The organism is Georgenia sp. Marseille-Q6866, assembly GCF_965111665.1.
In genome coordinates this window covers 1-57,671 of sequence record NZ_CBCOOR010000016.1, presented here as the reverse complement: position 1 = coordinate 57,671, position 57,671 = coordinate 1, and the positions used below count along the sequence as shown (strand labels likewise).

Annotated in this window: 49 protein-coding genes, 1 pseudogene and 1 riboswitch (1 of these 51 running past the window's edge); of the genes and pseudogenes, 30 read left to right on the top strand and 20 right to left on the bottom strand. The window is 73.2% G+C overall.

Features of this window, described 5'->3' with window-relative positions; all coding sequences use genetic code 11:
• The 6 genes from ACWPXV_RS13665 to ACWPXV_RS13640 form a co-directional block, all read left to right on the top strand.
• Positions 1-494: the 3' portion of an alpha/beta fold hydrolase gene (locus ACWPXV_RS13665; RefSeq protein ID WP_258369191.1), read on the top strand. It extends 322 nt beyond the left edge of the window; 494 of the gene's 816 nt are visible here — the last part of the coding sequence; the start codon falls outside the window, past its left edge; the stop codon is at positions 492-494.
• 55 nt (positions 495-549) lie between these two features.
• Positions 550-1,422: a CPBP family intramembrane glutamic endopeptidase gene (locus ACWPXV_RS13660; RefSeq protein ID WP_110851190.1), complete on the top strand. Its 873-nt coding sequence runs from the start codon at positions 550-552 to the stop codon at positions 1,420-1,422.
• A 55-nt stretch (positions 1,423-1,477) separates the two neighbouring features.
• A complete protein-coding gene (locus tag ACWPXV_RS13655; protein WP_454085723.1) occupies positions 1,478-2,128 on the top strand; it encodes a dihydrofolate reductase family protein in 651 nt (216 codons plus the stop codon).
• A gap of 698 nt (positions 2,129-2,826) precedes the next feature.
• Positions 2,827-2,991: riboswitch (cyclic di-AMP (ydaO/yuaA leader) on the top strand.
• A gap of 144 nt (positions 2,992-3,135) precedes the next feature.
• Entirely contained in the window at positions 3,136-3,825 is a 690-nt protein-coding gene (locus ACWPXV_RS13650) for a C40 family peptidase (protein ID WP_454085722.1), read from the top strand.
• Positions 3,826-4,137: 312 nt separating this feature from the next.
• Positions 4,138-4,764: a DUF305 domain-containing protein gene (locus tag ACWPXV_RS13645; protein ID WP_454085721.1), complete on the top strand. Its 627-nt coding sequence runs from the start codon at positions 4,138-4,140 to the stop codon at positions 4,762-4,764.
• A 127-nt stretch (positions 4,765-4,891) separates the two neighbouring features.
• The gene (locus tag ACWPXV_RS13640) at positions 4,892-5,485 is read left to right on the top strand and encodes a DUF305 domain-containing protein (protein WP_454085720.1); all 594 of its coding nucleotides are present in this window, start codon (positions 4,892-4,894) and stop codon (positions 5,483-5,485) included.
• Positions 5,486-5,959: 474 nt separating this feature from the next.
• Here ACWPXV_RS13640 and ACWPXV_RS13635 read toward each other — a convergent pair whose 3' ends face one another.
• Positions 5,960-6,247 (bottom strand): hypothetical protein, encoded by a 288-nt coding sequence (locus tag ACWPXV_RS13635; RefSeq protein WP_454085719.1) that lies wholly within the window; start codon positions 6,245-6,247, stop codon positions 5,960-5,962.
• 6 nt (positions 6,248-6,253) lie between these two features.
• Between ACWPXV_RS13635 and ACWPXV_RS13630 the strand changes: the two genes are divergently transcribed.
• Positions 6,254-8,287 (top strand): heavy metal translocating P-type ATPase, encoded by a 2,034-nt coding sequence (locus ACWPXV_RS13630; RefSeq protein ID WP_454085718.1) that lies wholly within the window; start codon positions 6,254-6,256, stop codon positions 8,285-8,287.
• A 156-nt stretch (positions 8,288-8,443) separates the two neighbouring features.
• On the opposite strand, the gene ACWPXV_RS13625 is transcribed toward ACWPXV_RS13630, so the two are convergent.
• From ACWPXV_RS13625 to ACWPXV_RS13605, 5 genes are all read right to left on the bottom strand, one after another.
• Positions 8,444-9,586, bottom strand: a complete 1,143-nt coding sequence (locus tag ACWPXV_RS13625; RefSeq protein WP_454085717.1) for a sensor histidine kinase — start codon at positions 9,584-9,586, stop codon at positions 8,444-8,446.
• The gene (locus tag ACWPXV_RS13620) at positions 9,583-10,305 is read right to left on the bottom strand and encodes a response regulator (protein WP_454085716.1); all 723 of its coding nucleotides are present in this window, start codon (positions 10,303-10,305) and stop codon (positions 9,583-9,585) included. The genes ACWPXV_RS13625 and ACWPXV_RS13620 overlap by 4 nt, the downstream gene beginning before the upstream one ends.
• A gap of 106 nt (positions 10,306-10,411) precedes the next feature.
• Positions 10,412-11,008 (bottom strand): M15 family metallopeptidase, encoded by a 597-nt coding sequence (locus tag ACWPXV_RS13615; RefSeq protein ID WP_454085715.1) that lies wholly within the window; start codon positions 11,006-11,008, stop codon positions 10,412-10,414.
• Positions 11,009-11,318: 310 nt separating this feature from the next.
• Entirely contained in the window at positions 11,319-12,482 is a 1,164-nt protein-coding gene (locus ACWPXV_RS13610; RefSeq protein ID WP_454085714.1) for a class I SAM-dependent methyltransferase, read from the bottom strand.
• 45 nt (positions 12,483-12,527) lie between these two features.
• On the bottom strand, positions 12,528-13,079 hold the full coding sequence (locus ACWPXV_RS13605) for a nitroreductase family protein (protein ID WP_454085713.1): 552 nt from the start codon (positions 13,077-13,079) through the stop codon (positions 12,528-12,530).
• 70 nt (positions 13,080-13,149) lie between these two features.
• On the opposite strand from ACWPXV_RS13605, the gene ACWPXV_RS13600 reads away from it, so the two are divergent.
• A complete protein-coding gene (locus tag ACWPXV_RS13600; protein ID WP_454085712.1) occupies positions 13,150-14,187 on the top strand; it encodes a zinc-dependent alcohol dehydrogenase in 1,038 nt (345 codons plus the stop codon).
• A 69-nt stretch (positions 14,188-14,256) separates the two neighbouring features.
• Here the strand turns inward: ACWPXV_RS13600 and ACWPXV_RS13595 are convergent, their stop codons facing one another.
• From ACWPXV_RS13595 to ACWPXV_RS13555, 9 genes are all read right to left on the bottom strand, one after another.
• A complete protein-coding gene (locus ACWPXV_RS13595; RefSeq protein WP_454085711.1) occupies positions 14,257-15,720 on the bottom strand; it encodes a DUF2510 domain-containing protein in 1,464 nt (487 codons plus the stop codon).
• Positions 15,721-15,859: 139 nt separating this feature from the next.
• The gene (locus tag ACWPXV_RS13590) at positions 15,860-16,378 is read right to left on the bottom strand and encodes a MerR family transcriptional regulator (RefSeq protein ID WP_454085747.1); all 519 of its coding nucleotides are present in this window, start codon (positions 16,376-16,378) and stop codon (positions 15,860-15,862) included.
• Between the two features lie 235 nt (positions 16,379-16,613).
• Entirely contained in the window at positions 16,614-17,084 is a 471-nt protein-coding gene (locus ACWPXV_RS13585; RefSeq protein ID WP_251839530.1) for a bifunctional nuclease family protein, read from the bottom strand.
• A gap of 59 nt (positions 17,085-17,143) precedes the next feature.
• Positions 17,144-17,908: a transcriptional regulator FtsR gene (gene ftsR / locus ACWPXV_RS13580; protein ID WP_251839531.1), complete on the bottom strand. Its 765-nt coding sequence runs from the start codon at positions 17,906-17,908 to the stop codon at positions 17,144-17,146.
• Complete coding sequence (locus ACWPXV_RS13575) at positions 17,905-18,357, bottom strand: FHA domain-containing protein (RefSeq protein ID WP_454085710.1); 453 nt, start codon at positions 18,355-18,357, stop codon at positions 17,905-17,907. Before ACWPXV_RS13575 ends, ftsR begins: the two co-directional genes overlap by 4 nt.
• Positions 18,358-18,465: 108 nt before the next feature.
• On the bottom strand, positions 18,466-19,221 hold the full coding sequence (locus ACWPXV_RS13570; RefSeq protein ID WP_454085709.1) for a DUF881 domain-containing protein: 756 nt from the start codon (positions 19,219-19,221) through the stop codon (positions 18,466-18,468).
• Positions 19,218-19,550: a small basic family protein gene (locus ACWPXV_RS13565; protein WP_454085708.1), complete on the bottom strand. Its 333-nt coding sequence runs from the start codon at positions 19,548-19,550 to the stop codon at positions 19,218-19,220. Before ACWPXV_RS13565 ends, ACWPXV_RS13570 begins: the two co-directional genes overlap by 4 nt.
• Positions 19,551-19,603: 53 nt before the next feature.
• A complete protein-coding gene (locus ACWPXV_RS13560) occupies positions 19,604-20,458 on the bottom strand; it encodes a DUF881 domain-containing protein (RefSeq protein ID WP_454085707.1) in 855 nt (284 codons plus the stop codon).
• Positions 20,455-21,060: a CDP-alcohol phosphatidyltransferase family protein gene (locus ACWPXV_RS13555; RefSeq protein WP_454085706.1), complete on the bottom strand. Its 606-nt coding sequence runs from the start codon at positions 21,058-21,060 to the stop codon at positions 20,455-20,457. The genes ACWPXV_RS13560 and ACWPXV_RS13555 overlap by 4 nt, the downstream gene beginning before the upstream one ends.
• An 88-nt stretch (positions 21,061-21,148) precedes the next feature.
• Here ACWPXV_RS13555 and ACWPXV_RS13550 point away from each other — a divergent pair, with 88 nt between their 5' ends.
• From ACWPXV_RS13550 to ACWPXV_RS13510, 9 genes are all read left to right on the top strand, one after another.
• A complete protein-coding gene (locus ACWPXV_RS13550) occupies positions 21,149-22,138 on the top strand; it encodes an LLM class F420-dependent oxidoreductase (RefSeq protein ID WP_454085705.1) in 990 nt (329 codons plus the stop codon).
• Positions 22,139-22,474: 336 nt separating this feature from the next.
• Positions 22,475-23,401, top strand: coding sequence for a transporter substrate-binding domain-containing protein (locus tag ACWPXV_RS13545; RefSeq protein ID WP_454085704.1), 927 nt, complete (start codon positions 22,475-22,477; stop codon positions 23,399-23,401).
• 8 nt (positions 23,402-23,409) lie between these two features.
• Positions 23,410-24,150 (top strand): amino acid ABC transporter permease, encoded by a 741-nt coding sequence (locus ACWPXV_RS13540; protein ID WP_454085703.1) that lies wholly within the window; start codon positions 23,410-23,412, stop codon positions 24,148-24,150.
• Complete coding sequence (ehuD, locus tag ACWPXV_RS13535; RefSeq protein WP_454085702.1) at positions 24,147-24,797, top strand: ectoine/hydroxyectoine ABC transporter permease subunit EhuD; 651 nt, start codon at positions 24,147-24,149, stop codon at positions 24,795-24,797. Before ACWPXV_RS13540 ends, ehuD begins: the two co-directional genes overlap by 4 nt.
• Entirely contained in the window at positions 24,784-25,563 is a 780-nt protein-coding gene (ehuA, locus tag ACWPXV_RS13530) for an ectoine/hydroxyectoine ABC transporter ATP-binding protein EhuA (protein WP_454085701.1), read from the top strand. The genes ehuD and ehuA overlap by 14 nt, the downstream gene beginning before the upstream one ends.
• 152 nt (positions 25,564-25,715) lie before the next feature.
• Positions 25,716-32,453, top strand: a complete 6,738-nt coding sequence (locus ACWPXV_RS13525) for a PKD domain-containing protein (protein ID WP_454085700.1) — start codon at positions 25,716-25,718, stop codon at positions 32,451-32,453.
• 177 nt (positions 32,454-32,630) lie between these two features.
• On the top strand, positions 32,631-33,329 hold the full coding sequence (locus ACWPXV_RS13520; RefSeq protein ID WP_454085699.1) for a histidine phosphatase family protein: 699 nt from the start codon (positions 32,631-32,633) through the stop codon (positions 33,327-33,329).
• Between the two features lie 10 nt (positions 33,330-33,339).
• Positions 33,340-33,891 carry a DUF3090 domain-containing protein gene (locus tag ACWPXV_RS13515; protein WP_454085698.1) on the top strand — a complete coding sequence of 184 codons (552 nt, stop codon included), beginning with the start codon at positions 33,340-33,342 and terminating at the stop codon, positions 33,889-33,891.
• Positions 33,888-34,652 carry an SCO1664 family protein gene (locus ACWPXV_RS13510; protein ID WP_454085697.1) on the top strand — a complete coding sequence of 255 codons (765 nt, stop codon included), beginning with the start codon at positions 33,888-33,890 and terminating at the stop codon, positions 34,650-34,652. The genes ACWPXV_RS13515 and ACWPXV_RS13510 overlap by 4 nt, the downstream gene beginning before the upstream one ends.
• Here ACWPXV_RS13510 and pepN read toward each other — a convergent pair.
• Complete coding sequence (pepN, locus tag ACWPXV_RS13505; protein WP_454085696.1) at positions 34,649-37,279, bottom strand: aminopeptidase N; 2,631 nt, start codon at positions 37,277-37,279, stop codon at positions 34,649-34,651. The genes ACWPXV_RS13510 and pepN overlap by 4 nt on opposite strands.
• A 145-nt stretch (positions 37,280-37,424) precedes the next feature.
• Between pepN and arfB the strand changes: the two genes are divergently transcribed.
• A complete protein-coding gene (gene arfB / locus ACWPXV_RS13500) occupies positions 37,425-37,850 on the top strand; it encodes an alternative ribosome rescue aminoacyl-tRNA hydrolase ArfB (RefSeq protein WP_454085695.1) in 426 nt (141 codons plus the stop codon).
• Between the two features lie 125 nt (positions 37,851-37,975).
• Here the strand turns inward: arfB and ACWPXV_RS13495 are convergent, their stop codons facing one another.
• The gene (locus ACWPXV_RS13495) at positions 37,976-38,671 is read right to left on the bottom strand and encodes a DUF5701 family protein (RefSeq protein WP_454085694.1); all 696 of its coding nucleotides are present in this window, start codon (positions 38,669-38,671) and stop codon (positions 37,976-37,978) included.
• A gap of 159 nt (positions 38,672-38,830) precedes the next feature.
• On the opposite strand from ACWPXV_RS13495, the gene exaC reads away from it, so the two are divergent.
• From exaC to ACWPXV_RS13475, 4 genes are all read left to right on the top strand, one after another.
• Positions 38,831-40,396 carry an acetaldehyde dehydrogenase ExaC gene (gene exaC, locus ACWPXV_RS13490; protein WP_454085693.1) on the top strand — a complete coding sequence of 522 codons (1,566 nt, stop codon included), beginning with the start codon at positions 38,831-38,833 and terminating at the stop codon, positions 40,394-40,396.
• Positions 40,397-40,453: 57 nt separating this feature from the next.
• The gene (locus ACWPXV_RS13485) at positions 40,454-40,978 is read left to right on the top strand and encodes a DUF779 domain-containing protein (RefSeq protein WP_454085692.1); all 525 of its coding nucleotides are present in this window, start codon (positions 40,454-40,456) and stop codon (positions 40,976-40,978) included.
• Positions 40,979-41,049: 71 nt separating this feature from the next.
• The gene (locus tag ACWPXV_RS13480; RefSeq protein WP_454085691.1) at positions 41,050-41,352 is read left to right on the top strand and encodes a YciI family protein; all 303 of its coding nucleotides are present in this window, start codon (positions 41,050-41,052) and stop codon (positions 41,350-41,352) included.
• A 27-nt stretch (positions 41,353-41,379) separates the two neighbouring features.
• Positions 41,380-42,447, top strand: coding sequence for a mechanosensitive ion channel family protein (locus tag ACWPXV_RS13475; RefSeq protein ID WP_454085690.1), 1,068 nt, complete (start codon positions 41,380-41,382; stop codon positions 42,445-42,447).
• Positions 42,448-42,477: 30 nt separating this feature from the next.
• Here the strand turns inward: ACWPXV_RS13475 and hrpB are convergent.
• Positions 42,478-44,989: pseudogene (gene hrpB, locus ACWPXV_RS13470) on the bottom strand (ATP-dependent helicase HrpB).
• A 56-nt stretch (positions 44,990-45,045) separates the two neighbouring features.
• Between hrpB and ACWPXV_RS13465 the strand changes: the two are divergent.
• The 4 genes from ACWPXV_RS13465 to pgi all read left to right on the top strand — a co-directional run bounded on the left by ACWPXV_RS13465 (position 45,046) and on the right by pgi (position 50,600).
• A complete protein-coding gene (locus ACWPXV_RS13465; RefSeq protein WP_454085689.1) occupies positions 45,046-46,242 on the top strand; it encodes a carboxylate-amine ligase in 1,197 nt (398 codons plus the stop codon).
• Positions 46,193-47,737, top strand: coding sequence for an FAD-dependent oxidoreductase (locus tag ACWPXV_RS13460; protein ID WP_454085688.1), 1,545 nt, complete (start codon positions 46,193-46,195; stop codon positions 47,735-47,737). The genes ACWPXV_RS13465 and ACWPXV_RS13460 overlap by 50 nt, the downstream gene beginning before the upstream one ends.
• On the top strand, positions 47,734-48,879 hold the full coding sequence (locus ACWPXV_RS13455) for a hypothetical protein (RefSeq protein ID WP_454085687.1): 1,146 nt from the start codon (positions 47,734-47,736) through the stop codon (positions 48,877-48,879). Before ACWPXV_RS13460 ends, ACWPXV_RS13455 begins: the two co-directional genes overlap by 4 nt.
• A gap of 86 nt (positions 48,880-48,965) precedes the next feature.
• Positions 48,966-50,600 (top strand): glucose-6-phosphate isomerase, encoded by a 1,635-nt coding sequence (pgi, locus tag ACWPXV_RS13450; RefSeq protein WP_454085686.1) that lies wholly within the window; start codon positions 48,966-48,968, stop codon positions 50,598-50,600.
• A gap of 56 nt (positions 50,601-50,656) precedes the next feature.
• Here the strand turns inward: pgi and ACWPXV_RS13445 are convergent, their stop codons facing one another.
• Positions 50,657-51,451, bottom strand: coding sequence for a deoxyribonuclease IV (locus tag ACWPXV_RS13445; protein ID WP_454085685.1), 795 nt, complete (start codon positions 51,449-51,451; stop codon positions 50,657-50,659).
• Positions 51,452-51,482: 31 nt separating this feature from the next.
• Entirely contained in the window at positions 51,483-52,817 is a 1,335-nt protein-coding gene (gene mgtE, locus ACWPXV_RS13440; protein WP_454085684.1) for a magnesium transporter, read from the bottom strand.
• 110 nt (positions 52,818-52,927) lie between these two features.
• Between mgtE and ACWPXV_RS13435 the strand changes: the two genes are divergently transcribed.
• The 4 genes from ACWPXV_RS13435 to ACWPXV_RS13420 all read left to right on the top strand — a co-directional run bounded on the left by ACWPXV_RS13435 (position 52,928) and on the right by ACWPXV_RS13420 (position 57,628).
• Positions 52,928-53,845 (top strand): serine hydrolase domain-containing protein, encoded by a 918-nt coding sequence (locus ACWPXV_RS13435; RefSeq protein ID WP_454085683.1) that lies wholly within the window; start codon positions 52,928-52,930, stop codon positions 53,843-53,845.
• Positions 53,846-53,957: 112 nt separating this feature from the next.
• A complete protein-coding gene (locus tag ACWPXV_RS13430) occupies positions 53,958-54,956 on the top strand; it encodes a GmrSD restriction endonuclease domain-containing protein (protein WP_454085682.1) in 999 nt (332 codons plus the stop codon).
• A 145-nt stretch (positions 54,957-55,101) separates the two neighbouring features.
• Positions 55,102-55,830 carry a cohesin domain-containing protein gene (locus ACWPXV_RS13425; RefSeq protein WP_454085681.1) on the top strand — a complete coding sequence of 243 codons (729 nt, stop codon included), beginning with the start codon at positions 55,102-55,104 and terminating at the stop codon, positions 55,828-55,830.
• Positions 55,715-57,628 carry an amidase family protein gene (locus tag ACWPXV_RS13420; protein ID WP_454085680.1) on the top strand — a complete coding sequence of 638 codons (1,914 nt, stop codon included), beginning with the start codon at positions 55,715-55,717 and terminating at the stop codon, positions 57,626-57,628. Before ACWPXV_RS13425 ends, ACWPXV_RS13420 begins: the two co-directional genes overlap by 116 nt.
• Positions 57,629-57,671: the final 43 nt, after the last annotated feature.

Below are 57,671 nucleotides of genomic sequence, written 5' to 3'. Positions count from 1 at the left end.
TGCGGACAGCGACGCAACTCGCCGTTCCGCCCGGTTTCATGACGTTCGACCCGGCAATGCGCCGAGCCTTTCGTCATCTGCCCCCGTTCATCTGGCACCGGCCAGGCAGGTCGCTGCGCGGGACCTTCTCTCCGAGGTACCTCGCCCGTCCGATGGCCGGGGACACGGTGGCCGCCCACCTCGCACCGATGGCCCGGCCCGAGGTCGACGCAGCCGTCCGTCCGCTGTGCCGCCACATGGTCGCGGCGGAGGGGTGGCGGATCATGCGCGGCGTCTACCGGCGCCGGCGGCTCACCGTGCCGACCCTCGTCGTCTTCGGCCGGCTCGACTACGCCTTCACCGAGGAGCTCGTCGGCCGGACCTGCCGGGAACCGGAGCGGTACGCGGACCGGGCCGAGTTCGCCTACGTCGACGACGCCGCCCACTTCATCACCGACGACGCACCCGACGCGGTGGTCGACCTCGCCGTCGACTGGTTCGTCCGCGCCGGGTGACGGACCTCGGACAAAATGGCTGCGGGGGACGGAGGGGCTGGCATAGCGTCGAGAGATGACCCATCCGGGCAACGGACAGGTGGCCGAGGCGGCGCCCCCGCGTCTGCCTGTCGCGGCGCGGCTGGCCGTCGTCGTCACGGGTGCCCTGTTGGGCTGGCTGGCGATCGCGGCACTGACCACTCGAGTGTGGGGCGAAGGCCTCTCACTGGCGAGGCACGCCGTCAGTGCCCTGGCGGCGCTTCTCATCGCCGGGGCACTCGTCGTCGCGGCGCGCCGGCTCCTGGACAGGCGCCCCGTCGGGACGCTGGGGCTGTCCGGTGGAAAGCGCGCGGCCCGCGACCTGCTCTACGGAGCCCTGAGCTGGCTGCTGCCGGCCGCGGTCGGGCTGGCGGTCGCGCTGGCGGCCGGGTGGCTGCGGATCGAGATCGACGCGACGCTCGCCGAGACCGTCGGCGTCGTCCTCCTGCTCGTCGTCCTGGTCCTCGTCTACGAGGCGTTCCCCGAGGAGCTGCTCTTCCGCGGGTACGTCTACCGCAACCTCACCGCCGCCGTGGCGCCGTGGCTCGCCGTGCTCGTCCAGGCGCTCCTCTTCATGCTGTTCGGCACGGCGCTGTGGGTGATCACCGAGGGGTGGGGCGTCCTCCTCGAGCGGCTTGTCCTGTTCTTCGGGATGGGGGTGGTGGTCGGGTGCATCCGGCTGATCTCGGGCTCGGTCTGGGCCGCGGTGGGCTGGCACCTGGCGTTCCAGGTGGTCATGCAGCTGGTCATCTCCAGCCAGTACCTCGAGGCCACGGTGAGCAACGAGACCGTCTTCGTCGTGGCGACGGCGGTGGTGGCCTTCGCGACGTCGACGACGATCGCCGGGTTCCTCTGGCCGGGCCAGGAGAGCTGGGCCCGGCCCGAGCCCGACGTCGGGCCGCCGCGATGACTTCGGCTCGCGTCGGCGGTCAGCACCACCGCACGGCCGGCCGGAGGAGGTAGCGATGTCCAGGACCCGGATCCACAACCTGTCGATCTCTCTCGACGGCTTCGTCGCGGGGGAGGTGCAGAGCCTCGAGACCCCGATGGGGCACGCGGGCGAGCGGCTCCACGAGTGGATGTTCGCCACCAGCTTCGGGGCCCGGCTGGTGGGCGCACCGACGGGCAGTGCCGGCGTCGACGACGCGATGGCTCGTTCGCACGAGCCGGGCATCGGCGCGGAGATCATGGGGGCGGGCAAGTTCGGGCCGCCCGGCTGGCATGACGACGCCGACTGGCGCGGCTGGTGGGGGAGCGAGCCCCCGTTCCACACTCCGGTCCTCGTGCTCACCCACCGCCCGCGAGAGGCGATCGAGATGGCGGGCGGCACGACCTTCCACTTCCTCGAGGCCTCACCGGCGGAGGCGCTGGACGTCGCACGTCGGGCCGCGGGCGGCCTCGACGTCCGTATCGGTGGCGGGGCGACCGTCGCGCGCGAGTTCATCGCCGCGGGTCTCGTCGACCACATTCACCTCGTCCAGGTGCCTATCGTCCTCGGGCACGGCGCGTTGCTGTGGGACGGCCTGGAGGGGCTGGAGCGCAGTTATGACATCGAGGTGGTCTCGACGCCCAGCGGCGTCACCCACCTGACGTTCACGAGGCGCTCGAGTGGGTAGCGTCCGGCGGTGGAGCACACGTGCGCCTCTGCCTCCTGCTCCTGCGGACTCCTGTGGCGCGGCGGGCGGCGGCACACCGCCGAGGTTGCCGGCCACATGGCCCATGGCATGGACGGCGACGGAGGCCATGCCGCGCGGTTCGGCACGCAGGGTGTCGACGAGAAGCGGTGCCTGCGCCTCACTTGCTCAGAGAGCCAGCATGGGAGCCAGTGGTACTGCGGACGCGCATGTCCGCGAGCTGGTAGGCACGGGAGCTCGTGAGACGGGAGCGTGAGCCGAGTCGCAGCATGTGCGGACGCCAGTTCGTGAGCTGGCGCTGCAACGTCACCCAACGGCGCCAGCGGCGAAACCAGGAACGCCTACTCGGACGAGCGGGCACGTCCCCGTTGTCAGCCGGCTTCCACGACTTCGACCATCCGGGCGAGAGCCCGTTGCATGTAACGGCGCCACAGGGGCCGGAACGGGCCCGCGAGGACGAACCGGCGTCCGCGTAGCGGCTTGAACTCATATGTCCAACGGATCGAGCAGCCCGGTTCTTGGACACGCACGTTGTGAGAGTGCCTGGGCAGGAGACGTGGTGGGAATGAAGGTTTGATGAAGTCTTCCCCGAGGCCGTTATCGAACCGTGATCCTGGGGGTCGGGGTGTGTAGCGTCGCTCCTGCTTCCCGGCCCCTTCATCGGGAAGCCCGCGTGCGGACGCCGAGCCCTGCCACCGCACCGTGGTCCTCGATCGTCCGTGGCAGGGACGGGGAACCCAATCTGGGCCTGCGTGCAGGTCCTTGGGGTGAAGCTCGATGACCGAGCCGGGTGTGCTCCTACCCGAACCCGACAGCTGACCTCGTAGGCGCCCTGGAGAGGTTTACCCGTGACATCTAGCCACACCCGTGGACGGCACCGCGCCGAGGGCCGTCCCATCACCGCTTTCTCATCACTGGGCCCGTGCCTGACGGGTCCGGCCGCCCGCCGTGCCGCGCTTGCCGCGGCCTCCTCCGGCCTGGTTTTGACCATGGCCACGACCACCGCCTCCGCGATGGAGCCGGTCCACCCCGACCCCCCGGTCGTCGACACCCAGGCGACGGCGAGCACGCAGACCGGTGACGCGGCGCAGGTCACCCACACCGTCGTGTCGGGAGACACCGTGGGGAAGTTGGCGCAGCGCTACGACAGCACGATCTCGGCGATCATCGCGGCGAACGGTCTGAACGCGCAGGCCCTGATCATTGTCGGCGAGGTGCTGACCATCCCCCAGGGTCAGGGCGGCACGTCGGCGGCGACCACGGCCACCTCGTCGGCGACCGGCGTCGAGCGGGAGACCGCCTCGGCGTCGCGGTCGGCCGCCCGGGAGGCCCCGCCGGCCAACGCGTCGGGCAACGCGGTCCTGGACATCGCCTACCGATACATCGGCACCCCTTACGTGTGGGGCGGGTCGACCCCGGCGGGCTTCGACTGCTCGGGGTTCACCCAGTACGTGTACGCCCAGGCAGGCATCTCCATCCCACGGTCCTCCTCGGCGCAGCGCAACGCGGGCACGCAGGTCTCGGCCTCCCAGGCCCAGCCCGGTGACCTGGTGTGGTGGCCCGGGCACGTGGGCATCTACGTGGGGAATGGGCAGTACATCGCGGCCTTCAGCCCGGGCAACCCGCTGTCGGTGCGTGACATCTATAAGGCGAACCCAACGTTCATCCGAGTGGGTTGAGCAACGGGGGGTGGCCCGCAGGTGACTGCGGGCCACCCCCCAACTGTTCGGCCTGATCCTGGCGATTGGCGTTGGTCGAGGCTGCACGGGTTGGGGTCGCTGCTGGAGCCAGATGAGTCCGACCGGGCGCTCCGGGTCCCCGTGCCAGGAGCACCGGGATGAAGACTCGATGAAGAATGCCCGTGAGGCCGCTGCTGGGCGTGGTGTCGCCACCCAGCACGTGGTTAGCCTCCATTAGCCCCACCCGATGGGCTGACCAGCTGCGGCTGGGCCTTCTCGCCCATCGGCCACATTGAGCAGATGGAGACGCCCGTGACACTCAGGACCCGACTCTGCGCCGTTGCCGGCGGGGTTGCGCTGACTCTCGCCTTGGCCGCGTGCGGTAACGGCGAGCAGAGCACACCGGAGGAGCCGGCCGCCGGCAACGCCACGGAGGAGACGACCGACAGCGCGACGCAGGCCGAGGACGTGCACAACGACGCGGACACGATGTTCGCCCAGATGATGATCGTCCACCACGAGGGCGCTATCGAGATGGCCGACCTGGCCGTGGAGAAGGCTGCCAGCGAGGAGGTGCGCTCCCTCGCAGAGCGGATCTCCGCGGCGCAGGGCCCGGAAATCGAGCAGATGACGGCCTGGCTCGAGACCTGGGGTGAGGAGACCTCCCCCATGGGCCACGAGGGCATGGACCACGGCGGCATGGACATGGAGGGGATGAGTCAGGAGGAGGCCATGGCCGAGCTGGAGTCCCTGTCCGGCGCCGAGTTCGACCAGCGGTTCCTCGAGCTGATGATCGCGCACCACCGCGGCGCGGTCGACATGGCTCAGGACGAGCTCGACAGCGGGGAGAACCCGCAGGCGCTGGAACTCGCCCAGAAGATCATCGATGACCAGCAGGCCGAAATCAGCGAGATGGAGGAACTCCTCCAGGGCCTGTGAGGTTCGGACCCGCCGGCGGGCGAGCCCAAGTTCGCCCGCCGGTCCATGTCGACCCGAAACAGGACGGCGCCCGATGACCGAGAGAACGATGAGGACCCAGCGCTGAATGAACAGGAGAGTGTTTCCCATGGCCGAGCACGAACACTCGAACGATGACAACCACGACAGCCACTCGCGGACTCCGAGCATGAAGATGTACCTGCGGTTCGCTGCGATGCTCCTGACGGCGATGGTCGTTATGTACTGGGTGATGTTCGCCGGGTCGTGGGAGTGGGGCCACATACGCTTCAGCCAAAGCCGTGTCTTCATGGCGGTGACCATGGGTGGCGCGATGGGGCTGGTCATGCTCGCGTGGATGCTCAATATGTACAAGAACACCAAGGCGAACGCCGTCGTCGTGGTGGTGAGTCTCGGGCTGCTAGCGGGCGGGATCGCGCTGGACCGCAGCCAGGCAACGGTGGACGACGCCGCCTTCATGCGCGCGATGATTCCCCACCACTCCCTGGCCATTACGCGCTCGGAGCGAGCCGGGATCGAGGACGTCCGGGTCTGTGAGCTTGCCGTGGAGATCAGCGAGGCGCAGCGGCGCGAGATCTTCGAGATGGACTGGCTCATCAAGGACATCGCGGAGAACGGGGTGGCTTCGACACCGGAGGAAGCGCAGGCGCGCCCGGTGACGGCCTTTGAGGAACCTGCAGAGCGTCAGTGCGACACGGACTGAGGCGTGTCCATAGCCCGTCCTTTGGACTACCCTCCATCGACGGCACCCACTGTCAGCCCATGCCGCTGACGCCTCGCTGATGCACAGGTTGGGGGCGCTAGCGCGCGGACCGTGCCCCGTGGGGCAGTCACCGGCACTTGGATCGGGGCCTCGCCAGGAGGTCCCAAGTCGAACCGGTTGCCGAGCCGGACTAGGGCCGCGGCCGCGTCCTCCCAGGAGTGGTCCGCGGGCGCCTGGACGGCGGTGACGACGGTGGGTGCTTGGTGGCTGCCACGAATCCTCCTCATGGTTGTTGCGGTCCGAAGAGGCATCGACCAAGTGGGGCAACCGATCGAGCTTTCATGAAGAGCCGATGAACATCTCTGCCTCGTGCAGGCGAATCGGGAATGGACCGCTGCCCGGGCTCCTTACGACTGACGCAGATACCCTCCAGGGGTATGCGGAACGAAGGAGTGAGGGGTTGCCATGGGTACGTCACCGGGCCACGATCACGCAGGGCGCCGGCCAGGCGAGGGCCAGGGTCACAGCGCACACGTCCACCACGACTCGGCGCAGGGCGACGCGGGCGGGCATGGGAAAGGGGAGGCCACGCACGGGCAAGCGATACCCACTGGCGACACGGGTGTCACCGACCCGCTGACCGCCGCAGGACATGGCTCGGCCGTGCACGATGGGCACGGCGAACAGCCCGGTCACGACAGCGGTCCCGACGTCCACGCCGATCACGGCGGTCACCCCGGTCACGGCGGGCACGGCGACCACGTGGGCATGTTCCGTCGCCTGTTCTGGGTCATGCTGATCCTGGCGGTTCCCACGGTGCTGGTGAACGGGATGTTTGCCGACCTGCTCGGCTACACGCTGCCTGACGTGCCGGGGGTGGAGTGGGTGTCCCCGGTGCTGGGCACGGTGATCTACCTGTGGGGCGGGCGCCCGTTCCTCACCGGCGCGGTCGGTGAGCTGCGTTCGCGCAAGCCGGGGATGATGCTGCTCATCGGGATGGCGATCACGGTCGCCTTCGTCGCCTCCCTGGGAGCCAGCCTGGGGCTGTTCTCCCACGAGGTGGACTTCTGGTGGGAGCTGTCGCTGCTCGTCGTCATCATGCTGCTGGGACACTGGCTGGAGATGCGTTCGCTGGCCCAGACGTCCTCCGCGCTGGACTCACTCGCCGCGCTGCTGCCCGACGAGGCGGAGCGGGTGGAGGGGGACCGGGTCGTCGCGGTCGCCCCCGCTGACCTTCGTCTTGGTGATGTCGTCATCGTCCGCCCGGGCGGGCGGGTACCGGCCGACGGTGAGGTCGTCGACGGCGGCGCGGATGTCGATGAGTCGATGATCACCGGGGAGTCGCGGCCGGTGCCACGCGCGGTGGGGGACCAGGTCGTGGCCGGCACGGTGGCCACCGACAATGCGCTGCGGGTGCGGGTGTCGGCCGTGGGGGAGGACACCGCCCTGGCCGGGATCCAGCGGCTGGTGGCCGAGGCGCAGGCCTCCACCAGCCGGGCCCAGCTCCTGGCGGACAAGGCCGCCGGCTGGCTGTTCTGGTACGCAGTCATCGCCGCGGCGATCACCGCGGTGGTGTGGGTGTCCTTCGGGGTCCCGGAGAGCGCGCTGGTCCGGGCGATCACCGTCCTGGTCATTGCTTGCCCTCACGCCCTGGGTCTGGCGATCCCCCTCGTGGTGTCGATCTCGACCGAGCGCGCCGCCCGCGGCGGGGTCCTCGTCAAGGACCGTGGCGCCCTCGAGCGCATGCGCGTGGTCGACACGGTGCTGTTCGACAAGACCGGCACGCTCACCAAGGGTGAGCCCGCGCTGACCGGTGTCACGGGGACCGGCGGGTATGAGCACGGGAATCTGCTGCGGCTGGCTGCGGCCGCCGAGGCCGACAGCGAGCACCCTCTGGCCGGGGCGATCGTCACGGCCGCCGAGCACCGCGGCCTGCAGGTGCCCCCGGCTGTGAACTTCCGTGCGACGATGGCCGTGGGGGTGCGCGCCACCGTCGAGGGCCGCGAGGTCCAGGTGGGCGGGCCCGCCCTGCTGTCCCAGCACGGCGCCGAGCCGCTGGCAGCGACCGCGTCGTGGGCGCAGGCAGGTGCCACCGTCTTGCACGTGATCATCGACGGGGAGGTGGCCGGTGCCGTCGCGCTGGCCGATGAGGTCCGCGAGGAGTCACGGCAGGCGGTCGAGGCCCTGCACCAGCTGGGCATCCGGGTTGTCATGATCACCGGCGACGCCGAGCCGGTGGCCCGGGCCGTGGCCGCCGAGTTGGGTATCGACCAGGTCTTCGCCCAGGTGCGCCCGGAGGACAAGAGCGAGAAGGTCGCCCAGTTGCAGCACGAGGGCCGCACCGTGGCCATGGTCGGGGACGGCGTCAACGACGCTCCGGCGCTGGCCCAGGCCGACGTCGGGATCGCGATCGGCGCGGGCACCGACGTGGCGATCGCCTCCGCCGGCGTCATCCTCGCCTCGGATGACCCGCGTTCGGTGCTGTCGGTCATCCAGCTCTCCCGCGCCGGGTACCGCAAGATGAAGCAGAACCTGTGGTGGGCCGCCGGGTACAACATCGCCGCCGTGCCACTGGCCGCGGGTGTGCTGGCACCGGTCGGGTTCATCCTGCCCATGTCGGTCGGCGCGATTCTCATGTCGCTGTCGACCATCGTCGTCGCGCTCAACGCCCAGCTGCTGCGCCGCCTGGACCTCAGCCCCGAGGCCAGCACCGCCGCGGCGCACGGCGCCCCGCAGGTCAATCCTGCCCGCACGGCGCTGACAACTGACCGACGCGACGAGCCCGTGGCCACGCACCACTGATAGGGGCGTTTGCCACCACAGGGTCCTGCGAGGCGGGTCTGTGGCGGAGGGTGATGGCTGTCCAAGTCTGGGCCGCCACCACCCGTATCGTCTCCCACGGCAGCCGGCACCACTGCGGTGGCCGCCCAGGAGCGGACGGCGACAAAGGAGCCACGGTCAGGGTGAGCGGTGACCGGGCCGGGTGTCGGCGACCACGGGCAGCTCGACGGTGAACAGGGCGCCGTGACCGGGACCGGGGCTGGTCGCGGTCACGGCGCCGCCGTGGGCGTGGACGATGGAGTGGACGATGGCAAGGCCGATGCCCGATCCGCCGTGGGCGCGGTCCCGGGCGGCGTCGGCGCGGTAGAAGCGTTCGAAGAGGTGCGGCAGGTGCTCGGCGGCGATCCCGCTGCCGCTGTCGCGCACCGACAGGCGTAGCGTGGACCCGGTCCGCTGCGCGTCCAGCTGCACCCGGCCTCCCTGTGGGGTGTGGCGCACGGCGTTGTCCAGCAGGTTGGTCAGGACCTGGCCGAGCCGGTCGGGGTCGGCCGTGAGCACCGTCTGGCGGGCCTCCTCGGTGACCTCGACCCTCAGCTCGACGCCCTTGCCGGTGAACCTGGCGGCGGCCTGCGCGGCGGCGTCGTCGATCAACGCACCGACCTGGAGGGGCTGCCAGTGCATGCTCAGGCGTCCCTCCCCGGCGGCGGTGACCAGGGTGATGTCCTGGGCGAGGCGGGCCAGGCGCGCGACCTGCTCGCGCAGCATGCCCACCGTTGACTCGTCGGCCGTGACCACACCGTCGAGGATGCCCTCGAGGTAACCGTCGAGCGTGGCCACCGGGGTGCGCATCTCGTGCGCCAGGTCGCCGAGCATGCGCGTACGTGTCTGCTCGATCTCTCCGAGGTCAGCGGCCATGGTGTTGAACGCGCCGGCGAGGTCATCGAACTCACCGCCCATGTGCACCTCGGGAACGCGGGCGGCGTAGTCACCGCCAGCAACCCGGGCGGCGGCCTGCCGTACGCCTTCCAGCGACCTGGCGATGCGCCGGGTCAGGAACACACTGACGACGACCGAGGTGAGCAGGGCGGCGAGCAGCGCGAGGGACAGCGACAGCGTCCACGCCGTGGTGAAGGCCTCCTCGACGTGGGAGACGACCGAGGAGTCCGCGGGCTCGGCCATGAGCATGTGGTCGTGGAAGATCTCCGGGCCGATGGCCGAGGCGACAGCCCACGCGGTGCCGGCCGCGACGAGGATGACCGCGACGATCGCCGCGAGCAAGCGGGCGCCGAGCCCCCACCGGCGGCGCGGCGTGGCGCTCACTGGCCGGTCCCCATCCGGTATCCGACGCCGCGCACCGTCTTGACGAACTTCGGCGCGGAGGCGTCGTCCCCGAGCTTGCGCCGCAGGTGAGCGATGTGAACGTCGACGAGGTGCTCATCGCCCACCCAGCCCGGTCCCCACACCAGCTCGATGAGCTGGCGGCGGGACAAGGCCATGGTCGGGCGGCTGGCCAGGGCGGTGAGGACATCGAACTCAGTGCGGGTCAGCGCCACAGGATCCCCCTCGATGAATGCCTCCCGGCCCAGCAGGTCGATGCTCAGTGGCCCGAACGACGCACCGGCCCCGTGCGGCCCGGTGTCCTGGCGTGGGCGGCGCAGCATCGCCCGCACCCGAGCGACGAGCTCGCGTGGGCTGAAGGGTTTGGTGACGTAGTCATCGGCGCCGACCGACAGCCCGACGAGCTTGTCGACCTCCTCCACACGAGCGGTGAGCATGACGATGTAGCAGTCGGAGAACGTGCGCACCGTCCGGCAGACCTCGATGCCATCGGCACCGGGAAGCCCGAGATCGAGGACGATGACGCCCGGGCGCCACTGACGGGCCCGCTCGATCGCGTCATTGCCGTCGCCGGTGACCTGGACCTCGAAGCCGTGACGTTCCAGGTAGCTGGCGGCCAGCCGCGCCAGCGGGGCTTCGTCGTCGACGACCAGCACACGGGGCAGGTTCACGTCAGTAGGGACCGCAGTCATGCGGCCCATTCTCGCCGTCGGCGTGGCGGACCGTTCCAGGCTCGCTGGACGTCGGACGCGTCCGTACGGAGTCTTGAGATTGCGGCTGCTCTCACACCTGAGTACTTCTCCAGGGTCAGGAGGGTTGGAACGCCCAGTGCCAGGGCTCGCGCGGGGTGTCCTCGACGAACCCGAACCGAGCGGCGTTTGTACGCATCCATGCCTGCGCCGATGCGTCCAGGTCGAGGTCTACGGCCATTCCCCAGCCGTGCTGGCTGGTGCCCGGCTTGGCGCCCAGGCCGCCCTCCGAGTAGAGACCCTTGCGCCGCACGACGTCGACCTGCACGTCGTAGGAACGGTAGGAGTCGGTGATGCCGATTGCTACGCCCTCGGCCGCAGCTGCCGAGAGCAGCTTCTCGAACGACTGAGCGGCGGGCGCCCACAGTCTGTGGCCGGTATCACCCACCGATGCGAGAGCCTCACGCGGGATGCGGCCGTTGCCGTAGGCCGCGAGATCGACCGGCACGCCCTCGCCGTTGACCTTGAACCCAGACGCTCCGAGGGTGGAGGTGCCCGCAGCCACAGCGGGGGCAGTGTCGGCAACGGCGCTGGCGAGGACTTCGGCGAATGCTGTGGCAGAGCCTGCGGCTGGCTGCACGCGGGGGACCGAGATCGAGCCGAGGGTAGCCTCGATCTGCGCCATGCGTTGAGAGATGGCGAGGATCCCGTCCACCGATACTCCGTTCGTCGCCTACTACGCCTATCGGCGCCTAGCCGCCTCTCGTTAGGAGAACCGCCGCCTGCACTCACCCCTGGGGGGTTGCAGTCGGCGCGAACCCGAGACGTTCCTCCTCCATGACAGGGCGGAGCCGACGCGTCTTGTTGAGGTGAACCTCAGTCGCGTTGCTCCGACGTGCGCTCAGCTGAGCCGGGCCGCTGGGGCTCGACATCTGTTTCAACTCGTCCTGGTTCATCGCCGATAATGTGCATTATGTCATCTTGCGGGGAGGCTAGGCGCTGGATGTACTCCCGTGCTCGGCCCCCTACCGGTCCGCGCCGCTCTCCCCTCGGCTCGGCTGCTTGATCGACCGCGTCACGGTGAACTTGCCGTTGTCGCCCATCACTTTGGTGGATCCGACGATACGGCGCAGGGCGCCGGCGTGACCGAGCCGGGAGTTGAACACCGTCCACAGCTCACCGCCGGGACGAAGCACCCGGGCCGCGCCCTTGAACAGCTCGATCGCGACGTCGGGCTGCACGCTGGCACCGACGTGGAAGGGCGGGTTGCACACGATGAGGTCAGTCGAAACGGGCGGCTGGCTCTCGAGTCCGTCCTCCCGCACCACCTGGACGCGTTCGCCGAGTGAGTTCGCCTCGAGCGTGGCGAGCGTGGAGCGCACGGCGGCGCTGGACGTGTCCGTCGCGACGACGTTGAGGTCCGGGCGGGCCGCGGCGAGCTGGGCAGCGAGCACCCCGGTGCCGCAGCCGAGATCGATGGCGTCGCGCGCCTGGGGGCTCATCTCCCCCAGGAACGTCAGGAGGTAGCGCGTCCCGAGGTCGAGGGACGGGCCGGCGAAGGCGGCACCGTGGGCAGCGATCCACACGCCGTGCTGCTCGTCGAAGTGCCTGCGCGGGAAGGACGGGAAGGTGCCGGGCGGCGTCGGATGCCGCGCGACGAGGCAGCGGGACTTCTGTCGCGCGAGTGACGCCGTGACGTCGGCGAAGTGCTGACCCAGGACCTCGTTCATGCTGCGCGACATGTGCTTGAGGCGGCCACCCGCCACGACGACGACGTCGGGTGTCGCGTGGGCGGCGACCAGCTCGGCAATCTCCTCGAGCGCAGCAAGCCCGCGCGGCAGCTGCAGCAGGACGACGCGCGCGCCGGTCACGAGCTCGGGCACGAGGCCCAGCGACCGGTAGGTCCCGGTGAGGCCAGTCTGCTCGGCGTTTGCCTCGAGGGCGCGCTCGTGGACGAGGGTGTCCTGGTGCACCCGCAGGTCGCGTGCCCCGTGCAGCGCGATCGCGCCGAGGGTGAGCGCGCCGTACCTGTCGCCGATGACGACGATCTCCCCCGGGCCGGCTGCGGCAAGCGCCGTCGCGGCCTCATCGAGGACAAGCCGGTCGGTCGCGTCGACGGCGACGAGGTCGGGAGCCTCCACGTCGGGATACCTACGGAGCTGGTCGAGGTCGAACGCGGGGGCACTCATCCCGCCATCATCCCAGCACGGCCCCGGGGCGTGTGCCCAGCGACGCTACTCCCCTGCCGGCGCCGGCTGGCCGTAGCGGTTCCAGCTCGACATCTCGGCCAGCGGCTTGCGGCCCGACAGCTGCGGAGTCGCCTGCGCCTGGCTCGTGTCGGTGTAGCCGAGGCCGATCGCCGACCACGGCTCGAGGTGGTGCGGGAGGCCGAGCAGCTCACGCACCCGCCCGCGTGCCTCGGCGTTGCTGAACCACGCGGTCCCACTCCCGATCCCGAGCGCGGACGCCGCGAGCATGACGCGCTCGGCCAGCCGGCCGTCGTCGTAGGCGACCGAGCGCCCCTCCCCTTCGACCGACACGACGATCGAGGCGGAGACGCCCTCGAGGAAGCCGGCGAAGGCACCGCACTGTGCCAGCTCCGCGTTGACCCCGGCGTCGGTCACGACGACGAGGTGCCAGGGCTGGGTGTTCTTCGCACTGCCGGTCCACCGCGCCACCTCGAGCAACCGCTGCAGCTCGTCCTGCCCCACGGGCGTTGGGAGGAAGCGGCGCGACTGACGCAGGCTCCGGAGCGTGGCGAGAAGGTCGGGCTCAGGTGTCGTCATCTGCCCATCATGCACCGGAGGTGATAGGCAGGAGAGACGGACCACGTCACCACAACGAGGAGGCCTCCACATGCCCCAGTACCAGTACGCTGCCGCGCCCGCCGAGCGGACCCTCGAGCTGAGGACCGCGGACGTCCCTGAGCCCGCGCGCGACGGCGTCGTCGTCGACATCACCTACTGCGGCATCTGCGCGACCGATACGCACGGCTACACCTCTGGTGGCCTGCCGCCCGCCGTCTTCGGCCACGAGTGGACCGGCACGGTCACCGCTGTGGGTGCGGGCGTCACGCACCTGTCGGTCGGCGACCGTGTGGTCGCGAGCGTCGGGCCGGCCTGCGGGGCCTGCCCGCAGTGCCGCGCCGGCCACACCGAGAATTGTGACCTCGCCTTTGCCGAGGCGAACGGGGTCACACCCGACTCCCCGGCACACGGCGGCTTCGCCCAGGCGCTCGCCCTGCCCGCGCGCCGTGTCACGCCGGTGACCGACGGGCTCACCGACGTGCAGGCCGCTCTCGTCGAGCCGACCGCGGTCACCTTCCACGCCGTCAAGCGCGTCCGGCAGCCCTTGGGGGCCTTCGTGGTCGTCCAGGGCGCCGGCCCGATCGGTCTCCTCACCGCCCAGCACGCGCGCCACGCGGGTGCCGGTCGGGTGGTCGTCGTCGAACCGAACGAGGCGCGCCGCGACGCTGCTCGCCGGCTCGGCTTCACCGAGGTCCTCGAGCCGGGCGACGTCGTCGACCACGTGAGCGGGACCAGCGAGGGACGCGGCGCCGACGTCGTCTACGAGTGCACCGGCGTGGCCGCGCTCCTCCAGCCCACCGCCGAGCTCGTCCGCCGAGGCGGCACCCTGGCCCTGCTCGGCTTCCCGATGTCGACCTCGGAGGTCAGCTATCCCGACTGGCAGCAGCGCGAGCTGACGGTCATCGGTTCCCTCGCCTACAACCACGAGGACTTCGTGGGGGCCATGCAGGCCATCGCCAGCGGGGCCGTGGACGTCGACGTCCTCCACACCGGCACCGTGGGCCTCGGCGACCTCGAGGCGCTCTTCGAGGAGCTCGACAGCGGCGCGAGCACCCACGCCAAGGTTCTCGTCGACCCCCGGCGCTGACCGGCCGCGCAGCACGACGCCCCCGGGAGCACGTGCTCCCGGGGGCGTCGCCGTGTCAGGGTCGGAGGACTACTCGACGGTGATCGACAGCTCCGCGGTGAGCGGCGCGCCGGCGTACCCGCCGTAGCTGATGATGTGCACACCGGCGGGCAGCTCGAGCTCCACGTACGGGTCGAGGCTGCCGCCGGCGCCCTCGGCGCTGTCGTCCGCGCCTTCGACCTCGCCGGTGGACGTGAACACGCCGATCTGGGCGTCACCCTCGGAGGACACCGAGTCCATGACGACGGTGCCGCGCTCGGTCAGCTCGAGGGCGGCGACCCACACCTCGCCCTGGCCGAGATCCACGGCGACGGGCTCACCGGGGGTGGCCGTCTCCGGGACGGCGGCGGCGTTCACGGTGAAGTCGGTCTCGACGGTGTCGAGGTACGCGGAGACCGCCACCTCGTACTCCCCCGGCTCCAGGTAGGCACCGACGGCAGGGTCGAGCGAGCTCGCGTCGGGGTTCACCCGGAAACGGCTGCGGTCGTCGTTCGCGAGGTCGATCGCGCCGCCGGTCAGCGTCATGGTGAGGTCACCGCTCGCGGAGACGACGTCGATGACGAGGGGGGTGGCCTCCTCGACGATGATCGTCCCCGTCCAGGTCTCCCCTGCCGCGATCGAGCCCGTGACGGGCTCGCCGATCGCGATCTCGCCTCCGCTGACGGTGCCACCAGTGGGGGCGTCGTCAGTGGGGTCCTCGGTGGCGTCGTCGGTGGTGGGATCCTCGGTGGCGCCGTCGTCGGTGGCCGTGCTGGCCGGCGTGGGACGAGGCGTGGGCTCCGGGTCGTCGTTGCCCCCGAGAAGGAGGACGACGGCGGTCACCGCCACGCCGATGAGGACGACCGCGGCGACGATGATGCCGATGACCAGGCCCTTGCCCGAGCCGCCCTCGTCGGCGCCCGGCTGCTGGCCGTAGGCGTCCTGCCCGCTCGCGTAGGGCGACTGGCCGTAGGGCTGCTGGCCTGCGGGGTACTGCCCGTAGGGCTGCTGCTGGCCGTAGTCCGGCTGGCCGTAGCCCGCCGGCGGCTGCTGCTGGCCGTACGGCTGCTGGCCGTACGCCTGCTGGCCCTGCTGCTGACCGTACGCCTGCTGCTCCGGCTGCTGCCCGAAGGGCTGCTGCTGGCCGTACTGACCGGCCGGGTAGACGGCGGTGTGCTGGGCGCCCGGCTGCTCACCGGTCTGAGCGGGGAACTGCTCGGTGGGCTGAGCTGTCGGCTGCTCGGCTCCCTGAGCGGGGAACTGCTCGGTGGGCTGGGCGGCCGGCTGCTCGGCTCCTTGAGCGGGAAGCTGCTCCGTGGGCTGCGCGCCGTACGGCTCCGCCGCCGTCTGCTGCCCCGTCGGCTGACCGCCACTGCTCGTGCCGGCCTCCCCCGCCTGCTGCGCGGCGCCCTGCGCGGGCGCGAAGTGCTCGGTCCAGGACGTGCCGTCCCAGTAACGAAGCTTGCTCTGGTCACCTGAGGGGTCCGGGTACCAACCGGCGATGGGGTTGCTCATGGTCCGATAGTAGGAGAGAGCGACCCCCTCCCCCGACCGCCGATCACACTGCGGCATGGGGACTTCTCCCCCGGCCCCAGCCGACCGGGAGCACGACGAGGGGCCCGGGTCGCCCCGGGCCCCTCGTCGTCAGCTCGTGTCAGCCGGCGTCGCGTGCGCGTCGGCGCTGGGACAGCTCGTCATCGACCTGGGCGCCGGCGCGCTCGGCACGCTCGGTCGGGAGCTCGGCGAGCGAGCCCTCGACCTCACGCCACACGCGGCCGACGGCGATGCCGAAGACGCCCTGACCGCCCTGGACGAGGTCGATGACCTCGTCGGCGCTCGTGCACTCGTAGACGCTCGCGCCGTCGCTCATCAGCGTGATGCCGGCGAGGTCGTCCACGCCGCGCTCGTGCAGGTGGTGCACCGCGGAGCGGATCTGCTGGAGCGAGACGCCGGTGTCGAGCAGCCGCTTGACGACCTTGAGGACGAGGATGTCGCGGAAGCTGTAGAGGCGCTGGGACCCGGAGCCGCTGGCGTTGCGGATGGTCGGCTCGACGAGACCCGTCCGTGCCCAGTAGTCGAGCTGACGGTAGGTGATCCCTGCCGCCCGGCAGGCCGTGGGCCCGCGGTAACCGGTCTCGGTGTCGAGGTCGGGAAGGGAGTCCCCGAAGAGCATCCCCTGCGCCCGCTGGGGCACCCCGCTCGCTGCGCCGGCCGTCGCGTCGCTGCCGCTCACGTGCACTCCCGTTCGTCCACGCCGCGCACGAGGTGTGCTCCGGCCCTGATGACCCCCACGCTATGACCCGGGGGGACCCCAGTCAACGACATGCGCGGCGAGCCGCGATCGGCGTGTCGAACCAGCGTGTCTCAGTCTCAAGTGAAGGTTGAGGTGCACCTCACGGTGCGCCCTCTCACGGCTCGAAGTCCTCCGGTTCGACGTTCTCGAGGAACGCCTGGAAGTCGGCCACGACCTCGGCCTCGTCCTCCGCGTCCATGACGACGCCGGCCGCTGTGAGCACCCCCTCGTCGCACAGCACCGGGCACCGGGCACGCAGCGCGAGGGCGATGGCGTCGGAGGGGCGGGAGTCGACGTGCTGCCCCGAGGACAGGACGAGCTCGGCGTGGAAGGTGCCCTCCTCGAGGCTGGTGACGCGCACCTGCTCCAGCCGCACGCCCGTGGCGTCGAGGAGGGAGATGAACAGGTCGTGGGTCTGGGGGCGCTCGGGCACGATGCCCGCCTGCGCCGTGGCGATGGACGCGCCCTCGCGCGGCCCGATGACGATGGGCAGCACCACGCGCCCCTCGTCGCGGACGGCCAGGACGACGACGACCTCGTTCTCCGGGATGCTCACCCGGACGCCGAGCACGTCCATCTCTCGCATGTCAGCAACGGTACGGCCATCACGACGGCGGTGCGCGCGAAATGCGCGGGTTGCGCGGCTCAGCCGAGGTCGTCGACGGCGGCACGGAGCAGCTCCGCGTGCAGCCGCCCGTACAGCTCGGCGAGCTCCTGCGCGCGCGCCGCGGCACGCTCGCGCCCGGCACCCGAGCGCTGGGCGCGCACCGGGGCCACGACCTGCTCGATCGTGTCGGCCTGCCGCTCGGCGGCCGTGCGCACCGTGCGCAGGTGGCGCGGGCTGATCCCCTGGCGCGCGAGCGCGGCGGCGTGCTGGACGACGTCGACGGCGCGGCCCGGGTAGCGTCCGCGCGCGTCGGGGACGATGAGGCCGGCGTCGGCGATCTCGTCGATCTCGGCGAGGCTCACCCCGGTGAGGTCGGCGATCTCCTGGGCCCGCACCCGTGCCGAGGGGCGCGGGCGGACGAGCTCGCCGTCGCGGGCGACGACGCGAGTGCCGGGCACCGACTCGACGGGGCGTCCGGCGTCGAGGTCCTCGAGCTGGTCGCGGATGACGCGCAGCGGCAGGAAGGAGTCACGCTGCGCGGTGAGCGCGAAGCGCAGACGCTCGACGTCGGCCTGGCTGTACATGCGGTAGCCGGAGCCGCTGCGGCTCGGGCTCACCAGGCCCTGCTCCTCGAGGAAGCGGAGCTTGGAGATCCGCACGGCGGGGAACTCCGGCTGCAGGGCCGCGAGCACGGCGCCGATGCTCATCGTGGGGTCGGTGGAGGCGCCCGGGGGCCATGGCCGCGGCTGCTCCTGCGGCTCCTCGGGGTGGGACTCGGTGGCGCGGCGGGCGGTCGAGCTCACGAGGCCGGCGCGTCCCCGCGGTGCGGGCTGGGGTGGTAGGTGAGCCGGTACTTACCGATCTGCACCTCGTCACCGGCGTTGAGCACGGCGGAGTCGATGCGCTCCCGGTTGACGTAGGTGCCGTTGAGCGAGCCGACGTCACGCACGACGTAGCCGCCCTCGTGGGCGAGGAACTCCGCGTGCCGGCGCGAGACCGTGACGTCGTCGAGGAAGATGTCGGCGGTGGGGTGACGGCCCGCGAGGGTGCGGTCGGTGTCGAGGAGGAAGCGCGCACCCGCCGTCGGCCCGCGCTGGACGATGAGCAGCGCGTGCCCCGGGGGCAGCCCGTCGATCGCGGCGCGGTCGGGCGGGGGGACGTCGGAGCGCTCCGCGGCCTCGTCACTCGCACCGATCGCCCCGAAGCGGGCGGTCGTGCTCGACAAGTCCTGCGGCTCGGGCTCGATTCCCATGGCGTGTACTCCCCTCGGCGGCACCACCGGGCTCGTCACCCGGCGCTGGACACCACCATAGTTCCCCATGGGGCTCCTGTGACAGGCACCGCGTCCCGGGTGGGCCGCTCAGCGGTCCTCGACGGGCGCGGGGGTGGCCCACTCGGGCTCCGACAGGGAGCGCACGGAGGTGATCGACAGCTCGTCGTGCTGGGTCACCTCGGCGGCCGCGCCGGCGCCCCGGATCGAGGAGAGCGCGCCACCGGGGATGTCGAGGGCGACGGCGAGGGTCTGGGGATCACCGATGGCGCGCCACACGTAGGGGGCGCTGATCTCGGTACCGCTCACGACCAGTCCCCCGGGTCGTGTGCCGAGCCAGCTCGAGGCGGTGATCCGCTGGTCGTTGAGCTCGATGGCCTCGGCGCCGGCGTTGCGCAGCTCCTCGAGCACGGTGACGAACACGGGCGCGCTGACGGCACCGGAGGGGTCGTGGACCGCGAGCTCCACGCCCGGTCCGGTCACGGGCAGCGCCCCGGCGAGGATGCCCTGGACCCGCGCCTGCTGGGCGGCCGCCTCCTGGGCTGCCGCGCGCGAGCTGGAGCCGGACTCGAGCTCCCCGAGCTCCCGGCGCAGCTCCATGCCCTCCTCGGTGAGCTCGCGGTTGCGCACGCTGAGCTCGTCCAGGAGCCGGACGATGTCGTCCTGGCGCATGGTCGCGTAGGTGTCCTCCTGGGTCTGGCGGACCTGGACGGCGAGCGCGAAGCCGACGGCCGCGCAGAGCACCACGATGAGGACGTGGACCCACGTGGGGTGGCGGCCCAGGAGCAGGTGCCGCAGCCGCCCCGCTCCCCCGCCGGCCGCCGTCCTTCCCGCGTCGCGTGTCATGCCTTGAAGATGTGCCGGCGGATCGAGGCCGCGTTGGAGAAGATGCGGATCCCGAGGACGACGACGACCGCCGTCGTCATCTGGGCGCCCACCCCGAGCTGGTCACCGAGGAAGACGAGCAGCGCCGCGATGAGGACGTTGAAGAGGAAGGACACGACGAAGACGCGGTCGTCGAAGACGCCGTCCAGGTAGGCGCGCAGGCCCCCGAAGAGGGCGTCGAGGGCGGCGACGACGGCGATCGGCAGGTAGGGCTGCAGCACCGCCGGCACGGTCGGCTCGACGACGATCCCGACGACGACGCCGATGACGAGCCCGATGACAGCGAACACTCAGCGATCCTCCCTCGACACGCGCACGTGGCACGGCCTCTCGTGACGCCCCATCATCCGTCCTCCCGGCCCGTCTGCGCCTCGAGCGGCTCGGCGTGGCGCAGCGTGCGCGCCGTCGTGCCGGGCAGGACGAGCTCGTCGGCCTCCTCGATGCTCACCGAGATGCCGAACGAGTCGCGCAGCGTCCCCAGGTGCGTGCCCCCGGTGCTCCGCGTGAGGCGGGCACTCATGTCCCCCGGGTTGCCCACGGCCTCGACGACGTAGGGCCGGGCGAGCGGGGCGAGGTCGACGAGGATCGCCGGGCCGGCTGAGCGGATCGCGCTGAGCCCGGAGAGCCGGTGCCCGTTGATCGCCACCGCCTCGGCGCCCGCCGACCACAGGGCGTTCGCGAGCACCTGGAGGTCGAGGTCCTGGACGCGTCCCAGGTCCGCGCCCGGCTCACCGGCCTGGGCGTCACGGGAGTCGTCGAGGGTGATCCGCAGACCCGGGCCGCGGACGCGGGCGCTGCCGGCGTTGAGGGTGAGCAGCTGGACCCGCTCGAGGAACTCGGGGTCGCTCCCCCGGAGCGACTCCTCCTGCAGGCGCTCGATGTCCTCGACGAGGGCGGCGTTGTCGGCGCGCAGCTGCTCCCCGCGTGTGGCGCCGTCCTCCACCTGGGCCAGGAGCAGCGCGCGTGCGTCGCCCGCGCCGTCGGCGGGTGCGCGCAGCTCGCGGGCCGCCCACACCGCTCCGAGCCCCAGGGCCGCGGCCACGACGAGGACGACGCCCTTGCGCCACCAGGGCAGCTGGGGCGCCGTGCCGTCCGCGCGCCGCTGGGCAGCAGCGGCGTAGCCCGGGTCGAGCGGCCGCTCGACGACCTCCCGCAGGAGGGTCATCGACTGGTCGGGGCGACCGGGCTGCTGCCTCACGCCGGGCTCGCCGCCCGGCGGTCACGGCGGACGATCCACGCCACCTGCTCGAGGTAGAGCAGGCAGGCGAACCAGTACAGGCCCACCCCCCACAGCGCGATCGCCCAGCCGGCCGTCGAGGCGGCGGTGCCGAGGGCGCCGGGCGCGGAGGCGAGGAGGAGCAGCGGGAAGGCGTACATGAGGCAGAAGGTGCCCGCCTTGCCGGCCATGTGGACCGGCAGCGTGCCGTACCCGTGCCGCAGGAGCACCGGGATCGTCCCGGCGAGGACGAGCTCGCGGGCGACGATGACGGCGACCAGCCACCACGGGATGATGTCGCGGTAGGCCAGCCCGAGGAGGGTGACGAGGATGTAGAGGCGGTCGGCGGCAGGGTCGAGCATCTGCCCGAGGCGGCTGGCCTGGTTGAAGCGCCGGGCGATGTAGCCGTCGGCCCAGTCGGTGAAGCCGGCGACGGCGACGACGATGACCGCCGCGGCGTCGTGCTCGGCGACGATGAGCCACGCGAACACGGGGATGAGCGCGAGCCTGAGGAAGCTGATGGCGTTGGGGATGGTCCACACGCGCTCCTCGGCGACGCGCGCCGCCTTCTCCCTGGTGCTCACGGGGTCCAGGGTACGCACGAGGTCCGACAGGGCGGGTGGAGCGCGCCCGGCGTGACCACGCTGTGACCTGGCCGTACTCTTCTCGACCATGCGACTCGGAATGTTCCTTCCCCAGGGCTGGCGATTCGACCTCGTCGGCATCGATGACGCCCAGCAGTGGCCCCTCATGCGTGACCTCGCCCGCCGTGCCGACGCCGGCCCGTGGGAGTCGGTGTGGGTCTACGACCACTTCCACACCACCCCGGTGCCGAGCGAGGAGGCCACCCACGAGGCGTGGTCCCTCATGGCGGCCCTCGCCGCCAGCACCGAGCGGGTCCGCCTCGGCCAGATGTGCACGTGCATGGCCTACCGCCCGCCCATGTACCTCGCCAAGGTCGCCGCGACGGTCGACCACGTCAGCGGCGGACGCCTGGAGATGGGCATCGGCGCCGGCTGGTACGAGCACGAGTGGCGCGCCTACGGCTACGGCTTCCCGCGGGCCGGGGAGCGCCTGGCCATGCTCGACGAGGGCGTGCAGATCATGCGCCAGGCCTGGCGCGAGGGCCGGGCCACCTTCTCGGGCAAGCACTACGAGGTCGACGGCGCGATCTGCCGTCCCCTCCCCCTCCAGGAGGGCGGCGTCCCGCTGTGGATCGCCGGGGGTGGCGAGAAGGTGACCCTGAAGATCGCCGCCCGCTACGCCGACTACACGAACTTCGACGGCACGCCCGAGGGTTTCGCGCGCAAGTCCGAGATCCTTGCCGAGCACTGCCGCGAGGTTGGCACCGACTTCGGGCGCATCACCCGCTCGGCCAACTACAACGTCGCGATCGGCCGTGACGAGGCCGAGGTCCGTGACCGCGTCGAGCAGCTCGCCGACCGGCTCCGCAGGGCCGGCGTGGACGAGGAGCGCGTCCAGCGCGAGCTCGGGTCGGTGCGCGACCTGCCGGCGTACGGGACGCCCGAGCAGATCGTCGAGAAGCTCCGTGCGCTGGAGGAGCAGGGCATGTCCTACGGGATCTTCTACTTCCCCGAGGCGGCCTACGACACGAGCGGTATCGAGCTCTTCGAGCGCGAGGTGGCCCCCGCACTTCGGTAACCAATGCGCAACGTTTAGGACTGGCGCAGGTCATCACTTAGCCAAGAACATCACGTTGCGATAACGATCGAGACGCGTCCCTTCGGCGCGTCCCGGTCCCGCGCAGGCCCTCCGCAAAGGGCGGTCGCGGCGCACCACCGCGCGGATTGTGCGGTGGTGCGCCCGGGCGGAAACTGGCCATGAACAGCGCAGTTCGGGTCCTTGAGGTCCGCTCCGCGCTTCCCTAGCGTGGCCGAGCACCATGACCACTCGGGGCGACTGGCCGTCTCCGTGCGCTGCTCCCTGCGGCCCGGAGGGGGTTGTCAAGACCACAGCCTCGTGCAAACCGAAGGGACCATGATGACCACGACTTCTACCCGACGACGGGTGGCGATCCCGGCGGCCGCAGCAGCACTCGCGCTCGGACTCGCAGCGTGCGGCGGTGACGGCGACGGCGAGGACGGCGCGGTCGAGCCGAGCGAGGGCCAGAGCAAGCTCGAGGCCCTCCAGGAGGCCGGCACCATCACCGTCGGCTTTGCCGGCGAGGCGCCCTACAGCTTCCAGGACGAGAGCGGCGAGCTCGTCGGCGCCTCCGTGGCGCTGCAGGAGCGCATCTGGGGCGAGCTCGGCATCGACACCGTCGACGGCGTCCAGGCCGAGTTCGGCCAGCTCATCCAGGGCCTCAACGCCGGCCACTTCGACGTCGTCGCGGCCGGCATGTCGATCCTGCCCGAGCGCTGCGAGCAGGCGATCTTCTCCGAGCCGGAGTTCCAGTACACGACGGCGCTCATGGTCGAGGAGGGCAACCCCTTCGACGTCCACGACATGCAGGACATCGTCGAGGCGCAGGACGACGGCCTGCGGATGGCGGCCATGACCGGCGCGATCGAGGCCACCTACGCCTCCGACCTCGGGATCGAGGCCACCGAGGTCGGCAACCCGCAGGACGGGATGGACCTCATCACCGGCGGCCGCGCCGACGTCTTCGCCCTCACCGGCATCTCCCTCAACTGGATGGTCGACAACGCCGCCAACGACCCGGGCGTCGAGGTCACCGACACCTTCATCGCCGTCATCGACGGCGTCGAGCAGGTCGGCGCCGGCGGCACCGTCTTCCGCCCCGAGGACACCGAGCTGCGGGACGCCTACAACGAGAAGCTGGCCGAGATCGTCGGCAGCGAGGACGAGTACCTCTCCGTCGTCGGCGACTGGGGCTTCACGGAGGGTGAGCGCCCGACCGGGGACTTCACCACCGAGGACCTCTGCGCCGGCAACATCGGCTGACTCGCCTCGTGAGTGAGAACCTCGATGCCCTCGCGACGCTGTGGCCGCAGTTCGTCGACGGCATCATCGTCACCCTCCAGCTGACGATCGGCGGCTCGGCGCTCGCGCTCGTGCTCGCTGTCGTGCTCGGCCTCGCCGCGCGCCACCAGAACATGGTGGTGCGCGGCGCGGCGCGGGTCGTCATCGAGTTCTTCCGCGGCACCTCACTGCTCGTCCAGCTCTTCTTCCTCTTCTACGTCGTGCCGCTCGCGTTCCCGGACCTGTTCGCCAACCGTGAGGTGGCCGGCCTCGTCTCCGGCATCGTCGGGCTCGGCCTCAACTACGGCGCGTACGGCGCAGAGGTCGTGCGCGGTGCCATCAACGCCGTCCCGAAGGGGCAGTGGGAGGCGAGCGTCGCGCTCAGCCTGCCCCCGGGCCGGCGCCTCGTCCGGGTGGTCTGGCCCCAGGCCTGGGCGATCATGATCCCCTCCCTGAGCAACCTCGGGATCATGCTCCTCAAGGGCACGGCGGTCGCCTACCTCCTGTTCATGCACGACATCACCTTCGTCAGTGGCGTCCTGCGCCAGCGGACCGGCGACACGTTCTTCTCCTACGGCACGGCCATGGTCATGTACTTCCTCATCGCCTACGTCCTCGTGCTCATCGCCAACTGGGGTGAGGCGCGTGCGAAGCGCCGGCTGGGTGTCGAGCAGCCGGCGAAGAGCCTGCTCCGGCCCCGGGCCGCCAAGTCGGGGGCGGTGAGCTCATGAACGACTTCTGGAGCTGGGAGCGCGCCGCCGAGGTCCTCCCCCAGCTGCTCTCGGCCTTCTTCGAGGTCACCCTGCTCGCCACGGTGCTCGGCTCGGTCATCGCCGCCGCCCTGGGGCTCGTCATCGCCTTCGTCCGCCGCTCCGCGCCCGCCGTCATCGCCAAGCCGGTGCACTGGGTCATGGAGTTCATCCGGATGACGCCCCTCGTCGTCCAGCTGCTGTTCGTCTACTACACCTTCACCTCGTGGGACCCGCTGTGGATCGGCATCGGCGTCCTCGGGATCCACTACGCCACGTACATGGCCGAGGTCTACCGCTCCGGGATCGACAACGTCCCCGCGGGCCAGTGGGAGGCGGCCACCGCGCTGTCCCTGCCGCGGAGCCGGACCTGGACCCGGATCGTCGTGCCTCAGGCCCTGCGCACCACCGTGCCGGCTCTGGGCACCTGGGTGATCTCGATGTTCAAGGACACCCCGTTCCTCTTCGTCATCACCGTGCCGGAGATGATCTCCGCAGCCGAGAACTACGGCTCCCGGACGTTCACCTACACCGAGGCGATCACCCTCGCCGGGCTGATCTTCCTCGCGGCGAGCTACCCCACCTCGATCCTCGTCCGGAAACTGGAGAACCGCCTTGCCCGCTACTGACACCACCCCGGTCATCCGCTTCGAGAACGTCGTCAAGCGCTTCGGTGACAACACCGTCCTGGACGGCCTCAACTTCGAGGTCGCCAAGGGCGAGCGCGTCACGCTCATCGGCCCCAGCGGCTCGGGCAAGACGACGATCCTGCGCCTCGTCATGACGCTCGAGGAGCTCACCGACGGCTTCATCTACATCGACGGCGAGCCCTTCGTCTACGAGATGCGCGGCGGCAGGCGCGTGCGGCAGAAGCAGAAGGACATCAACAAGGTCTCGACGAAGATCGGGATGGTCTTCCAGCAGTTCAACCTGTTCCCGAACATGACGGTCGTCGAGAACATCGTCGAGGCCCCGATCCACGTGCTGGGCCGGGGCAAGGAGGAGGCGCACACCCGGGCGCGCGAGCTCCTCGAGCTCGTGGGCCTGTCGGACAAGGTGGACCAGCACCCCACCCGCCTGTCCGGCGGTCAGCAGCAGCGCGTGGCCATCGCGCGCGCGCTGGCGATGGACCCGGAGATCCTCCTCCTCGACGAGGTGACCTCGGCGCTGGACCCCGAGCTCGTCGGGGAGGTGCTCGGCGTGCTGCGGGACATCGCGAGCTCCACCGACATCACCATGCTCATCGTCACGCACGAGATGCAGTTCGCCCAGGAGGTCTCCGACCGGGTGATGATGTTCGACCACGGTCGGATCATCGAGGACGGCGTGCCCCGCGAGATCTTCTCCGCCCCCCGCGAGCAGCGCACCAAGGACTTCCTCCAGGCCGTGCTCTGAGCCGCGGCGGGGTCCCGACGGGACCCCGCCGTCGCCTCACCCCTCCCGCCCTCTCCTGATCACCTGTCGATCACCCGTCGTCGGCCCGTTCCCGGCGCGCGGGAGCGGGCAGCATCCGGAGACTGCCGGGCGGATGAGGGGACGACGCGGACATGGGCCGGACGACTCGGGTGGCGGCGGCCACCGCGGGAGCTGCACTCGTGCTCGGGGGGATCACGACGGCGGGACCCGCCGCCGCCGACGTCTCCGGCTTCACCCTCAACGGCTACAGCTTCGGGCCGAACGCGACCGTCATGGTCGACGTCGGCACCCTCACCCGTGACTGCGACACCTTCTGGACGGCGTCGGACATCTACGTCGTCCCGAGCGGCTCCGTGGGTCCGGGCGCCACGCTGAGCGACGTCTCCGGGTCGCCCAACACCCTCCAGGGCACCGGGCTGGGCAGCGGCGTCTTCGGGGAGATCCTCGCGATCACCGCCCCGAGCGGGAGCGTCGGCGCCGGCACCTACGACCTCGTCGAGGACACCTGCCAGAACGGCGTCTTCGACGGGAGCGACTCGATCCTCTCCCCCGCCTTCGAGGTCGTCCTGCCCACCGGTGTCCCCCTCCTGCCGGACCCCGCGATCCAGGCGATGAAGGGTGCCGCCGACGAGCAGGCCGAGCACTGGGTGGAGGCGGCACAGGCCTACACGGCCTTCTTCGCCGCGACGACGGCGTACTCGCTCATCAGCGACGCGCGCAGCCTCACCGGCTTCTACCTCACCTACATCTGCCTCCTCATGCCGACGATCGAGGGCAGCCCGGTCACGCCCTGGTGCCCGACCGTCAGCGTCACCGACGTCATCGCGCTCCAGCTCGCCGTCGTCAAGACCATCGTCGACCGCGCCTCCTACTACCGGGGCATCGCCGCCGACCCGCCCGACCCCGACTTCGCCGAGCCCGCCGTCCCCGCGCCGGTCACCGACTTCGCCGCCCCGCTCGGCCACCCGGGCTGGACCGCCTTCGCCACGTGGGCCGACCACCTCAGCCAGACGACCGAGCTGTCGGCCGCCTTCCTGGGCGCGCTCGAGAAGTACCAGGGCGCGGCCCTCGCCGACGACGCCCCCGCCGCGCTCCTGCACGCCCGCGGTATCCGCGACTACGCGGCTCGGCTCAACACCGCGCTGGCCAACGAGTCCAGTGCCCTGCACGCGCAGACCAACGCCTTCGCCAGCGCCGGGAGCCACCCGAGCACCGCCCTGGACCGCCTGCGCGCGGGGACCGACCGGCTCGCGGCCGAGGGGCTCACCCCCGTCGAGGAGCGCGAGCTGCGCAACCTCGGCGCCACCGACGAGGACCTCGAGCGGCTCGTCGACGTCGTCCTCGACGAGGTCGGCGGTGCCCCGTCGTGGACGACCTTCCAGAACGCCGAGGTCAGCGTCAACAACGGGATGTCGGGCGCCTACACCCAGCTCGCCAACGCGATGAACCCGATCATCTCCGAGCTCGAGGCGCTCGTCGCCACCCGCGGCGAGACGCCCTACCCCACGGTCACCGCACCGGGAGCGACCTCCGTACCCGTCGGCACCGCGCGCGCCCTCACCGCCCGCTGCACCGGCTGCGAGACGATCGAGTGGGACCTCGACGGCGACGGTGCCTTCGACGACGCGACCGGCGCCACCGTCACCCACACCTTCCCGGCCAGCGGCCAGGTGCTCTCCGGGCAGCCGGGCCGCGTCCTCGTCGGCGTGCGGGCGACCGCGGCGGACGGACGTACCGCCGCCGACGTCGTCCAGCTCCAGCTCACCTCGTCCAACCGGCCACCCGCGCACACGAGCCCGCTGCCCGCCCCGGGCGTGGTCGAGGTGCCGCTGGACGGGAGCCAGGAGCTCGCCGTCACCGTCGCCGACCCGGACGGCGACGAGGTGGTCACCGAGTGGACCGTCGGTGAGGACACCGTCGCCACCGGAACGAGCCACACCTTCTCCCCCGGCGCGGACGAGACGCCGCAGCGCGTCGCCGCGCACAGCACCGACCCCTCCGGCGCGGCCCGCACGACCCAGTGGACCCTCGTGCCCGTCCACCCGGACGCCGACGCGGACGGCTGGCACGCCAACGTCGACTGCGACGACGAGAACCCCGCGGTCCACCCCGGCGCCGCCGAGGTCCCGGGCAACGGCGTCGACGACGACTGCGACCCCGCCACCGAGGACACCGGCCCGCCCACCGCCGCCTTCGAGCACGCCCCGGTGCCCGCCGTCGTCGGCGAGCCGGTCACCTTCACCGACCGCTCCACCGACCCCGACGGCCCGCTCTCCGCGTGGGCGTGGGACCTCGACGGCGACGGCGTCACCGACTCGACCGAGCGCCACCCCAGCCACACCTACACCGCCGCCGGCCGCTACGACGTCACCCTCACGGTGACGGACGGCGACGGGGAGAGCGACGAGGCGAGCGGCGTCGTCGTCGTCACCGACCGGCCGGTCGCCTCCTTCACCTGGGAGCCGGAGGTGCCCCTCGTGGGGAACCCGGTCCGGCTCACCGACACCTCGACCGACGCCGACGGCATCGCCGCCTGGGAGTGGGACCTCGACCACGACGGCGCCACCTTCACCGTCGACTCCACCGAGCAGCACCCCGTGCACGTCATGGACGCCTCGGGCACGGTCGCGCTGCGGGCCACCGACTCCCTCGGGGTGGTCTCGGAGGTCGCGAGCGCCGAGATCCTTCTCTCCGGGCCGCCCCGCGCCGCGTTCAGCCCGCTGCCGGGCACGGGCCTCGCGGACGTCGCGCTCGTCGACCACGGCGGCAGCGTCCTCGCCTTCTCCAGCGCCGCGGCGCAGAGCACCACGCCCGTGGAGATGATCGACGTCGACTACCCGGCCGCGCCCACCGGCTGGCGCACCGCCTCCGCCCTCACGACCAACCAGTGGGCGGTCCTCGACCTCGGCCGCAGCTGGCAGATCGAGGCCCTCGCCCTGCGCCCCGGCACCGGCCAGAGCACCCGCCCGCAGGACGTGCGGCTCGCACTCGGCGAGGTGCGCGGCACCTCCGCGGACCTCTTCACCACGGCGGTGGACACCCAGCTCGCCAACACCGCGGACCTCCAGCGCCTGGAGCTCGACACCCCGCGCACCGGCCGGTACCTGCGCTACGACGCGCTCACCAACCGCGGCTCCACCGCGTACACCGACACCCTCGAGCTCAAGGCGCTCACCGGTCAGGTCGGCAGCGCGCGGGTCGCGTTCACCGACCGCTCCGCCGACGCGGACGGCGACATCGTCGCCTGGGCGTGGACCTTCGGTGACGGCGCCACCTCCTCCGAGCAGCACCCCGTCCACACGTACGCGGCCCCGGGCGACTACACGGTGACGCTCACCGTCACCGACGCCGAGGGCCACACCTCGCGCACCGAGCTCCTCCAGCGCGTCGTCGCACCCCTGCCCGACACGGAGGTGGCCGTGCCCACCCCCGCGCTCGAGGGCCGCAACGAGCGCTTCACCGACACGACCCCCGTTCCGGTCGGCCGCGCCGTCGTCGAGCGCACCTGGACCTGGGGCGACGGCAGCCGGACGGACGGCACCCTCGCCCCCACCCACGCCTACGCCGACGACGGCGAGTACGAGGTCACCCTCACCGTCACCGACTCCTACGGGCAGCAGGCGACGTCGACGCGCACCGTCACCGTCGAGAACGTCGCCCCGACCGTCTACGCCGGCCGCGACCACACGGTGCCCGTGGCGACCGTCGCGGGCCGGGCGGTGTCGACGTGGACGCCGGACGCGACCGTCAACGACGTCGCCGCCGACCGCGCGGAGCTGCGGTGCACGTGGGACTTCGGGGACGGCAGCGACACGGTCGTCGTCGAGGGCTGCACGAGCACGACGGCGCGGGTGCCCCACCGCTACGGCGTCGGCACCCACACCGCCACGCTCACCGTGACCGACGCGGACGGCGGCTCGTCCACCGACACCGCGACCGTCACCGTCCAGCCCTCCGCCACCTACCTCAGCGTCTACCCGGTGCCCGGCTCCCTCACCTCCACCGGCGAGCTCAGCGTCCGCGCCACCCTGTGGAACCGGACCGGGTTCGCGCCCGTCCCGGGCGCCGAGCTCGCCGTCACCCTCGGCGACGAGACCCGCACCGTGACGACCGACGCCGCGGGCGCCGTCCAGCTCCAGCTGCCGCTCGGCGCCGAGCGCGAGCTCCGCGCGGAGTTCGCCGGCACCGGGGACTACCTCACCTCCGCGGACGTGGACACCGTGCCGGACACCCAGCGCCCGCCCGGCGACGTCGTCTTCACGATCGACGAGTCCGGCAGCATGGGCGGGGTCCAGCGGCAGGTCCAGGCGAACGTCGTCCACATCGCCGAGCAGCTCGCCCAGCAGATCGACTACCAGATCGGCGTCATGGGCTTCGGCGGCGGCTTCCTCGCCCACGAGGGACGGGCCGGGCACCTGCCCCGCGTCGTCGTCCCCGCCACCGACAACCTCGACGACGTCGCCGCCGCCACCGCGGCCCTCACGACGGGCGGCGGGGACGAGCCCGGCATCGACGCGATCGTCGACGCGCTGGGCGAGAACGTCGGCCTGCGGCCCGGCGCCGGACGCTGCGTCGTGCTCGTCGGTGACGAGCCCACCCAGCGCTCGCAGTACACGGTCGAGGAGGCGCGCGCCGCACTCGCCGAGCACGAGGCCGTCCTCTTCTCGATCGTCACCCCGAACAGCTCGACGCAGGACTACCAGGACCTCGCCACGGGCAGCGGCGGCGCCGTCTTCGACATCGCCGCGTTCGCCACGGACCCCCAGCCCGTCCTCGACGCGCTCCTCGGGTCCTGCGCGACCGCGCTCGTCGAGCGGCCGGACCTCACCGTCGCGGTCGACGACGGCCGCACCGCCGTGAGCGGCGGCGAGGAGCTCACCTACGCCGTCGACGTCGCCAACGTCGGGCAGGTCGGGGCCACCGGCGTCGCGCTCACCGTCGAGCTGCCCGAGGGCCTCACGCTCGTCTCCGCCGGCGACGGCGGCACCGCCGACGGCGCCACGGTCACCTGGCCGGCCTTCGACGCCGACGCCGGCGCGACCGTCCCGCGCAGCCTCACCGTGCGCGTGGCCGAGGACGTCGCCGCCGGTGGCACGCTCGCCGTCACCGCGCGGGCCTTCGACGACGGCACCCACGGCAGCGACCTCACCCCGGCGAACAACGTCGCGACCGACGTCGACGACATCCTCGAGCGGCCCACGCTCACCGTGGTCACCGCGGTCGTCAACGACGACGGCGGCAGTGCGGCGCCCGGCGACTTCACCGTCACCCTGGGCGACGGCCCGAGCGCCCCGGTCTCCGCGCCGGGCTCGGCGGACGGCACGGTGCACGTGCTGACGGCCGGGACCTACGCCGTCGACGGCGGGTCGCTGCCCGGCTACACGACCACCCTCAGCGGGGACTGCGCCGACGGCATTGTCACCCTCGCCGCCGGGGGCAGCGGCGCGTGCACGGTGACGCACGACGACGTCCCGCCGGAGCTCGCGACGCTCACCGTGACGACGCAGGTGGTCAACGACGACGGCGGCACCGCAGCCGCCGGCGCCTTCACCGTCTCGATCCGCCGCGACGGCGCCCTCGTCTCGAGCACCCCGGGCGACCCGGCCGGGACGGTCCACACCCTGCCGGCCGGGGCCTACGCCGTCGACGGCGGCTCGCTGCCCGGCTACTCGACCACGGTCACCGGGGACTGCTCCGCCGACGGCACCGTCACCCTGACGGCGGGCGGGACCGGCGTCTGCACGATCGTCCACGACGACGTCCCGCCGGAGCCCGCCACGCTCACCGTCACCACCGAGGTGGTCAACGACGACGGCGGCACGGCGACGGCCGCCGACTTCACGGTGACGCTGCACCGCGGGACCGAGGTCGTCGCGACCGGACCGGGTGACGCCGCCGGGACGGTCCACACCCTCGGCGCCGGCGCCTACGTCGTCGACGGCGGGGCCCTGGCCCGGTACACGACGACGATCACCGGTGACTGCGCCGCCGACGGCACGATCAGCCTCGCCGCCGGCGGGACCGGTGCCTGCACGATCGTCCACGACGACGTGCCGCCCGAGCTCGCCACGCTCACCGTCGTCACCGAGGCCGTCACCGACCACGGGGGCACCGCGGACGCCGCGGACTTCGTCGTCGCCGTCGCCGGGGTCGGCAGCGCCCCGGGCTCGACGAGCGGCACGGTCTACTCCCTCGACGCCGGCGGCTACGCCCTCGCCCTCGACGAGGGGCCCGCCGGGTACACGACGACCTTCGGTGGCGCGTGCGCGGCCGACGGCAGCGTGACCGTGGCCGCCGGCGACGACGCCACGTGCACCGTCACCCACGACGACATCGCCGCCCAGGTCACCGTGGGCCTCCAGGTGGTGAGCGCGGCGCAGCTCGCGGCCGTCGCCGCGGTGGCGGTGCCGGAGGGCTTCAGCCTCACCGTGGGCGGCGAGCCCGCGGAGTTCGGCGAGCCCGTGGAGCTCTCTGCCGGCACCCACGCGGTGGTCGTCGATGCTCCCGAGGGTTACACGGTGGCCTACACCGGCGCCTGCGAGGAGGACGGCACGCTGGCGGTCGGGCTCGCCGACGCCGTGGAGTGCACGGCCGTCGCCACCGCTCAGGAGGAGCCGACGGAGGAGCCCACGGAGGAGCCGACCGAGGAGCCCACCGAGGAGCCGACCGAGGAACCGACGGAGCAGCCCACCGAGGAGCCCACCGGGGCACCCACGGAGCAGCCGACGGACGACCCGACCACCCCCGCTCCGACACGCACCCCGGGGCCGGGTCCGACGGCACCCCGGCACCCGGGAAGGACAACCCCCGCATGCCGACGACGGGTGCGGGTGGCGCGTGGGCGCTCGTCGCCGCGGCCTGCGCGGTGACCGCGCTCGGCGCACTCCTCGTCCGCCGTCGCCGCTCCTCCTGACCCTCGCCCCGCCCCCTCGACGCTCACCACCAGCCCCACCCCTCCGCGCCGAGAGCTGGATCCCGCCCGCCCCGGTCGCCGACGGGGCGGCATCCGGCTGTCGGCGGAGGTGCGGGGCCTAGGGTGGGTGCCCATGGCCACCGTCATCCTCGTCAGGCACGCCCGGAGCACCGCGAACACCGCCGGCGTGCTGGCCGGGCGCACCCCGGGCGTCGAGCTCGACGAGACCGGACGTGAGCAGGCGGCCCGGACCGGCGCCCGCCTCGGCGCGGTCCCGCTCGTCGCGGTCGTCTCCAGCCCCCTCGAGCGGTGCCGACAGACAGCCCAGGCCGTCCTCGACCACCAGGGCACCGGCCTCACCGCCCGCCTGGAGGAGGACCTCACCGAGTGCGACTACGGCGCGTGGCAGGGCGGCACGCTCGCCGAGCTCGGCAAGGAGGAGCTGTGGTCGGTGGTCCAGCGGCAGCCCTCGGCCGCGGTCTTCCCGGGCGGGGAGTCGCTCGTCGCGATGCACGCCCGCGCGGTGAGCGCGGTCCGGCGGATCGACGCGGCGGTCGAGGCGGAGCACGGCCCCGCCGCGGTGTGGGCGGCCGTCACCCACGGTGACCTCGTCAAGGCGATCCTCGCGGACGCCCTCGGGATGCACCTCGACCTGTTCCAGCGGCTCCACGCGGACCCCGCCTCGGTCTCGGTCGTCCGCTACACCGCGGCCCAGCCGCACGTCCTCGCGGTCAACACCCACGCCGGGGAGCTCTCGTGGCTCCGGGCCCAGCCCGACGCGCCGCAGGTCGGTGGCGGCGCCGGACCGGCGGTCCCGGCGGCTGCCTCGTAGCATGGGGCCCGTGCCCCAGACCGCCCACACCTTCGACTGGCCCGACCGACTCGTGATCGGCACGGTGGGGCGCCCCGGCGCGCGCACCTTCTACCTGCAGGCCCGCGCCGGCACGCGGCTGCTCAGCGTCGCCCTCGAGAAGGAGCAGTCCGCCGCCCTCGCCGAGAAGATCGACGAGCTCCTCGACGAGCTCATGGCCACCGACGGCAACCGCTTCAGCGTCCCCGACCAGGCCCCGGTGGAGCTCGTCGACGACGACGCCCTCGACCAGCCGGTCGAGGAGCAGTTCCGCGTCGGCATCATGGGTCTGGGCTGGGACCCGTCGACGGCCCAGCTCGTCATCGAGGCCGTCCCCGCCCAGCCGGTCGACCCGCAGACCCTCGAGCCGGTCGGCCCGGAGCCGGAGGAGGTCCTCGTCGTGCGGATCCCGGTGGGCGCCGCCCGGGCCTTCGCTCAGCGCACGCGCGGGATCGTCGAGGCGGGCCGGCCGCTGTGCCCGCGGTGCGGCGAGCCGATGGACCCGGAGGGCCACGTCTGCGGGCTTCCCGACGGCCTGCAGTGACACCCGAGCTCGCCGACGGGGACATCGTCCTGGACGGGCGGATCACGACGGCGTCCAACGCCACCTTCCTCGGCCACATCGGGGAGCTGAGCGTCGTCTACAAGCCGGTCGCCGGTGAGCGGCCCCTGTGGGACTTCCCCGACGGCACGCTGGCGCAGCGTGAGCTCGCCTCCTACCTGCTCTCCGAGGCGCTCGGGTGGGACGTCGTGCCCCGGACCTGGCTGCACGAGGGACCGCTCGGCCCCGGGATGGCCCAGCTGTGGTGCGAGCCGGACCCCGCGCAGGGCGCCGTCACCCTCGTCCCCGCCGACGAGGTGCCCGGCGAACGCTGGTGCCACGTGCTGAGCGGCGTCGACGAGGAGGACCGCGAGGTCGCCCTCCTCCACGAGGACTCCCCCGCGCTGCGGCGGATGGCGGTCTTCGACGTCCTTGCCAACAACGCCGACCGCAAGGCCGGGCACGTGCTCCCCATGGCCGGAGGCCACCGGTACGGCGTGGACCACGGCCTCACCTTCCACGCGGAGCACAAGCTCCGCACCGTGCTGTGGGGCTGGGCCGGGAGCGAGCTCGAGGCCGAGGAGGCCGACGGCGTCGCCCGGGTGCGCGTGGCCCTGGACGGGGACCTCGGTGACGCGCTCGCCGGGCTGCTCACCGGCGAAGAGGTGGACGCGCTCGCCGCACGCTGCGAGCGGCTCCTCGCCACGGGCCGGCTGCCCGCCCCGCGCGAGGGGTACCCGCCGATTCCCTGGCCGCCCTTCTAGACGTGCCCGCCCTGGGCGCCGGCCGGTCGGGTGGCGGCACTCCGGGCCCGCAGCATGCGCTCGAGGTCGTCGAGCTGCTCGAGGAGGCAGCGGCGCAGCCCGGCGGGCGCGTCCTCGTGCTCGGCCAGCCACCGACGGGTGCGCGTGACCACCGGGTGGTCCTCGACCGGCTCGTCCTGCCCGTCCACCCAGGCGGGGTAGAGACCCTCGACCAGGCGCTCGGCGATCTCGATCGAGCGCCCTGCCCACAGCTGGGGCAGCAGCGCGAAGTAGGGCTCGACGTAGTCCTCGAGCAGCTCCGCGTGCAGCGGCTGGGTCAGACCGGCGAGGACGGCGTCGACCTCGTCGTTGGACAGCGTGCTCTCCCCCAGCACGGCGTCCTGCCCAGGTGCGGGCAGCCCGAGCGAGGCCCAGGCCTCCGCCTTGACGGTGGCGTCCGGCCGACCGACCAGCGCCGCGCGGTGGTCCAGCCGTGTCGTGGCGGTGTCCTCGCGGGCGAGCTCGCCGTCGAGCTGGTCCGGGCCGGCCATGCCGACGGCGGTGAGCGCCTGCCACAGAGACCACCGCAGCTCCGGGTCCAGCTGCAGCCCGGGCACGTCACCGGCGAGCACCGTGCGCACCCGGCCGGCGGCCTCCGGTGAGCGTGCCGCGGCGTCGGCGAAGGCGCGCGCCCACACCAGCTGCAGCCCGGAGCCGGCCTCGTGCCGCCCGAGCTGGGCGTACGCCTCCTCCGCGAGCAGCGCCCGGGCCCCGTCGCGCTGCGAGACGGGCAGGTAGCGCTCGACGGCGCTCGCCGCGTGGGCGAGCAGGTCGCGGGCGATGCCGACCTCCCGCTCCGCCGGCAGCTGGGACACGACGGCGTCGAGGAAGGCCGCGGCCGGCAGCAGGCCGTCACGGGTCGCGTTCCACAGCGCCGACCACAGCACCGCCCGGGACAGCGACTCCCCGATCGTGCCGGCGGCCCGCAGCGCGGTGGCGGTGCTCCGCTCGTCGAGGCGGACCTTGGCGTAGGTGAGGTCGTCGTCGTTGACGAGGACGAGCTCGGGCACCGGGATGCCGGCCGCCTCGGGCAGCTCCGTGACGGGACCGGACACGTCGATGACGAACCGGTGCGTGCGGACAAGGCCGCCGTCGTCGTCGCTCGAGTAGCACCCGACGACGAGCCGGTGGTCGCGCAGCACGCCGCCGTCGTCGTCCTGGCGCACGCGCAACGCCGCTACGGTGCCATCGGCCGTCTCGAGCTCGGCGGTGAGCGTGGACGGGCCGGTCGTCTCGAGCCACTGCCCGCTCCACGCGGACAGGTCCCGCCCGGACGCCTCCTCCAGCGCCGCGAGGAGGTCCGGCAGCGTCGTGCTGCCGTAGGCGTGCCGGCTGAAGTAGGTCCGCGCCCCGGCGAGGAAGGCCTCGGGACCGACGAAGGCGACGAGCTGCTTGAGCACCGAGGCGCCCTTGGCGTAGGTGATGCCGTCGAAGTTCTGCTTGGCGGCCTCGAGGTCGGGGATGTCGGCGACGACGGGGTGCGTCGTGGGCAGCTGGTCCTGCCGGTAGGCCCAGGCCTTGCGGCGCAGCGCGAAGCTCGTCCACGCGCCGGTGAAGCGGGTGGCGGTGGCCGTGGCGTAGGTGCCCATGTAGTCGGCGAAGGACTCCTTGAGCCACAGGTCGTCCCACCAGCGCATGGTCGCGAGGTCCCCGAACCACATGTGCGCCATCTCGTGGAGGATCGTCGTCGCGCGGCCCTCGCGCTGGGCCTCGGTGGCCTGGGAGCGGAAGAGGTACTTCTCGGTGAAGGTCACCAGGCCGGGGTTCTCCATCGCGCCGAGGTTGTACTCGGGCACGAGGACCTGGTCGTACTTGCCCCACGGGTAGGGGTAGTCGAAGGCGTCGTGGAAGAGGTCCAGGCCCTGGCGGGTGACCTCGAGGAACTCGTCGGCGTCGAGGTAGGGCGCCAGCGACGCGCGGCACCACAGGCCGAGCGGGACCTCGAGGGTGCTCCCGTCGGCCAGCTCACGCGACCAGTGCCCCTCGGCGCGGTGGTAGGGCCCGGCGACGACGGCCGTGATGTACGTCGACAGCGGCGGGGTAGGGGCGAAGGTCCACGTCCGCGAGCCGTCCTCGCCGTCGACGACGGACTCGGCCACCGAGTTCGACAGCACCTGCCACTCGGCCGGCGCCGTGACGACGAAGGTGGACGGCGCCTTGAGGTCGGGCTGCTCGGTGCAGGTGAAGACCCGGCGCGCGTCGGCCGGCTCGTACTGCGTGTAGAGGTAGGTCTCGCCGTCGACGGGGTCGACGAAGCGGTGCATCCCCTCCCCCGTGCGCGAGTACGCGGCCTCCCCGCGCACGACGACGGTCGACTCCCCGTCCGTCCGCAGCCCGTCGACGGCGACGCGCCCGTCGGCCACCCGCACCACCTGCTCCTGCCCGTCGACGACGACGGCGTGCACGCGCGGGCCCAGGAAGTCCAGCCACGTCGTGGTCGAGGTGCTCGACAGCCGCAGGGTCGTCGTCGTCGGGAAGGTCGCGACGTCCCGGTCGCGGGCGGCACGCAGGTCCAGCTCGACGGTGAGGGCGTGGAGGGTCAGCTGCTCGGCGCGCCGACGGGTCTCGGTCCGGGTCAGGTTGCTCACGGGGAGGAGCAAAGCACGTCACGGCGGGCCGAGGCCACGCGACGACCTCCCTCCCGCGCTCCCCTTGCGCCGAGCGCTGAGTTGTTCCGCCGGAACAAGTCAGCGCTCGACGCAGGTGGAGGGGTGGGGGTGAGAGGCTGGGGACATGGCCGGTGACCTGCGCGTGACGTCCTCCGTCACGCTGCGTGAGGAGGAGCTGCAGTGGCGCTTCTCCCGGTCCTCGGGACCCGGTGGGCAGAGCGTCAACACGACCGACTCCCGCGCGGAGCTGAGCGTCGACCTTGCCGCGACGCCCGCCCTGAGCGAGCACCAGCGGGCCCGGGTGCTCGAGGCCCTCGCGGGGCGGCTGGTGGACGGACGGCTCACCGTGCCCGCGAGCGAGCACCGCTCCCAGCTGCGCAACCGCGAGGCCGCCGCGGAGCGCCTCGCGCAGGCGCTGCGGGAGGCGCTGGCTCCCCCGCCACCGAAGCGCCGGCCCACGAAGCCCTCCCGCGGCGCGCAGCGGCGCCGCGTCGAGGCCAAGACGCGGCGCAGCCAGACCAAGGCCCTGCGCCGCCGCCCGTCGGACTAGCCCGCCGCGAGCCCCCGCACCGGCCCCGCGAGCAGCATGCGGTCACCAGCGGCGCCGGGGAAGCGCTTGCTGGTGACCGGATGTGCGTACTCGACGAGCGGGGTTGGGGCCGGGGGCTGGGGTGGTCAGGCTGGGGTCGAGGCTGTTCCCAGCCAGGTGTGGGGGTTGCGGTCCCAGCACCAGCCGAGCTTGGGCCGGCGCTCGGAGATCCACACCGCGGGCACGCGCTGGTTGGTGCCGGTGCGCGAGCCGGCGAGGGAGAAGCAGCGGCCCGGGCGCAGCATGTCCGGGCGCAGCACGACGAGCGCGAGCCCCTCGGCGACGGTGAGCGGGCGCCTGCCCTCCGCACGGAGGGCGACCACCGCGTCCTCCGGCGTCACGCTGAGGAAGCGGGAGCCGCTGTCGACGTCGCGCAGGAGGTAGGCCGGCCGGTCGGGGACGTCGACCACCGGGCGGTAGGTGGCGAGCTCGTCGTCGTCGATGACGCTGACGCCGCTGCGCTTTCCCAGCCGCATGGCCGGGACCGCGTCGCCCGGCCGCGGGAGCGCGAGCACGAGGACGAGCGGGACGTGGTCCTCGGGCGGCACGGACGTCGGTGCACCGGCGGGCGGCAGCTGCGCACGCAGCGGCTCGACGAGGGCGCGCAGGCCCGCCTCGTCGGTGCCGAGGAGCGCGGGGAAGCCGAGCTCGACGTAGGCACGGACCTGGCGCTCGAGCTCCTCCTCCGGCGTCGCGGCGGGGTCGAAGGCGCTGGCGGCGGCCGACGGGCCGGCGACGACGGTGGGCAGGTCGGCGGGGTGGGTGACGGTCTGCTGGGGCATGGCGGTGTCCTCCCGGAGTGGTGGGCAGCAGGCTCAACGCCGGGAAGGTCCCGCCTCTTCCCAGGACGTGATCCACGACATATCGTCGAGGCGGGCGGCTCAACGTGGAGCCGCCTCCGGCTACCTCCGGCAGATCGAGACACGAGGGAGTACTCGTTCATGACCATCGAGACCGACACCCCCCAGGACACCGCGGCCCCGCAGTCCACCGTCTACGCCGCACCCGGCACCGACGGCGCGGTGATGAGCTACGAGAAGCGCTACGACAACTACATCGGCGGCCAGTGGGTGCCACCGGTCAAGGGCCAGTACTTCGCCAACCCCAGCCCCGTGGACGGCAGGACCTTCACGGAGGTGGCCCGCAGCACCGCCGAGGACATCGAGCTCGCGCTGGACGCCGCGCACGCCGCCGCCCCCGGCTGGGGCCGCACCTCGGTCGCCGAGCGGGCCCTCATCCTCCACCGCATCGCCGACCGCATGGAGGAGAACCTCGAGAATCTGGCCGTCGCCGAGACGTGGGAGAACGGCAAGCCGGTCCGCGAGACCCTCAACGCCGACATCCCCCTCGCGATCGACCACTTCCGCTACTTCGCCGGCGCCCTGCGCGCCCAGCAGGGCGGGATCTCCCAGCTCGACGAGGACACGGTCGCCTACCACTTCCACGAGCCGCTCGGCGTCGTCGGGCAGATCATCCCGTGGAACTTCCCCATCCTCATGGCCACGTGGAAGCTCGCGCCCGCGCTCGCGGCCGGCAACGCCGTCGTCCTCAAGCCGGCCGAGCAGACGCCCGCCTCGATCCTCTACCTCATGACCCTCATCGGGGACCTGCTGCCCGACGGCGTCCTCAACATCGTCAACGGCTTCGGCCTCGAGGCCGGCAAGCCGCTCGCGTCCAACCCGCGCATCGCGAAGATCGCCTTCACCGGCGAGACGACCACCGGGCGCCTCATCATGCAGTACGCCACCCAGAACATCATCCCGGTCACCCTCGAGCTCGGCGGCAAGTCCCCCAACGTCTTCTTCCCCGACGTCATGGCGGCGGACGACGAGTACCTCGACAAGGCGCTCGAGGGCTTCACGATGTTCGCCCTCAACCAGGGCGAGGTGTGCACCTGCCCGTCGCGCGCCCTCATCCACGAGTCGATCTACGACGAGTTCATGGCCCGGGCGCTGCCCCGCGTCCAGGCCGTCAAGCGCGGCCACCCGCTGGACCCGACGACGATGGTCGGCGCGCAGGCGTCCTCCGACCAGTACGAGAAGATCCGCAGCTACCTCGACATCGGCCGCCAGGAGGGTGCCGAGGTGCTCATCGGTGGCGACGTCGACACCGTCGAGGGCCTGGACGGTGGCTTCTACATCCAGCCGACCGTCTTCAAGGGCCACAACAAGATGCGCGTCTTCCAGGAGGAGATCTTCGGGCCCGTCCTGTCGGTGACGACGTTCAGGGACTTCGACGACGCCATCGAGATCGCCAACGACACTCTCTACGGCCTGGGCGCCGGGGTGTGGAGCCGCAACGCGGACACGATGTACCGGGCGGGCCGCGCGATCCAGGCGGGGCGGGTGTGGACGAACACCTACCACCAGTACCCGGCGCACGCGGCCTTCGGCGGCTACAAGCAGTCGGGCATCGGGCGCGAGAACCACCTCATGATGCTCGAGCACTACCAGCAGACGAAGAACCTGCTCGTGTCCTACGCGCCCGGCGCGCAGGGCTTCTTCTAGACCGCAGGCCGGGGTCGCCGTGCGGCGGCCCCGGCCACCCACCGGGAAGGAGCCCCGATGGACGTGACTGTGCCGCGGGTGGTGGCCCTGCCCGCCGCCGCCGAGCTGCTCGACCGCCTCCGCGACGAGCACGGCCCGCTGATGATGCACCAGTCGGGCGGCTGCTGCGACGGCTCCTCCCCCATGTGCTACCCGCAGGGTGAGTTCCTCGTGGGCGACCGTGAGGTGCTCCTCGGTGTCCTCGACCTGCGGCTGTTCACCGGACAGGTGCTGCCCGACGCGCCGTCCGACCCCGACGGCGTGCCCGTGTGGATCTCCCCGCAGCAGTTCGACGTGTGGCAGCACACCCAGCTCGTCCTGGACGTCGTGCCCGGCCGCGGCGCCGGCTTCAGCGTCGAGGGCCCCCACGGCGTCCGTTTCCTCACCCGCTCACGGGTCTTCAACCCCGCCGAGCTCACGGCGCTCGAGGAGCAGCCGGTGCTCACCGGCGCCGACTGGGAGGCCGGGTCCAGGCCGCCGGCCGCCACCCGCCCGCAGGTGGTCACCGACGTCGCCGACGCCTGCGCCATCCCCGGCGGCTGAACAACTCAGCGCTCGGCTCGGGAAAAGGGCCCGGGGGCTGAGCGGCGCCCGGGCGACTAGCCTGGGGTCGCATGAGCGCCTTCGCCGTCGAGTACACCTACGACACCAGCCGCACCGACGACCTGGCCGCCGTGCGGCCCAGCCACCGGGAGTTCCTCCAGGGGCTGCTGGACGAGGGATCCCTCCTCGCCTCCGGCCCGTGGCTGGACAACGCCGCCCCTGGCGCGCTGCTCCTCGTCGTCGCGCAGGACGTCGAGGGCGCCCAGCGCCTCCTCGACGACGACCCCTTCCTCAAGGCCCACCTCATCACTCAGCGCACCGTGCGACCGTGGAACCCGATCATGGGCCCCTTCACCGAGCACGCCTCGCAGTAGGGGCCCCGCGTCTGTTAGGCCTAGACCATGGATGAGTTCTGGCCGTTCCTCAGGTGGGTCGTCGCCGTCGCCGCGGCAGCCGCCGTCGTCATCGTCGTCATGCTCGTCGTCGACCGGGTGATCAACCGGTACCGGGCCAGGGTGCCCGGCCTGCGGCAGGGCTGGCGGCGGGTGCGCCGACCCCTCGCGGCGCTGCTCCTGGCGATCTCCCTGCGGATCTCCTTCGCGGCGACCGCCGAGCGCGGCTCGGTGCGGGACGTCGGGCTGCACGTGCTCCTCGTGCTCACCATCGCCTCGGCGGTGTGGTTCGCCGCCACCATCGTCGTCGCCTGGCTCGAGCACACCCAGCGGCGCGTCGTCGCCCGCAAGGAGGACGACCGCGACCGGCGCCGTACGGCCACCCAGATGCTGCTCATCCAGCGCCTGGTCAACGCGGCCTTCGTCGTCCTCGGCGTCGCGATGGTCCTCCTGACCTTCCCCGGCGTCGAGCAGGTGGGCGCGACGATCCTCGCCTCCGCCGGCCTCCTCAGCGTCGTCGTCGGCATCGCGGCGCAGAGCAGCCTCGGCAACCTCTTCGCCGGGCTCCAGATCGCCTTCACCGACGCGGTGCGGATCGGGGACATCGTCGAGGTCGACGGCACGTGGAGCACCGTCGAGGACATCACGCTGACCTACGTCGTCGTCAGCATCTGGGACGAGCGGCACAAGGTGCTGCCCTCGACGTACTTCACCTCCCAGCCCTTCATCAACTGGAGCCGCACCGGTGACACGGTCACCGGCGTCGTGTACTTCGAGCTCGACTGGCGCGTGGACGTCCCGGCGATGCGTACCGAGCTCGAGCGGTACGTCGCCCAGCACCCCGCCTGGGACGGGCGGGCGAGGTCGCTCGTCGTCACCGACTCCACCGGCGGCCACGTCACCGTGCGCGCGCTCGTCACGGCCGCGAACACCGACGACGACTGGACCCTGCGCTGCGACGTGCGCGAGCACCTCGTCGTGTGGCTGCGGGAGAACGACCCCGACGCCCTGCCCCTCCACCGGGTGTCCATGTCCCCCTCCCCCGTCCGGGGCTCGGCGGAGCGCGGCGACGGCTAGCAGCCCGCCCTCGGTGGGGCGCGGTGACGGCTAGGCGCGCCGGCCCTTCGTCGTGCGGGTGGTGGGCGCCGCCGTGGCCGGGTCCTCGGGCCACGGGTGGCGGGGGTAGCGCCCCCGCAGCTCGGCCCGCACCTGCGGGTAGCCGGTGCGCCAGAACCCGGCGAGGTCGGCCGTCACGGCCGCGGGACGGCGCGCCGGGGAGAGCAGCTCGAGCACGAGCGGCACCCGTCCACCGGCGACCGCCGGCGCGCCCCGCCAGCCGAAGACCTCCTGGATGCGGGCCGCGAGCGTGGGGCGAGAGGGGTCGGAGTAGTCGACCCGGAGCGCCGCACCCGTCGGGACGGTGACCCGCTCGGGGGCGAGCTCGTCCAGCCGGCCCGCCTCGGGCCACGGGAGCAGCCGCCGCAGCGCCGTCGTCGTGTCGACCCGGGCCAGGTCCCGGTTGCTGCGCACCCCGGCGAGGTCCGGTCCGAGCCACTGCTCCACCCGCTCGAGCAGCGCGACGTCGGACACGTCGGGCCACGGCGCGCCGAGGGCGGCATGGAGGAAGGCAAGGCGACGGCGCAGGGACACCGCGCCGGGTGGCCACGGCACGAGGCCGAGGCCCTCGCGGCGCAGCCCGTCCTGCACGGCGGCCGCCACCAGCGACGGGGAGGGCCGGTGGAGCGGCTCGCTCGCGAGCTCGATCGCGCCCAGCCGCTCCACCCGGCGCGCCACGAGCCGGCCGTCACGCCACGCGACGTCGTCCACCGTCCGCAGCAGCCCGGCCGCGGCCTCCCGGGCGGTGGCCTCGTCGATCGGGGCCGCCGAGCGGATGAGGGCGTCGGTCTGGCCCGGTGCTCGGGTGGCGTCGGCGACGGCGAGCCACTCGCTGCCGGCCAGCGGCCCGCCGGTGAGGCGTGCGCCGGCTCCCCCGGCCAGGAGGTAGTGCTCGCTGTCCGCCCGGCGGCGGCCGACGCGGTCGGGGTGGGCCAGGGCGGTGACGAGGCCGACGGCGAGGTCGAGCTGGGTGACACGGTCGCCGGGGCGCGCGTCCTGGCCGCCGCGCCGGGAGGCGAGCCGCTCCCAGCGGTCGGCCTCCGCCGCCAGGCGCTGCGGCCCCCGGCGCGGAGGCGCCGCAGCGCGGCGGTGAGGTCCGCGTCGCCCGCGCCCGCGTCCTCGGCGAGCATCGCGACGACCTCCGCCGCGGTCCGCGCACCGACCACGCCCGCGCCGTCGAGCAGGGCGCGCGCCAGCCGCGGGTCCGCCCCGACGTCCGCGATCGCCCGCCCGCGCGCGGTGACCGCGCCGTCGGCGTCCAGCGCGCCGAGCTCGGTGAGCAGCCCGGTCGCCGCAGCGGCCGCCGGGGCCGGCGGCGGGTCGAGGAGCGCCAGGCCCACCCCGCCCGGGGCGCCCACAGGGCCAGCTCGAGCATCGGTCCGGCGAGGTCTGCGGTCGCGATCTCCGGCTCGGGGTGGCGCGCGAGCATGGCGTGCTCGGCAGCGGACCAGCACCGGTAGACGGTGCCCGGCCCCTGCCGCCCGGCACGGCCGGCGCGCTGCTCCGCCCCCGCCTGGCTCACGCTGCGGGTGACGAGACCGGCGAGCCCGCGGTGGTGGTCGGTCCGCGGCTCGCGCGCCAGCCCGGCGTCCACGACCACCCGCACCCCCGGCACGGTGAGCGAGGACTCGGCCACCGCCGTCGAGACGACGACCCTGCGCCGGGTGGCGGGCTGCAGCGCCCGGTCCTGCTCGGCGGCCGGCAGGCGCCCGTGGAGGGCGAGGACGTCGACGTCGCCGCCGCGCAGGCGCCGGACGACGTCGTCGACCTCGCGCGCGCCGGGCAGGAAGACGAGGACGTCACCGTCCTGCTCGGCCAGGGCCCGGCGGGTGACGCCGGCGACGTGCGCGAGGAACTCCGGGCTGGTGCCCCGCGGCGTCAGCCGTGGCGCGGCGCGCGGCGGGGGGCACCACTCCGTCCCGACCGGGTGGAGCGCACCGGGGACCGTGACGACGGCGGTGCCCTCGCCGAGGAGCGCCGCGACCCGGTCCGCCTCGACCGTGGCCGACATCGCGACGAGCGCGAGGTCCTCGCGCAGCGTCGCGCGGGCCTCGACGAGCATGGCGAGGAGGAGGTCGGAGTCGATCTGGCGCTCGTGCACCTCGTCGAGGACGACGGCGCTCACGCCCGGCAGCTCCGGGTCGCGCTGGAGACGGCGCAGGAGCGTGCCGGCGGTGACGAGCTCGACGAGGGTCTCCTCGCCCACCTGCCGCTCGCCGCGCACGGAGAAGCCGGCCACGCGGCCGACCGGCTGCCCGAGAAGGCCGGCGAGGCGGCGTGCCGCGGCCCGCGCGGCGATGCGCCTGGGCTGGGTGACGACGACCCTGCCGCCCAGGGCGACGGCGAGCGCGGGCGGCACGAGCGTGGTCTTCCCGCTGCCCGGCGGGGACTGCAGGACGGCGGTGCCCCCGGACCGCACCGCCCGCACGAGCTCCTCCAGGCCCTCGGCGACGGGCAGTGGCGGCGGTGCGGCGAGGAGCGCGGAGAGATCGGTGAGGGCCACGCCACCAGTGTGCCGCCCGCCGTGCCGACCGGGCGCCCCCGCGACACACTGGCCGGATGAGGACAGTTGGTGTGGAGGAAGAGCTGCTGCTCGTCGGCAGCGGCACGGGTCAGGCGGTGTCCGTGGCCCAGCAGGTGCTGCGGCGGGCGGACGTCATCGGGGACGCCGCCCCGGACGGCCCTGGACCGGCAGGGGCGCCCGGTGCGGCCGGCTCCTCGCTCGACGGTGAGCTGCAGCGTCAGCAGGTCGAGACGGGGACCGCGCCCCACCACCACCTCCTCGACCTCCAGGAGGAGCTCGTCTCCTGGCGGGCCCACGCCGAGTCGGCCGCCCGCCGCGAGGGGGCCCGCGCCGTCGCCCTCGGCACCTCCCCCTTCCCGGTGGAGACCCTGGCCGCGCCGGCCGAGCGCTACCGCCGGATCGTCGACCACTTCGGCCGGCTCGGCAGCGAGCAGCTCGTCTGCGGCTGCCACGTCCACGTCGCCGTCGAGTCCCCCGAGGAGGCCGTCGCCGTCCTCGACCGGGTGCGTGTGTGGCTGCCCACGCTCCTCGCCGTGAGCGCCAACTCCCCGTACTGGCAGGGGGAGGACTCCGGCTACGCCAGCTACCGCGCGCAGGTCATGGGCCGCTGGCCCGCCGCCGGTCCCCCGGACCTCTTCGGGTCGCACCGCGCCTACCGCGAGCGCGTCGAGGCCATGCTCGCGAGCGGCGTCGTCCTGGACGAGGGCATGGTCTACCTCGACGCCCGGCCCTCACGCACCTACCCCACCCTGGAGTTCCGCGCGGCGGACGTGTGCCAGGACCCGCGCGACGCCGTCGTCGTCGCCGCCCTGTGCCGCGCCCTGGTCCAGACCGCCGCCGAGGAGTGGGAGGCCGGGAAGGCGGCCCCACCGGTGCCGACCCAGATGCTGCGTCTGGCCACCTGGCAGGCGAGCCGCTTCGGCGTGTCCGGTGACCTGCTCGACCCTGGCACGAGCCGCCCGCTGCCCGCGGCGGAGGTGGTCGGCGCTCTCGTCGACCACGTCCGCCCGGCACTGCGGGAGGCGGACGACGACCTCGCCCTCGTCGAGGAGGGCGTAGCCCGTCTGCGAGAGGTCGGCACAGGCGCCGACCGGCAGCGGCGGGAGCTGGAGCGCACCGGGAGCCTGAGCGACGTCGTCGCCGCGGCGGTGCGCACGACGCACGGACTGGACGGAGAGGGACATGACTTCACTGTGGCTGGCATCGGCGTCGCGCACGGTTCCGGGGGGTGAGCGGCTCGCGACCGAGCCGGTCGGCGGACGGTACGACGTCGCCGTCGTCGGCGCCGGGCTGACAGGACTGGCGACGGCGGTGCTGCTCGCCCGCGCGGGCCTGTCCGTCGTCGTCCTCGAGGCCCGCTACGTCGGGGCGGGCACGACCGGCCACTCCACCGCCAAGGTCTCCCTCCTCCAGGGGACCCGACTGTCGGCGATCGAGCGCCTCCACGGTCCCGAGCTGCTCGGCAAGTACGTCGCCGGGAACCGGCTGGGCCAGGAGTGGCTGCTCGCGGAGTGCGCGCGCCACGACGTCCCGGTCCAGCGGCGCGCCGCCGTCACCTACGCCGCCGGGCCCCAGCAGCTGCCGGCAGCGCACGCCGAGCACGAGGCCGCACTGTCCGCGGGACTGCCCGTCGAGTGGCGGCAGTCCTTCGACGCGCCCTTCCCGGCGCTCGAGGGCAGCTGGCTGCCCGAGCAGGTCCAGGTGGACCCGGTGGACGTGCTCGCGGCCCTCGTCGTCGAGGCGGAGGCGGCGGGGGTGGTCGTGCGCACCGCGGCCCGCGTCACGGACGCGCACGGCAGGGACGGGGCGGTCGTCACCACGCGCGGCACCGTGCACGCCGAGCGCGTCGTCCTCGCGACCGGCATCCCCTTCGCCGACCGCGGTGGCTACTTCGCCCGCCTCGAGCCGCAGCGCTCCTACTCCCTCGCCCTGGCCGTGCCGGAGCCCACCGGCCTGCAGATGTCCATCACCGCCGGTGCCCCCACCCGCTCGGTCCGCACCGTGCCCGCCGAGGAGGGCGAGATCGTCATCGTCGGCGGGGCCTCCCACGTCGTGGGGCGGGCCGACTCCCCGCGTGCGCGGGTGGAGAACCTCCTCACCTGGGCGCGGCGCTGGTTCCCCGACTCGCGCGTCGTCGCCCGCTGGTCCGCCCAGGACTACCACCCGGTCGACGAGCTGCCCTACGTCGGCCCGCTCCTGCCGCGCGACTCCCGGGCCCTCGTGGCCACGGGCTTCGCCAAGTGGGGCATGACGAACGCGGTCGCCGCCGCGCACGTCCTCGCCGGGTACCTCACCGAGGGCCTGCCCGAGTGGGGCGACGCCTACCGCAGCTGGCGCCGCCGGGAGATGACCGGCCTGGCCGAGGCCGTGCGGCTCAACGCCGGTGCTGCCGCGCAGCTGGCGGGCGGCTACGCCCGCGCCCTCACCAACCCCGAGCCGGGCGGCGGTCCGGCGGAGGAGACCGAGCCGGACCCGACGCAGGCGACCACCGACGACACCCCCGCCGAGGGCATGGGCTGCGTGGTCCGGCGGGGCCTGCACCCGGTCGCGGTCTCGACGGTCGACGGCGTCACGCGCTCGGTCTCCGCGGTGTGCCCGCACCTCGGTGGCGTCGTCCGGTGGAACGACGAGGAGCGCAGCTGGGACTGCCCGCTCCACGGCTCGCGCTTCGCCGCGGACGGGGAGCTCCTCGAGGGGCCGGCCACCCGGGGGCTGCAGGCCCGATGAGTGTCCCGAACCGCGGCGCGTCCCTCCAGTGGCGCCAGCGGGTCCAGCTGCCGCGCGACGTCACCCGCGTGTGGTGGTGGCGCGAGCAGTGGCGCCGCAACCCGCGCTGGGCGGTCGCCATTCGCGCCGCCGTGGCCGCCTCGCTCGCCTGGGCGGTCGCCGGGGTGCTCCCCGGGCCGGCGGCCGACTTCCCGTACTACGCGCCCTTCGGTGCCGTCATCGCCACGACCTTCACGCTCGCGGGCTCGGTGCGCGAGTCCCTCCAGTCCGTCGCCGCGATCGCCGTCGGCGGCGCCGTGGGCTGGGTGGTCGAATTCCTCCCGGTGCGGGGGCCGCTCGCCGTCGCGATCGTCATCGTGCCCGCCGTCGTGCTCGCGGGCTGGGGCCGCCTGGGCGCGATGGGCAGCTGGGTGCCCACGGCGGCGCTCTTCACCCTCATCGTGGGCCACGGCGAGGCCACCTACGTGGGGGCCTACGCCGGTCTCACCCTCCTCGGCGCGCTCATCGGCATCGCGGTCAACGCGGTCCTGCCGCCCCTGCCCCTCGCGCCGGCGCAGGCCACCGTCGCCCGCTTCCGGCACACCCTGGCCGCCGACCTCGGCGAGCTCGCCGACCTCATCCGGTCCACGGAGCTGCCGAGCCTGGCGGACTGGGAGCGGGAGCACGCGTCGTCGCCGCGGGAGCGCGCGCAGATGCACACGGCCGTGGCGGAGGTCGGCGAGGCGGCACACCGCAACCGGCGCGCCCGCCGGTACAGCGGGTCGATCGGCGCGCTGCAGGAGGAGGCGCGGGTGCTCGACCGGCTGGGCCTCGTCGTCAGCGACCTCGCCGACCTCCTGCTCAGCGACGTCGGCGCGGGGCGAGTGGACCGCTCGGAGGTACTCGCCGGGGAGAGCGGCGAGCGCGTGTGCGCGGCGCTGCGGACGATCTCCGCGGCGCTGGAGAACACGACGCCGGCAGGGACGGCCGACCCGCACGTCGCCTCGGACGAGACGCCGCTGTCGAGCGCCCACGCCTCGGACGCCGTCCAGGACGCGCGCAGCGCCGCGCCGCGGACGGACGACCAGGTGCTCTACGACGGCGTCGTGCTCTCCCTCGAGCGGGCCGTCGACTCCCTCGCCCGGGTCGAGCGCACCGACTGACCCGCGGGCCGAACGGCCGTCGCGCCGGGCGCTCGCACGCGCCATGATGAGGGCAGCCATCCACCGAGTCCCCTGGAGCAGCAGCTGTGTCCCAGCCACAAAACATCTCGACCACACCGCAGTGGGCAGCACTCGAGGAGCACGCCGCCGCCACCGCCGGCACGACGCTCCGCGAGCTGTTCGCCGCCGACCCGCAGCGCGGGGAGCGGCTGGCCGTGGAGGCCGGTGACCTGTACGTCGACTACTCCAAGAACGGGGTGAGCGACGAGACCCTGCGCCTGCTCGTCGACCTCGCCCGCGCGGCCGGCGTGCCCGAGCGCGCCGAGGCGATGTTCCGCGGCGAGCACATCAACACGACCGAGGACCGGGCCGTGCTCCACACGGCGCTGCGCGCGCCGCGGGACACCGAGCTCGTCGTCGACGGCCAGGACGTCGTCGCCGACGTCCACGAGGTCCTGGACCGGATGGCGGCCTTCAGCGAGCAGGTGCGCAGCGGGCAGTGGCGCGGCCACACCGGAAAGCGCATCACCCGCGTCGTCAACATCGGCATCGGGGGTTCCGACCTCGGTCCGAAGATGGCGACGATCGCCCTCGCCCCCTACGCCGACCCGGCCATCACCTGCGAGTTCGTCTCCAACGTCGACGGCGACGACATCGCCCCCGTCCTTGCCGGTGCGGACCCGGAGGAGACGCTCTTCGTCGTCGCCTCGAAGACCTTCACGACGATCGAGACGATCACCAACGCGACGACCGCCCGGGAGTGGCTCGTCGCCGCCATCGGCGACCGCTCCGCCGTCGCCAAGCACTTCGTCGCGGTGTCGACGAACGGCGAGAAGGTCGCGGAGTTCGGCATCGACACCGCGAACATGTTCGGCTTCTGGGACTGGGTGGGCGGGCGATACTCGATGACCTCCGCCGTCGGGCTCTCGCTCATGATCTCCGTCGGCCCGGACCACTACCGCGACATGCTCGCCGGGTTCCACGCGATGGACACCCACTTCCGCAGTGCCCCGCTCGAGCGGAACCTGCCGGTCCTGCTCGCCCTCATCGGCGTGTGGCACCGCAACTTCCGCGGCTGCGCGACCCACGCGGTGCTCCCCTACAGCGAGTACCTCTCGCGGTTCCCCGCCTACCTCCAGCAGCTCGACATGGAGTCCAACGGCAAGTCCGTCACCCTCGACGGCGCACCCGTCGCCGTGCAGACGGGACCGGTCGTGTGGGGCGAGCCGGGTACCAACGGCCAGCACGCCTTCTACCAGCTCATCCACCAGGGCACCCAGACCGTGCCGGCCGACCTCATCGGCTTCGTCCACCCCGCCGACGACGTCCCCGGCCACCACGACCAGCTCACCGCCAACCTCCTCGCCCAGGCCGAGGCGCTGGCCTTCGGCAAGACGGCTGAGGAGGTGCGCGCGGAGGGCGCGGCCGAGGAGCTCGTCGCGCACAAGACCTTCGCCGGCAACTCCCCCACGACGCTCGTCCTCGCGCCGCGGCTCACGCCCGCGGTGCTCGGCCAGCTCGTCGCGCTCTACGAGCACAAGGTCTTCGTCCAGGGCGTCGTGTGGGGCATCAACTCCTTCGACCAGTGGGGCGTGGAGCTGGGCAAGGTGCTCGCCAAGGCCATCGGGCCCGAGCTCAGCGCGGACGAGGAGCCCGAGCTCACGCACGACTCCTCGACCAATGCCTTGATCCGCCGCTACCGCCAGGCCCGCCGCGCCTGATGTCTCCGGCTCTCGGCGAGGGGAATCCCTCCCGCCGGGAGCCGGATCTCTCGGGGTCAGCCGAGCTGCTCGCGCACCCAGGCCATGTCGGTGCGGTGCTCCTCGGCGCCACCGGGCGTCTCGACGACCACCGGTGCGCCCGCCTCGCGCAGCAGCGCGGCGAGGTCCTCGAGCGGGAGGCTGCCCTGACCGAGGTTGGCGTGCCGGTCGGCGCCGGAGTCGAAGGCGTCGCGGCTGTCGTTGGCGTGGACGAGGTCGATGCGGCCGGTGACCGCTCGCACCCGCTCGACCAGCCCGGCCAGCTCCTCGCCCCCGGCGTAGGCGTGGCAGGTGTCGAGGCAGAAACCGACGTCCGCGCCGCCGTCGGCCTCCATGACCGCGGCCCACAGCTGCTCCAGGCGCTCCACGCCGCGCGCCATCGCCCGCGTGCCGCCGGCGGTGTTCTCGATGAGGACCGGCACCTTGGCGTCGAGCTGGTCGATGCACTTGCGCCAGTTGTCGAAGCCGGTCGCGGGGTCGTCGGAGGCGAGGACGTGGCCGCCGTGGACGATGATGCCGGCGGCCCCGATCTCGGCCGCGGCGTCGACCTGCTTCTGGAGGAGCTTGCGGCTGGGGATGCGGATCCGGTTGTTCGTCGTCGCGACGTTGAGGACGTAGGGAGCGTGGACGTACAGGGCGATCCCGGCGTCGGCAGCCGCCGCCCGCAGGGCCTCGGCACCCCCGGAGTAGCGAACCTCCGGCCCCTTCCACCCCTGGGGGTCCCCGAGGAAGAGCTGCACCGCGTCCGCGCCGCGGGCCTGGGCCTCGGCGATCGGGTCGGTCTGGTCGACATGTGCTCCGACGACTGCCATGGGAACGACCCTAGCCGGTGGCACCGACACCTCAGAGCCCGAGGACGGCGCGGGCGATCGTGAAGTAGACGAGCAGGCCGGTGGCGTCGCAGAAGGTCGTGATGAACGGGGTGGACACGACCGCGGGGTCCACCCCCGCCGCCCGCGCGACGAGCGGGGTCGTGCCGCCCACGGTCGCGGCCATGGTGCACACGGCCACGAGCGTGAGCCCGACGACGGTGCCGATCGAGGGGCTGTAGACGAGCGAGGCGACCGCCCACCCGAGCGAGCCGAGGATCGCACCGAGCAGCAGCCCGGTCCGCATCTCCTTGAACGCCACCCGTCCGAGGTCCCGCGGGCTCGCCTCCCCCGTCGCCAGCGCCCGGGTCACCGTCGTCGCCGCCTGCGAGCCGGTGTTGCCACCGATCCCGGTGAGGAGCGGGATGAACAGGGCGAGGACGACGTGCTCGGCGAGCGTCCCCTCGAAGAGCTCGAGGACGTTGACGGTGAGGACGGCGGACAGGCCCAGGACGAGGAGCCACACGACCCGCGTCCGGGTGATCGCGCGCACCGAGGACAGCAGGTAGGGGCGGTGGAGCGGTTCGGCGCCACCCGCGCGGGCGGCGTCCTCGTCGCCCGCGGCGGCGACGATGCGCGTGGCGTCGTCCACGGTGAGGAGGCCGACGAGGCGGTCCTCACCGTCGACGACGGGCAGCGCGAGCACCCGCCGCTCGACGCACCGCCGGGCGGCCCGCTCCGCGTCCTCCTCGGCGTGGGCGACGATCGGGCGGGCGAGGTGGTCGGCGACGGCGTCGGCGGGGTCGTGGAGCAGGAGGTCGCGGAGGCTGACGACCCCGACGAGGCGCCGCGAGTCGTCGACGACCGGGACCGTGTAGATCGTCTCCGAGCGGTGCCCCCGCTCCCGGACGCGGTCCAGGGCCTCGCCGAGGGTGTGCTCGGGGCGCACGTCGACGAACTGCGGGCTCATCCGGCGGCCCACCGAGCCGCGCGGGTAGCCGAGGACGACGGCGGTCGCGGCACGGGCGTCGTCGTCCACCTGACGCAGCAGGCGGGTGGCGACAGCGGCGGGGAGCTCGTCGAGGAGCCCGACCCGGTCGTCGGGGTCGAGCCCGGCGAACACCGCGACGACCTCGTCCTCGCCGAGCAGCTGGACGAGCTCGTGCTGCGCCGTCGGGGTGAGCCCCTCGAAGACGGCCAGCGCGCGGTGCCGGGGCAGCAGCCGGAAGGCGACGGCGGAGCTCTCCGGCTCCAGCGTCGCGAGGGCGGCAGCGACCTCCTGGGGCGGGGCGGCGGCAAGGTGGGCGGCGGCGGCCGTGAGGTCGTGGGACGCCAGCGCGGCCGCCAGCCGCGGCTTGAGCTCGTCCATGGGTGCCTCCGACACGGCGCCGGGGCGGCGCCAGCAGCCGAGCCTACCGGCCCCCGCACGGTGCGGATCCGTAGAGTGGGACGCGCCGCCCGACCCCGACGAGGACACCGATGCCCCCGACCGACGCCGCCCTGCTCACCGGGTTCCGCCTGCGCATCGCCAAGCAGAACCTCGGGGTCTACGGGATCCACCTGCACCGCGAGGGCCACGAGCCGGTCGAGCACCGGTTCCGCAACGACGACCCCGTCCACCTGTGGTCCGGGTCCAAGACCTTCACCGCCGTCGCCGTCGGGATGGCGCAGGCCGAGGGCCTGCTGGACCTCGACGACCCCGTCACCCGCTTCTTCCCCGGGCAGGCGCACGCGGACGGTGTCGAGGCGATGACGGTGCGCCACCTGCTGCGGATGACGAGCGGCAACACCTTCACCTGGTGGGGGCCGGGCCAGGCGGAGGAGGACGACCTCCTCGGCGGGTTCCTCCGCTCCGAGCTCGTCGCCGAGCCGGGCACCCGCTTCGAGTACTCCAACGGCTGCAGCTACGTGCTCAGCCGCATCGTCCACGCCGTGAGCGGCGAGGACCTGCGCGACTACCTCCTGCCCCGGCTGTTCGCGCCGCTCGGTATTCGCAACCCGCAGTGGATGCGCTGCCCGCAGGGCTTCAGCCAGGGCGGGGTCGGCCTGCACCTGCGCACGAGCGAGTACGCACGCCTGGGCCGGCTGCTCCTCCAGGAGGGCCGCTGGGAGGACACGCAGCTCGTGCCCGCCGCGTACGTCGAGCGGATGCACACCGACCTCGCGGACAGCTCGAGCTTCTCCGAGGACCCCGAGTCCCGGGCCGGGTACGGCTACCAGGTGTGGGCGTGCACGCCCGACGGCGTGTGGCGGGCCGACGGCAAGTACGGCCAGTTCTCGGTCGTCCTGCCCCGTCACCGGGCCGTCGTCACCGTCACCGCGCACCACGAGGGTGCGGCCAACGACATCCTCCGGGCCGTCTGGGACGAGCTCCTCCCGCTCCTGCCCGCCGCCTGAGGCGCCCCGGCGCGCCGTTGCCTCAGGGCGCGGGCGCACCGGCCGATACTGGGGTCGACACCTGCCGACCTGACGCCCCGTCGGTCGAGCGCCCCTGCGTGAGAGCGAGCCCGTGGACGACGCACGACCCTCTGCCCGCCCCGCCGGCACGACCCGCGGCCTCACGGCCTGGGTGGCCGGTCTCGCTCTCACCCTCCTCGCCGGGTGCGGTGCGGTCGGCTCGGCCGGACCCCTCGCGGCGCCGCCGGCACCGTCCGCCGCCGAGTCGGCGCCCGGGTCCCCGGGTGCCGAGCCGGGCCGGTCGCCCTCCCCGACGCGTAGCGCGAGCGCGGATCCGACGCCGTCGCCGGGTGAGCCGGCGGCCGCCACCGCCCTCGCCGCCGCGCGCGAGCTCGAGGTCAAGGGCCGCGCCCCGCGCACCGGCTACGAGCGAGAGCTCTTCGGCAGCGGGTGGGTCGACACCGACCGCAACGGCTGCGACTCCCGCAACGACATCCTCGCCCGCGACCTCACCGACCTCACCTACCGGCCGGGCACCCGGGCCTGCGTCGTGACGTCCGGGACCCTGGCCGACCCGTTCAGCGGGGAGACGATCGACTTCGTCCGCGGCAACGAGACGAGCACCGCCGTCCAGGTCGACCACGTCGTCGCCCTGTCGGACGCCTGGCAGAAGGGTGCGCAGCAGTGGGACGGCGAGACGCGCGTGCGCTTCGCCAACGACCCCCTCAACCTCCTCGCCGTCGACGGCCCCCTCAACGGGCAGAAGGGCGACGGCGACACCGCCACCTGGCTGCCGCCCCACCGCCCGTTCCGCTGCGCCTACGTCGCCCGCCAGGTGGGCGTCAAGCACGCCTACGGCCTGTGGGTCACCCAGGCCGAGCAGGACGCCATGGTCCGGGTGCTCACCGACTGCCCGGAGGAGCCGCTGCCGACCGGCGCCGCCCCCGAGGTGACGGCTCCCGCGGCCGGCACCCCTGCCGCGCCCGGCGACGACGTCCCCTACGCCTCCTGCCGCGAGGCACGTGCCGCCGGGGCCGCGCCCGTCCGCGTGGGTGACCCCGGCTACGGCCGCCACCTCGACGGCGACGGCGACGGCGTGGGCTGCGAGTGACCTGACGGCGGCACTGCCCGCACCCTTCCGGAGCGCGAAACTCGCGGGTAACATCCCGCATCCCTGGACGAAACACGTGCTGCCTACCGTCGCGTCTGAAGCGCAGCGCGTCTGCGCCGATGACGTCGACCCGGAAGGCAGGACCATGCCACCCAGACCCCGCCGAGCAGCGATCGCCGCACCCCTGTGCGCCGGCCTGCTCGTCCTCAGTGCCGCCCCCGCGCTCGCCGCGCCCGAGACCACCGGACTCAGCCTCTCCGTGCCCGCCACCGCGGCCGTCGGGGACACGGTCAGCCTCGGGCTCGAGCTCGGCGAGACGGCCGACGTCTACGCCTACGCCCTCACCGTCGAGGTGGACCCCGAGGTCCTCGCCGTCGTCCCCGACAGCGCCACCGGCCCGAGCGGCGGCTTCGACAGCACCGAGGTCAGCGGACCGGACGCGACCGTCGTCCACAGCCGCCTCGGCAGCTCCCCCGCCCTCGCCGGTGACCTCGCCGCAGGCGTGGAGCTCACCGCCGTCGGCCCCGGCACGACGACCGTCGAGGTGTCCGTCGAGCTCGTCGCCGCCGACGGCACGACGACCAGCCTCCCCGCCGTCGCGAGCACGGAGGTCGTCGTCGCCGCGCCCGCCCCCACGCCCACCGAGCCGGAGCCGACCGAGCCTGAGCCCTCGCCCACCGAGCCCGCACCCACGCCGTCGCCCACGGACGACGACGACGGCGCGCCCGCGCCCACCGCCGCGCCGCCGGCCGCGGGCGGTGGCTCGCTGCCGTCGACCGGCATCGACGCCCTCGGGCTCGGCGCGGCCGCGGCCGTGCTCGCCGCGATCGGCGGGGCCGCCCTGCTGGTCCGTCGCCGGACGGGGGCGCTGTGAGCACCCGCCGCCGCACCCTCGCCGCCGTCCCCGCCGTGGGGCGCTCGTCCTCACGGGCGCCGCCCTCGCCCAGGCCCAGCCCCTCGAGGCCGAGACGCTGGTCCTGCCGCCCTTCCACTCCGAGCTCGACCTCACCGGCGACGGCCAGGTCTCCCCGGAGGACCTCGAGCTGGTGGCCGAGCACCTCGGCTCCCCGGCCGACGTCGCCGCCTGGGGCGAGGTCGCCGACACCGACGGCGACGGCACGCTCACCGTCACCGACCTCGCCGCCGTCTCCCAGCGGATGGTCTACGACGACGGTCCCTTCGAGATCGTCGAGGCCTCGGTCCTCGACATGCAGGCCGCGATGAACGCCGGGGTGACGACGTCCGTCGCGCTCACCGAGGAGTACCTCGAGCGCATCGCCGCCTACGACCGCACGCTCGTCGAGGACGGCGGACGCCCCCTCAACTCGGTCATCACGACGAACGCCGCCGCCCTGGAGGCCGCGGCCGCCGCCGACGCGCAGCGCGCCTCGGACGGGATGACGAGCCTGCTCCTCGGGGTCCCGGTGGCCGTCAAGGACAACGTCAACACCCGCGACATGCCCACGACCGGCGGCTGCGGCTGCTGGGAGGACAACCTCACCGGCACCGACGCCTTCATGGTCGAAGGGCTGCGGGAGGACGGCGCCGTGATCCTCGCCAAGGCGAGCCTCGACGAGTTCGCCTACGGCTTCGCCTCGGAGTTCTCCACGGGCGTCGAGCCCGGCTCCACGCTCCTCGTCGCCAGCCCGTACCGCACGAGCCAGACCGCCGGCGGCTCCAGCGGCGGGACGGGCGCCGCCCTGGCCGCCAACCTCGCCGGGATCGGCTTCGGCACGGACACCGGCGGCTCGATCCGCGTCCCGGCGTCCTACAACCAGCTCGTCGGCGTCCGCCCGACCGTCGGGCTCGTGAGCCGCGACGGGATCATCCCGCTCGCCCTCAGCCAGGACACCGCCGGCCCGATCACCCGCAGCGTCACCGACGCCGCCGTGGCCCTGGACGCCGTCGTCGGCGTCGACCCGGCCGACCCGGCGACCGCCGGCCAGGCCGGGAAGGTCCCGGCCTCCTACGCCGCCGCCCTCGACGACGACGCGCTCGACGGCGCGCGGATCGGCTACCTCCCGTCGATGGTCGGGACCAACCCGACGACGGTCCGCCTCTTCGCCGAGGCGCGCGCCACGCTCGAGGAGCAGGGCGCGACGGTCGTCGAGCTCGAGGCGCCGGCCGGCCTCGCCGCCGTCCTGGCCGAGCCGAGCGGCAGCACCAACGAGTTCCGCCACGACCTCGAGAGCTACGTGGACAACCACCTCGCACCGCAGGTGACGGCGCGCAGCATCGAGGACATCCTCGCGACCGGCCACTACGTCGCCTCCCGCCAGCGCACCTACGAGCAGCGTGCGGCGGTGTCCGAGGAGACCTACGAGGCGTGGGCCGGCCCCGAGGGCAGCCACACCCTGGCCCTCGCCCAGGGCAAGGAGCTCGTCACCGGGCTGCTCGAGGAGCACGGGCTCGACGCCCTCGTCTACCCCACCGGCACCCCGTACGGCACGCAGGGCACGAACCTGCGGCTGAGCCCGAACACCGGGATGCCCGCGGTGAGCGTGCCGATGGGGCAGGCCACCGCGGAGGACGGCACGGTGCCCGGCGCGGGCGTCAACCTCGAGCTCCTCGGCCGCGACTTCGCCGAGGGCACGCTCCTGGGCCTGGCCTACGCCTTCGAGCAGGTGACCCAGGCGCGCACCGCTCCCGCGCTCTACGGCCCGCTCGGCTAGCGGCTCGCGACAGCCCTCGCACCCCTCGTGCGCCGACAGCCGG

Coding starts and splice junctions, on each gene's coding strand:
- ACWPXV_RS13660 (WP_110851190.1), top strand. CDS start 550: ATGACCCATCCGGGCAACGGACAGGTGGCCGAGGCGGCGCCCCCGCGT.
- ACWPXV_RS13655 (WP_454085723.1), top strand. CDS start 1,478: ATGTCCAGGACCCGGATCCACAACCTGTCGATCTCTCTCGACGGCTTC.
- ACWPXV_RS13650 (WP_454085722.1), top strand. CDS start 3,136: ATGGCCACGACCACCGCCTCCGCGATGGAGCCGGTCCACCCCGACCCC.
- ACWPXV_RS13640 (WP_454085720.1), top strand. CDS start 4,892: ATGGCCGAGCACGAACACTCGAACGATGACAACCACGACAGCCACTCG.
- ACWPXV_RS13630 (WP_454085718.1), top strand. CDS start 6,254: ATGTTCCGTCGCCTGTTCTGGGTCATGCTGATCCTGGCGGTTCCCACG.
- ACWPXV_RS13620 (WP_454085716.1), bottom strand. CDS start 10,305: ATGGGCCGCATGACTGCGGTCCCTACTGACGTGAACCTGCCCCGTGTG.
- ACWPXV_RS13610 (WP_454085714.1), bottom strand. CDS start 12,482: ATGAGTGCCCCCGCGTTCGACCTCGACCAGCTCCGTAGGTATCCCGAC.
- ACWPXV_RS13605 (WP_454085713.1), bottom strand. CDS start 13,079: ATGACGACACCTGAGCCCGACCTTCTCGCCACGCTCCGGAGCCTGCGT.
- ACWPXV_RS13600 (WP_454085712.1), top strand. CDS start 13,150: ATGCCCCAGTACCAGTACGCTGCCGCGCCCGCCGAGCGGACCCTCGAG.
- ACWPXV_RS13595 (WP_454085711.1), bottom strand. CDS start 15,720: ATGAGCAACCCCATCGCCGGTTGGTACCCGGACCCCTCAGGTGACCAG.
- ACWPXV_RS13590 (WP_454085747.1), bottom strand. CDS start 16,378: ATGCTCTTCGGGGACTCCCTTCCCGACCTCGACACCGAGACCGGTTAC.
- ACWPXV_RS13585 (WP_251839530.1), bottom strand. CDS start 17,084: ATGCGAGAGATGGACGTGCTCGGCGTCCGGGTGAGCATCCCGGAGAAC.
- ACWPXV_RS13575 (WP_454085710.1), bottom strand. CDS start 18,357: ATGGGAATCGAGCCCGAGCCGCAGGACTTGTCGAGCACGACCGCCCGC.
- ACWPXV_RS13570 (WP_454085709.1), bottom strand. CDS start 19,221: ATGACACGCGACGCGGGAAGGACGGCGGCCGGCGGGGGAGCGGGGCGG.
- ACWPXV_RS13550 (WP_454085705.1), top strand. CDS start 21,149: ATGCGACTCGGAATGTTCCTTCCCCAGGGCTGGCGATTCGACCTCGTC.
- ACWPXV_RS13545 (WP_454085704.1), top strand. CDS start 22,475: ATGATGACCACGACTTCTACCCGACGACGGGTGGCGATCCCGGCGGCC.
- ehuD (WP_454085702.1), top strand. CDS start 24,147: ATGAACGACTTCTGGAGCTGGGAGCGCGCCGCCGAGGTCCTCCCCCAG.
- ACWPXV_RS13525 (WP_454085700.1), top strand. CDS start 25,716: ATGGGCCGGACGACTCGGGTGGCGGCGGCCACCGCGGGAGCTGCACTC.
- ACWPXV_RS13520 (WP_454085699.1), top strand. CDS start 32,631: ATGGCCACCGTCATCCTCGTCAGGCACGCCCGGAGCACCGCGAACACC.
- arfB (WP_454085695.1), top strand. CDS start 37,425: ATGGCCGGTGACCTGCGCGTGACGTCCTCCGTCACGCTGCGTGAGGAG.
- ACWPXV_RS13495 (WP_454085694.1), bottom strand. CDS start 38,671: ATGCCCCAGCAGACCGTCACCCACCCCGCCGACCTGCCCACCGTCGTC.
- exaC (WP_454085693.1), top strand. CDS start 38,831: ATGACCATCGAGACCGACACCCCCCAGGACACCGCGGCCCCGCAGTCC.
- ACWPXV_RS13485 (WP_454085692.1), top strand. CDS start 40,454: ATGGACGTGACTGTGCCGCGGGTGGTGGCCCTGCCCGCCGCCGCCGAG.
- ACWPXV_RS13480 (WP_454085691.1), top strand. CDS start 41,050: ATGAGCGCCTTCGCCGTCGAGTACACCTACGACACCAGCCGCACCGAC.
- ACWPXV_RS13475 (WP_454085690.1), top strand. CDS start 41,380: ATGGATGAGTTCTGGCCGTTCCTCAGGTGGGTCGTCGCCGTCGCCGCG.
- ACWPXV_RS13465 (WP_454085689.1), top strand. CDS start 45,046: ATGAGGACAGTTGGTGTGGAGGAAGAGCTGCTGCTCGTCGGCAGCGGC.
- ACWPXV_RS13460 (WP_454085688.1), top strand. CDS start 46,193: ATGACTTCACTGTGGCTGGCATCGGCGTCGCGCACGGTTCCGGGGGGT.
- ACWPXV_RS13455 (WP_454085687.1), top strand. CDS start 47,734: ATGAGTGTCCCGAACCGCGGCGCGTCCCTCCAGTGGCGCCAGCGGGTC.
- ACWPXV_RS13445 (WP_454085685.1), bottom strand. CDS start 51,451: ATGGCAGTCGTCGGAGCACATGTCGACCAGACCGACCCGATCGCCGAG.
- mgtE (WP_454085684.1), bottom strand. CDS start 52,817: ATGGACGAGCTCAAGCCGCGGCTGGCGGCCGCGCTGGCGTCCCACGAC.
- ACWPXV_RS13435 (WP_454085683.1), top strand. CDS start 52,928: ATGCCCCCGACCGACGCCGCCCTGCTCACCGGGTTCCGCCTGCGCATC.
- ACWPXV_RS13425 (WP_454085681.1), top strand. CDS start 55,102: ATGCCACCCAGACCCCGCCGAGCAGCGATCGCCGCACCCCTGTGCGCC.